Raw genomic sequence first — 56,415 nt, 5'->3', positions numbered from 1 at the left:
TGGCCTCGATGCCATAGACGTCCAACGGAAACGTACAGTGTAGGCTTCAATCGCCAGGTCGTTTTATGAACACTGAAAGCGGGCACGGTCCATCTGAATCTAGGCGTGTGGACGACAGCAGAAATTAGCCGGGGCCCCTGGCGATATCGAAGGGACACGGGGTCGGAAACCCGCGGGATCTTGGTAGCGACAGAGATTGCACCTTACTGAAATTTCAACGTTGAAATTGAAAGGATCCTGACGAAAAAAGGGGATCGTTACCGCAACGGTAAAGGTGAGCCATTGTGTTGTTGATAGCGAACGGTTGAACCCGGTCAACCTTGGGGATGGTGTCAACCACGTCAACCTGTCAACCGACGTAGAAAACTCGGTCGCTAACAAGATGCTGCGGGTTCTTTGGTCCGTACCCATTCTAAATGCCCAGGGTCCCCGGCGAGCTACCAAGCGATAGGGCAAATGCACAGGTGAACCACCAGTTCACCAGGTTCACCTGTTCACTAAGCTGTGCACTTTTTCGCTAACACGATCACGCGGGTTTCCGACCCCGTGTCTCCTCAATATCGTCAGGGACCCCAGCAATTTCTGTCCCTTTCAGATGCAATGATCAATCACCTACCCAAGGAATCATAAAGACGTTCGCTCGCTGACGGTATTCCGCTGCTAGGGGGGCGGGGAACCGATAAAGTGGTGTTACATAGGTTACAGGTGTAACGAATATCCATAACTACCTGATTTTAAGCGGTTTTTTATCCGTTACATCACGCTGGTAGTGAATCTATTTCGAGTGTTACGCAAGTTTTATGTGTTACGCCCTGATAGACATGTTTCGATTGCTAGCTATCGGCCGAAAGCGAACAGCGGGGGGAGGAACGATCACCGACGAAAAAATTTGATCAAACCTCGGTTGATCAGTCACAGTCTTGAATCTCAGAGGACTTTTCCTCCAGCACTTTTTCAATAGAGTTGCTAATTGCCCACAGGACGTGCACATGCAGTGGATTAATGAAAAAGATCTTTTAAAGTGGTCACAGCGAAAAGATGCCCGCGTGTTACTCATCGACATGGTTGCGGATCTGATTCGAGCAACGATTCCAGCAGTTGATCGCTATCGATTTCGATTTCCTGGAGGTGATTCAGGCGAGCTTCGCGGTTGGGATGGTGACTTGGAAACAACTGAAGATGTGGGTTATATACCCGGCCGTAAATCAAAATGGGAGTTTGGAGCTGGAGCTGGAGCAAAGAAGGCTTCAGGAGATTATAACAAACGCACCAAACAAACCTCCGCGGAGGACATGAAAGAGAATGCGCTAGTACTTGTGAATCTTGAGGAGTGGGACACTCCAAGGGAGATGTTGACGAAGTGGGAAAATGATCGAAAGAAAGAAAATAAATGGAGAGACGTGCGCTATATCGACGCGGTCACGCTAGTTCACTGGCTCGATGAACATCCTGCTGTTGCTGCAAAATATGCTCGGGAGGTACTTGATAATGCCCCTCAAGAGGGCGCGTTAAGCACCGATGAATATTGGGATGAGTTTAGTAGCCAGTTCGAACCTCGATTAACGGAAAAAGTAGTAATCGGTGATCGTCACAAGGCAGCAGACGAACTTATCAGCAAATTGCTAGGCCCAGCAGGCAGCATCATTAAAGGTGCAGAAACAGCAGAAGATGTAATCGCTTTTGCTGTGGCGGCAATTCGAAAATCAGAACCTGAAAAACGACGTTTGCTTGAATCTCGAACCCTCATCGTACGTACTGAGTCGGCTGCCCGAGAGTTGAGTAGAAAGTCGGGAATGATCTTCATTGCTACGAAAGGTGCAGAGTCGCTAGCGGGTGTCTTGAGTACCAACTGTCCAACTCTTTCGGCTGCTATAGGCGCATCAGCGCGAAGATACGATCCTCTTCAAAGACCCTCCGCGAGTAGTATGGCTGAAGGATTCTTAGAAATGGGATTAGATAGGGACGATGGTTACGAGCTGGCACAACGTTGTGGTCGCAGCTTGACGATATTAAAACGGCTAATCCCAGGTACGCCTCCAAGTCAGCCAGAATGGGCCCCTCAGTCGGGCGCACTTAAATCTGCGTTTTTGGCAGGAGGGTGGTCTTCAAATTTGTCTATGGACCGAGACTTGCTTAGAGATCTGGGAGGGTTTAATACCTACTCGGATTTAGACAGCGTACTTATGCCAATGCTGTCGCTTTCTGACCGTCCTATCGATAGAGTAGCCGAGATTTGGCAAACCCGCGCGCCGGTTGATGCATTTTATTTCTATGGTCACCAAATCACAGATGCAGATCTTCATCGCTTCCGAGAAGCTGTTGTGAAAGTCTTTGGGCATGCACCAACACCTCCAGCGCGCAGTGAGAAATTTAGTCTCAATTACGTAGCCCCCTCCGACTATAGTAGTTGGCTGAGAGATGGTTTGGCGCTAACTTTAGTTATCATTGCGGCTATGCACCGGGTCGTAGGGCTGCATGTAAATGGTAAGACACCCCAGCAATATGTGGACGAGATCGTATGTGCTCTGCCGGATTGGGGGCGAAACCATGAGTCACTAATCCGCTTAGGAGATCAAGCTGCCCTGTTTGCGGAGGCGGCCCCCAACCCTTTTTTGAGGGCCCTCGAGTCTATGCTCGAGGGTAGCTCCCAGGAAGTAAGCAGTATCTTTGAGAATAATAGCCACGAATTGATGGGAGCCTCAAGCCCACACTTCAAAATACTTTGGGCTCTAGAATCGATCGCATGGGATCCGCGATATTTAGAACGTGCTGCCTTAGTGCTAGCAAAATTGGCTGAGCTAGATCCAGACCCGGAATCCAACTATGTAAATCGCCCAATCAACAGTCTTCGAGCCATTTTGTTAAGTTGGTCTCCAAGTACCTATGCAACTCAGGCGCAGAGACTCGCTTGCTTAGACGCAATATTAAGGACAGTTCCTCAAATAGGTTGGCAATTGCTTGTCAAATTGCTGCCGAGAACGCATGACTCTTCCTCTTCGACTCATCATCCGAAAATTCGAGATTTGGCACCTAAAATTGCAGAAGAAATTACGTTCGGTTTGGTATGGGATTTTGAAGCTGCTGTCGTTGAACGCGCTCTGTCTGTTGCCAGCACTAATGAAGACCGAATTGCGCTTTTGATAAAATCAATGTCGTCATTCCAGCCCGAGAGCCGCTCATTGGTGCTATCTACAGTCGATAGCTATTTGAAAAATCATCAGTCGCCTGACGGAGGATTAGTTTGGCATACACTTAACGATGAAGCTTCGCGCCATGATTATTTTGCTGATGCCGAATGGGCATTGGCGCCTGAAGAACGGGCGGCTATTGCTACGATTGTTGAAAATAATCGTCCCTCCGATCCATTGGTGAAGGATCGCCAGGCATTCGATGATTGGCTGCCGCATATTGGGAGGTACCAAGCCAATGGTGACGGACTTGATCCCGAGGAAATACGTAAGGAAGTGCTTGAACGAGTATTTTTGAGAGAGGGCGTGGTCGGAATTTTGCGATTGGCTAGTATGGTTAAACTCCCAAACCTGATTGGCCCTGCACTCAGATATACATCGATGTCTATGGAGCAAATGTTTGAACTGCTCGAGGGGGCAATCAGTGCGACTGACACACCACCTGAGCTTAAATTTTACATCTCAGCAGTAGGTGCAGCTAAATTTGGAATTCCATGGAAGCAAATGTTTGCACATAGGGTACTAGCAGGAATATCAGATGACTCAGTTAAGGTTAAATTAATTCTGGGCTGGGGGCAGGATGAGGAAACTTGGTCAGTTGTCGATAGCTTAGGAGTAGATGTTCGCGAAAAATATTGGCTGCAAATCAACTCTTTGCCAATTCATGGAACTCCCGAACAGCTAGCGTTCGCAATTGAACAGTTTCGTCGCTATAACCGAGACATCGACGTACTGGGCCTAGTGTACACGCGCATCACGCATCTTCCCCAAGAGTTGATTCAAGAACTTCTGATTAAAGGTATATCTCAAATTGGTCAAGCACAATATGGTACGGGCGCTATGCTCTCGTACTCCGTTGCTCAAGCGCTTTCAGAATTAAGGGGGAGAGAAGATGTTTTGGAGATCGATATAGCGAAGATCGAATATGCTTATCTTCCTATTTTGAATGATCAGCCTTTAACTATCATAAAATTAATGGCGCGAACACCTTCTATATTTGTCGACATTCTATCTGATGTTTTCCGAGAGAAGAGTTCACCCGCATCTGAAGAAGTATCGAACGAGGTGGCAGCGCGAGCACGTGCCTCCCACCGACTTCTGAAAGCGTTCAAACAGGTACCAGGCCTCGTAGGTGAAATAGTTGATTACGAGGCTCTTGATTCTTGGGTTTCAGAGGCTCGCTGCCTAGCTGCTCAAAAGGATCGAGCGGAGGTATGCGACAGCTACATTGGACAAATTCTCGCACACTCTCCATTTGATCCTGACGATTCCCTTTGGCCGACTACAGCCGTCATAAAAGTAATTGAGGGCACTGCTTCCCCCGAATTGGCTCGAGGTTTTATTACCGAGTGTTTCAACAAGCGTGGGGTTTATAGCAAGGCGATAAATGAGGGGGGAGATCAAGAGCGGGCGCTTGCGGAACAGTATCAGCGCTGGGCTGATAGAGCCCACTCTTACCCTAGGATGTCATCAGTGCTGAGTACAATAGCCGATAGATGGATCGCCCAGTCCATTGATGAAGACACTCGCGCAGAACAAGGCAAGATGAAGTGGTAAGTGGGGTGCTTCACGTGCCATTGTCAACAGAAAAGGGTGTATACGGAATTATCATTTAAGCCAAATTAGACTTGGATAATCGTCTGCTTTTGGCCGTTTTCTGCCCATCCCAAGAGGCAGAAAACGTCCCAAAGCGGATGTTGGCGAAAGGCTGCTATCGTTTTTTTCGGGGGAAAGTCCCGTGTCGCCGTAGCGTATCTACACTCTAGGTCTTACGTCCCAAAATCCTGATTAATCGCTCGCTTCCAAAGAGACAGGAGAAATGTCATGCTTTCAATAACCCACCCAGTTGTAATGTCGTATATCCATGAGCTTCCGGTAGGCCTGTTGCCAATAATTTTTAAGGGCGACTCATTGCCAAGACTAGTGGTGAAGGCTAACAAGGAAATTATCCTTTCGGCAAAGGTGCGAAGAAGTTTTTCGATACATTTGATTCCGTACGATGTTAATGGGGTTAATTCAGTGGGTTTTATGGCGGCGTTCTTCGATGATCAACAACACCCATTGGTAATTTCTGGAGCGCTTGCCAAAGAGTTGTTAGGGTATGAATTCCGTAAAGTCTTTTTGTCAGAAGAAGTAAATGTGCACTTTTTCGACGAGCTTGGGCGTGAATCTCTCGGCTATAAGGCTCGTTTCAAGTCATCCGATATTCATCGGAGTCTATTAGGACAGTCTGAGATTCCTAGTGCGGACGGACTTAACCAAAGTGCGATACTGAATGATCTTCGACGATGGTTTCAGTTGTCTGGGGAGCGGGAAGACGAGCAGGCAATAAAAGTTGAATTAATTGAGCCGCTATTTCCCGAGAATTTTGTATTTGCCGATATGCGCGATGAGAGTCACTTGTATCATGGTAGTCCACCCGTGAGCCATTTCACCCTAGAGCGGAATGAACCGGGAAACTATCAGGAGCAAGAGATAATCGCATTGTTGCAGCGGACGTTCGCACCTGAGGAAATTTATTTTTCACCAAAGCGGTATTACGACAGAGAAGAGGTTTCTGATATTTTGGTGATTACTAATGAGAACGTTTTTATTGTACAGGCTAAAGACAGCCCTAATTTGGAGAAAACGATCAATCTTCCGATAAAAAGAAAAAAGGCCACCGCACTCAAGGCACTGAAAAAAGCAGCTGCCCAAGTCAAGGGGGCTACGACCTATCTTAGGCGTAGGAAGCCTGCCGTTTTTTTTATCGATGATAAAGAAATGGTGGTTGATCTCGAAGGCAAAAGTTTATATGGCTTGGTAATCATGAAGGAATTGTTTGATGACAGTTATGATGAGTACACGCCAATTTTGATAGGTTTGTATGAGCAAACTGAAGTTCCCACAATTCCGCTTTCGTATAGCGAACTTCATCAGTACACTCGCTTTTTGGCCGGCGATGAAGCATTTCTTGAAGCTTTCATGAAGGTTTTCAACTGGGGGCATAAGACCGGTATGTTTCCTCGACTTCGGGTCATGGCGCCAGAATCGGTAGTCAATGAAGATCCACCACTGCCTTCTTAAATAGCTCTTTGAGGTCATAATCAGCTTTGGATAAGTCGGAGCTAAACCAAAGCTAGGATAATTGGCTGTATAGGTGGATCGTGGATAGTTGCCTGAGTTGAGCAACTTGGTGCTTGGCGATGGCTGTACACCAAAGGTAACGGGCAAGTGTTCGGATAACTGCAAGCATCGCCTGTAGCACATCAATGTCCGCTTCTTACCCATGCTGCTGACCGAGGCCGAGATGCAGAAGGAATTTTTGTCCTCCAAGGTTTTGTTCCCGAAGGTCAGAATTTTAGGCGAAAATAAAGAGCCCGCGTAATGCGGGCTCTCTTATGTATGAAGCTCAGCTTCTCCCTATGCTATGCATTTGGGAGTCGTAGTACCGAGTTTGCTTTCTCAGCATTCGATTTCAACATATTTAACCATTCTATTCGTTCATGAGTCACACCAAGCTCGGCAAGTGCCTCATCATGCTCTGAAAACTCGAATTGTTTATTATTCAATATGCAGTAGCAGAGCTTGTGGGCTTCAAGTAGACAGGCCTCCAAGTTAATTGCTAGTACGGAAATCCTTAATAGTGAGGTCTCTGCTTCATGTTCCGTCAGCAGTTCGAGATACTTGCTTATGTCGGTTACATGCCTAAAAACGAGCTTGATCCAATACCGCTGATCGACGCTGAATGCGTGGGCGATTTCAGGATAATATTTGTCCAATAGCGGCAAGCTCACTGTTGATGGCAGATTGTGTCCAGTAGGACGTGTTTTTGTAGCTATTGTTTCGCACATTTCAAGGAGATTTTCCAAAGCATGCTTACATATGTGCATAAGCTCATGAATATCCTCTTCGCAACACTCCTTCTTCGCAACCTTCGTCTTTGCCTCTTTTCGTGTCGTTGAGAAGTAATTTAGGCTAAAGGCCAGGCCCGCACCGATAATCGTACCCACCAGCGGTAAAAACTTATCCGTCGAAGTTTTTACTGTCGTAGCTTGAATGTAGGTGAGGCACTGCGCGAAACCATCAATATCCATGTTCTAACCGAGTCTGTGAGGGTCAGTGCAGTATGCCATGACAGAATGGACTGAGCGCCATTCACCATCTGGGGAGCGATTTCGGTAAGTCGACCTAATATCGCAGACTCAATAACCGCTCTCGGCCTCAGGCTGCCTTTTCAAATCAATGTGAGGGTGGGACTGAACAGACAAACCTGTCGGCTCAACCAACTACCTATAGAGCGGGCAGCGGAAGCCGACTAGGTCCTCCACCGCACCCTAACTTCGGTGCTTCAATTGCTGATCGATGAGAATCAGCTCTGCTTTGATCGCGTTTGCGGTGAGGTTCTGTATCGCTGTGCTTTTCCCCCAGCGAGAGCGCATGAGCTTGAGCAGGCCGCTCAGATGGGTTTTCCTTGCCTTCAGTGTTTCGGTACGACTGGGGCTGTTCTGCGTGGCAGTGTTCATAGTGCTGATCCTTGGGCAGTGTTTAAACAACCCACACAAGTGGGCTGTTTCAGGTGGGGCGGGTCGTTACAAAGCCAGCACGTCTTGCACCTTGTACCGCACTGAGCGCTCCGACAGGTCACTCCAGTCCCAACTGCTGAAATTTTCCCCTTGCTCTGGAACGTTGAGCTTGAGCAGCGCAACAGGATCCCGGTCGATCATCCGACGCGCCGCGCAAAGTTGTCCGCCCACATCAAGCAAAGCCTGAGCCGCCTCATTCCACTTCTCTTCAAGCACCGCGTTGGCGAGGTGCAGCGCCTTGTTCTCGATTTTTTGGTGTTCTTGCTGCGCTTCAGCGATGTGCTGATCGATGGTGGCCAGCTCTTGTTCCAGAGCGCTGATGATCAACTGCTGACGACGGTTGTGCTCGGCTACTGCGAAATTGCACTCCACTTGACCACCCGCTTGCATTCGACCTGACCAGTCATTTGCATTCGTTCTGACCAACGATTTGCATCGGTTTTGACCAGCAGGCTTTGTCACCATGAGCGGCAGTAAACGGCCAGTAGAGGACGCTGGACAGTCTACCGCGGGATGAGTAGCGTGCACTCGAAACATCGTCTAATTAGAGTTGGCTCATGGTTTCTATCGTTGTTCAAGAAGAGGTTCGAGACCGGCTACGTCGTGCTGAGAACGAGCATGACGTGAAAGTTCTTTTAGCTATTGAGTCTGGCAGTCGTGCCTGGGGATTTGCCTCTCCCAACAGCGACTACGACGCACGCTTCATCTACGTAAATAAACCCGAGTGGTATCTCTCTGTCGGCCTCGAGGAGCAACGCGACGTCATCGAGTATCCGATCATTGACGACATGGATATCAATGGCTGGGATCTACGTAAGGCACTCAGGCTATTTTGGAAGTCCAATCCAGGCTTTGTGGAGTGGATACAGTCGACCATCATTTACGAGCATGCTGGCTGTTTCCACGAGCGGGCAAAGGAGTTATTGCCGCAGGTGTATTCGGTGGAGAGTGGCATCTACCACTATCGCAGCATGGCCAAAACCAACTATAGGGGATATTTGCAGGCCCCTCAGGTACCGCTGAAAAAATACTTCTACGTTCTGCGCCCGCTGTTATCGGTGCGGTGGCTTGAGCAGTTTGGTACACCTGCCCCCATAGAGTTTGAGAAGCTGCGCGGTGTCATCGAGCGAGAGTCCGGGCTCCAGCAGGCCATTGATGAATTGCTTGCGATCAAGCGCGCGTCTCCGGAGATGGGGTTATCACCTCAGATCACTCCCATTCAACAATTCATTGAGCGTGAACTGAATCGACTTGAGTCCATTAAGCCGATACGCACCGAGCGCAAAGACGTTGAGCCATTACTTTCGGAACTGTTTCGAACTGTACTCAAAGAAACTTGGGGATGAGGTGCCCAATGGAATAAAGCGTTTGAAAGGCCGATGACGGATCGTCAAAGCAATGCGCACGCGTTCACTTTGACCGTCCGCTTTGGGTCGTTTTCTGCCGGTCACCACAGGCAGAAAACGGCCAGAAGCGGACGTTCATGGCCGTCTGCTCTTCACGTTAAGCAGACGGATAAGTGAACGGTTCCAGGAAGATTTGTGGTTCGACCCACAGACTTAAACCGAATGGGATCATTGAATACCCTTCGTATCGCTCAGTAGAAATATTTGACGCCGCAAGCTCCAGGAATTTACCGCGTTTATCATCAACAACGCGGATACCGGGGCATCCAAGCATTGTGTATTTGATGATGGGTTTTGGTAGCTATGCCTGACATACCTGATTTCTATTTCAAAGTCATAGACCGCAGCGCAAATCGATGCCCCATCCACAGATCGAAGCGTAGATTGCTCCAGACGCTTCCTGCTCGACCAAATGGCTGACAAGTGGTCAGTGCTGATTCTCGCAGCGCTGTGTAAGAAGCCGTTGAGATTCAATGAACTAAAACGGTGTCTGGACGGCATTACCCAGAAAGCCTTGACTCAAGCCCTTCGTCGTCTTGAGCGCAGCGGCATTTTGGCCCGGCGGGTTATTCCTTCCTCGCAGATCGCGGTCGAATACAGCATCACCCCGTTAGGCGGGGCGCTTGCACAACCCTTCAACGCCCTGTACCACTGGACGCTAAATCACTTGGCTGCGGTCATTCAAGCCCAAACGACCTTCGCTACACGAGAGATCGAGGCGGCAGAGGTTTAGCCGTCAGATTAAGTTCGGCCATCCCCCCTTCATGGAGCGCAGATTTGGATCAACTTCTCGCCATACGGGTCTTCATCCGCATTGCGGACGCTCGCTCTTTTGCGAAAGCGGCTGACTCGTTGAATATTCCTCGCTCCTCCGTCAGCAAGCTGCTTCAGGATCTGGAACAACACCTGGGTACCAAGCTGGTCGAGCGTAGTACGCGCTCATTCACCATCACGCAGGCGGGTGAGGTCTACAGGGAACAAGCGTTGAATCTGCTGGCGGGGTTGGAGGATATGGATATCGCCGCTCGACAGGCACGGGCAAGTCCCCACGGCCGTCTTCGTGTGGACATAGGTTCATCGCTGGCCAATCTGGTGATCATCCCAGCGCTACCGCAATTTCATGCGCGCTATCCTGATCTGGAATTATTGCTTGGGGTCAGTGATCGGCCTGCCGATCTCATCGGCGACGGCGTCGACTGCGTGATTCGCGGCGGCGCATTACCTGACAGCTCGCTGATCGGACGCCACCTTTGCAATGCGGACTTCGTCACCTGCGCGACGCCTGACTATCTTTCTTCTTTTGGTACCCCGATACATCCACAGGATCTTGAGCAAAACCACCGCACGATCCGCTATTTTTTTCCACACTCGGGTAAAACGCTGCCTCTTCACTTCAGCAAAGGCAGCGAAAGATACGAGGTGAATGGCCAGCCTACCCTCAACGTGAGCGAAAGCACTGCCCTGACCGAGGCGGTACTGACCGGGATTGGTGTCGGGCAAATCTTTCGTTTCAGCGCGCGTGCGCATATCGCTGCGGGAAACTTGGTGCCGATCCTGGAGGATTGGACTCCACCCTCCCATCCGCTCCAGTTGGTCTACCCAGCAACGCGCCATCCCAGCGCAAAGCTGCGCGCTTTTATCGATTGGGCAGTTGAGCTGTTCGTATGCGTCCGGTGATCCCCTCTTGCTTGCCAGCAACGCCAAAAGCATTGAGCGTGCTCAAAGCTGCGTGAGCACGACCTCCTAATGCTCCGTACTGATCCCGTTCATTTTCTAAGCGGCTCCCCGAAACCTACCTAGTTGCCGCTAAATCGGCCTAATCAAGGAGGGGGCTCTAAGCATAACGACGTACGTCAAGACTGCTGCCATAGCTGACAACAGCGCGGCCACACCGAATGCCATTGGTAATCCAGATACGAAGTCTCCGGGTAGTGAAGTAAAGGCGAAAACTGAGGTGACCACAGCGATTCCTAATGCACCGCCGATTTGCTGATCCATCTGTAATAGGCCTGACGCAATACCCGATTGCTCGGCAGCCACGCCCTCCATCGTCAGCACCGTTCCAGGTGTAAATACCAGTGCAATACCCAAACTGTGCACCAACATTGGGCCTAGCACTGAACCCGCATAGCTGCCGTCAATGTCTATAAAGGCAAACCCTGCAAAGCTGCACGCCACGAGTATGCATCCGCTCAATTGAAGTCTGCTGGCACCGAAGCGTTCGATCAAGCCTGGCATGAAATGGGTTACGGCAAAAACGGTGCAAGTGACTGGCAGATAGGCCAGACCGGCGGCCAGAGGCCCAAACCCAAGCACTTTCTGAAAATATTGGACGACCAGAAATAGCATCGAAAAATGCATGCCGACGATAATCGCCATTACAGCCAGAGCGACAATGCGGGTTCGGTTCCGTAGGAGATTCAGGTTCAATAGTGGCTGCTTCGCTCGGCCTTCTATGATCCAAAATGCCGTCAGTAGCGCAACAGCAGTTACAAAGGAAGGCAGGGTTCCGAAGTGTGCCCAACCGTGCTCTGCGGCGTTAATGAAACCAAATACCAGCGCAATCGAACCGGCTGTAGCGGTCAATGCTCCACCTATGTCGAATTGAGCACGCTGGCCTACTGTTTCCTTAACAACGCTGCCAATCATGACCAGAATGAAAATCCCAACGGGCACATTGATGAGCAGCGACCAGCGCCAGGAGAAATACTCTGTGAGCGCACCTCCTAGAATCAGTCCGGCAGAGGCACCTACTGAGGACACAGTGATGAAAAGGGCAAGCCCCCGATTACGTTCCGCCTCGTTGCGCGCGATGTTCATCACCAATGCCAACACGCTGGGTGCAGCTATAGCAGCCCCAATCCCTTGGAGGATTCTTGCAGTAATTAGCATCAGCGGGCTGTTCGCTAATCCCCCCAGTAGCGAGGCCAGTACAAAAACGGCAAGGCCTGCTTTGAACGCCCTGACACGCCCATACACATCCCCCAATCGGCCTCCCAGTAAAAGCAAACCGCCAAGTGCCAGAGCGAATGCATTGGGTACCCAAGACAAGGCTGCGGGGGAAAATCCCAGATCAGCCTGTATTTGAGGTAAAGCGACCATCACGATCAAAAAGTCCATTTGCAGCATGAGTTGGGCGCTGAGGATGACGGCCAACGCAAGAATTCGGTTCGTGTCCTGTTTGGATATAGATGGCGCTTGCGCCGACGGCGAATGAGGCATGGTCGTTCCCAGAGGTGGCGAAGAACGGCCTGAACGAAGTCCGGCCGTTTGATTGGCAGGCGCTGTTCAGACCTGAGAGGCCCCACCGTCGGCAAACAGCTCAATACCATTGATGTAGCTCGAAGCATCGCTTGCCAGGAACGCAACCGCCTTACCTATTTCCTGCGCTTCGCCAATGCGTCCCAGAGTGCTTTTTTCACTGAGGGACTGGATTAGCTGCTCCGCATGATCGCCTGCCATGTTCCGCAAGGATTGGGTATCCACCGGGCCGGGACTGAGAAGATTGATTCGAACGCCGGAACCTTTTATGTCCAAAATCCAGCTTCTGACCAATGCTCGAAGTGCAGCCTTGGTTGCGCCATAAAGGCTCAGCCCTGGCCCAGGAGTGATCGAAGCTGTAGAGCCGATGATGACAATGCTGGCTCCTTTGCTCATAAGAGGCAGCGCGCCTTGGACAGTGAAAGTGACGCCTTTGACATTCGTTTCAAATACTCGGTCAAAGCCTGCTTCAGTTATCGTACCTAACGGGGCGATCTCGCCCATTCCGGCATTCGCTACCAAGACATCGATACGGCCATGAATCGCCTCTACATGACTGAAAAGGAGGGCCAGATCGGTTGGGCGTGAGACATCAGCAGCAAATGCAGCCACGTTATTACCCAAGATAGTCAAAGCCTGATCCAGCTGCTCTTGCCGACGTCCCGTGATGACTACTCGCGCGCCTTGCGTGGCGAACTCCTGTGCAATAGCAAATCCCAAACCTGATGATCCGCCGGTAACCAAGACAACTTTGTTTTTGAATTCCATGACTACGTACCTAGGTGAAAAGAGCTGGAAGGAATTTTAAGCGGCTTCTAGACCAGCTCAGCTAAGTCGGCTGGAGTGAAAGGCTTCAAGCCATCAGTGCTCCCTGATCGAATCTTCGTGACCCATTGCGGATCGCTGAGGAGCGCGCGACCAACCGCAATAAGATCGAACTCATCCCGCTCTAAGCGCTGCACTAAGTTTTCAAGGCTCGCTGGTTTCGAGCTTTCGCCGCGAGTGGCACCGATGAAATCTCCGGACAACCCTACGGAGCCCACACTGATAGTGGCGGCTCCAGTCAGCTTCTTCGCCCAGCCGGCGAAATTCAGTCCCTGCTCGCCATCCAACTCGGGGAACTCAGCCTCCCAGAAGCGTCGTTGAGAACAGTGCAAAATATCAGCGCCCGCCTCCACCAACGGAACGAGCCAATCGGACATCGCCTTCGGCGCCGTAACCAAGCGCGCGCTATAGTCTTGCGGCTTCCATTGGCTCAAACGCAGTATCACCGGGAAGTCAGGGCCGACTGCCTTACGAATGGCTTTTACGATTTCAACCACAAACCGCGAACGCTCAGTGGTGGATGTACCGTTGAAATGGTCAATGCGTTGGTTGGTACCTTCCCAAAAGAACTGGTCTAACAAGTAGCCGTGCGCCGCGTGGATTTCGACCGTATCGAACCCCAGACGCTTCGAGTCAGCTGCTGCTCTGGCAAAGGCGGAAATCGTGTCTGCGATAGCCTCATCAGTCATCGCCTCACCTCTAAGAGCGCGGGGTGCGGCCAGTCCTGAAGGACTTTCAATCCCGCGTTCAGGTTTCCAGTCGGTCTGGGGGCTGACCGATGATCCAACGTGCCAGAGCTGAGGCCCCATTTTGCCGCCAGCTTCATGAACACCGTCGATTACCTGTTTCCACCCGGCAAGCGCTTCCTCGCCATGGAAGAGCGGAACATTGGGATCGTTACGAGACCCCGGCCGATCAACGCCGGTACCTTCGGAAAGAATCAAACCTACTTCGCTCTCCGCACGCCTGCGGTAATAGGCCGTATTTCTATCGTTGGGCACGCCTGCTGGAGCAAAGGAACGCGTCATGGGAGCCATAACGATACGGTTTTTCAAAGCCAGAGATTTGAGCGCGAAAGGCCGGAATAGGGGGTCAAGATACGTAGAACTCATCAGATGAGGCACCGTGTGAATGAGCCTTCATGGTATAAGATGTATACCTAATATCAATACGGCACTTGAAGGCCATCAGGTATACACGAGGAAACCATATGCTAACGACGGATGATCAGATCCTCAGAGACGAACTTGATCTGGGGGCTTACATGGCTGATCCTTCGAGCCGGTTGATGCTGGATCAAATCGCAGACAAGTGGTCGATTTTGATTCTCGCCGCGCTATGTAAAAAACCATTGCGCTTCAACGAACTCAAGCGTTGTCTGGACGGGATAACTCAAAAGGCGCTGACGCAAACCCTTCGACGGCTTGAGCGGAACGGGATTCTTGCCCGGCGAGTTATTCCGTCGTCTCAGGTGGCAGTAGAGTACAGCGTCACGGCATTGGGTCGGACGCTGGAAGAGCCCTTCAAAGCCTTGTTTTTCTGGACGATTCATCATTCAGCCGCAGTCATCGATGCGCGTGTAGCGTTTGACGGACGAGATGTGGAAGGCGTGTTGACCGGACACATATAGCTGTTCAGCAGCGAAAACTGTAGATCCTGAGGAGTTGAGCGGCACTCACATGCATCCTGGATTGCGAGAATCCGATCATCCACCCTGATGGATTATGTCTCTATCCTGGCGGGCTTCTGTCATGGATAAACCCACCCTAGACTCGCCCCAAGTTGCTGACCTGAACCCTTCAGGTCAGGCTCTTCAGGCACTAGGAACAATGACCATGTCCGACAGACTCGACGGCAAAATCGCACTTATCACCGGCGCTACCAGCGGCATCGGCCTGGCCACCGCCAAACTTTTTGCAGCGCAAGGTGCGTATGTCTACATCACCGGACGCAACGCGGAATCACTGAAGACAGCGCAGGACGAAATCGGCGCTAACGTGACTTGCATACAGGCAGATTCGACCCATATTGCTGATCTGGATCACGTGGTCGAACAGATCAAGGCCGAGGCAGGCCGCATTGATGTGTTGTATGCAAACGCTGGTGGCGGCACGCTGCTGACCTTGGGGCAGATCACCGAGCAGCAGGTCGACGATACCTTCGGGCTAAATGTCAAAGCGCTGATCTTCACCGTCCAAAAAGCCCTGCCACTACTAGTCTCCGGCTCATCGGTCATCCTTGCAGGGTCAAGCGCCAGCATCGCCGGAACTGCTGCCTTCAGCGTCTACTCTGCGTCCAAGGCAGCGGTGCGCAATCTGGCGCGCAGCTGGATTCTTGACCTCAAAGGCACCGGCATTCGGGTCAATGTGTTGAGCCCGGGCCCCGTCCGCACGCCGGCACTTTTGGAATATGCAGGTGACGATCCTGCGCAGCAGCAAGGCATGCTCGATTACTTGGGCACCATTGTCCCGATGGGGCGAGTCGGTGAAGCGGATGAGATCGCCAAAGCAGCCCTGTTTCTGGCCAGTGACGACTCAAGTTTCATCAATGGTGCCGAAATTTTTGCAGACGGTGGCATGGTGCAGGTCTGACCCGCTCATTTGCAAGCTTGCACCCGTTGCTAGTTAGCAGCGGGTGAGCACCCACTGCCAGGGGGAACAGGTACGCCAAAAATGCTGACTTGATGCGTGCTATTCCACCCGCGTGAGCGGAAATCGCATCCAGATCCATGCCCCGCCAACCAACACGCCAGCAGCGCCCAGCCAGAGCGCACTTGCAACACCGTACTGATCGATAGCGATGCCGCCGAGCAAAGCACCCGCGCCCATAGCCAATTGCCCTATGGAAACGAATAGAGCGGCAGCCGTCTCCAGACGTTCAGGCGCTGCACTGAAGATCCAGCTCTGAATGGCGATAGGCAACATCCCAAACCCTAGTCCCCAGGTCACCACCGCTATTATGACGACTAGCGGATGTTCACCCGTACAGACCAGTAATAGCATCGAGCAGCCCAGTAGCAGTGCGGTGCTCAATACTGCCAGGCGCACATCACGTTCGACGCACCAGCCGCACAGTACATTGCCAAAGATTCCTGCCACACCGTACCCCAGCAAGAGAAGACTTAGCTGCGCGGATTCGATCCCACTGATCTGGTTCAGATAGGGTGTGATGTACGTGTACGCTGCGAACTGTCCGGTAAATATCAAGACCACGGCCACCAACCCTACCTGTACCTTCGGTATGCGCAGTACGGCTGGCAGTTGTGAAGCTCCGGACAATTGCTCCGGGCGGATCCTTGGAAGCAGCAACATCAACGCGATTACCACCAAGCAGCCCAAGACGGCAGACACAGCAAAAGCCGCCCGCCAACCGAACGCGCCGCCTAGCAGCGTCCCTGCTGGAACCCCGAGAACTGTCCCCAAGGTCACGCCCGAGAAAACGATGGAGGTTGCCCTACCGACCGCGTCGGGTCGAAGCCTGGGCCCTAGAGCAACGCCTATGGTCCAGAATCCACCCACCGCAATACCGAGCAAAACTCGGCCCAGCAACAGCACGTACAGTTCGGTGGCGGTCGCAACGAGGACATTGGAAATGATCAGAAGGCTGAGCAGCACCCACAGCACGTATCGTCGATCAAAGGTTCGGGCCAGGCTGATAGTCAGAAACGCTGAACAGGCGGCGACGATACCCGGGATGGTAATCACAAGACCCGCGCGTCCTTCACTGATCGCCAGGTCATTGGCTATTTGGGGCAAGAGGCCAACTGGCAAAAACTCTGCCGTGACCAAAGCGAAAGCTCCTACCCCGATGGCGGCAACTGCGCTCCAGGGAGCAGGAGTTTCATGCAGCGCCACAGGCGTGGATGAATCTGCTTCAACTACATGCTGCGTCATAATCTGAATTCCAAAAAACCTTCAGGCACACGCTTCCGTGCGCCTTCGGTTTAACCAGTCGCGTTAGTAACCAACGCCGCGAACACCGCCTGACGCCCTGATGGATTCGCCTGTCACCCAGTGCGACTCTTCAGATGCCAAAAACACTGCCAAAGGTGCGATGTCTTCAGGCTCTCCGAAGCGACCCAACGGAGTACCCGCAAGAAGCTTTTCGCCCAATTCACCGGCAAAATTCCCGTCAGTAGCCGGGGTGTTCGTATGCCCTGGCAAGATCGAGTTGACCCTGATGCCACGCGGTCCCAGCTCCCTGGCCAGTGCAAAGGTCAAGGTATCGACCGCGCCCTTGGTCGCCGAGTACACGCTCGAAGCCAGGTAGGGATCGGTGCTGAGGATCGAGCTGATATTGATGATGCTGCTTTTCGGCCCTAGCAATTTGACGGCCTCACGTACCGCAAGAAGGTAGCCCAGCACATTCAGATTGAATTGCTTGTGGAATGCTTCTTCGGTCAGGTCATCGATCATCTGGAACACCGCGACGCCGGCGTTGTTGACCAGAACATCAAGGGTGCCGTACTTCGTCCGGACCGTGTCAAACAGGCGCACAACATCGGCTGCCTGGCTCATGTCTGCCTGTACGGCGAAGGCTGAGCCGCCGTGCTCTGTGATATGAGCCACCACGGCATCGGCGTCAGGCTTACTGGAGGCGTAGTTGACGATGACCGTTGCGCCCTGCGCACCCAATGCTTTGGCGATTCCGGCGCCTATGCCTTTCGACGCACCGGTGACAACTGCTATTTTTCCTTCGAGTTTCATAACGTGACCTTTTTGAAGTTGATTGATATGAGGGCTTTGTTGCTGTCGGATCGTGAATGACTGAAATGCAACGAACTGCGTGCCATCAGTATTCCGGTAACGGACACACCAACGTTTGCCGGTTATTCGCACATCCTTGCCTATTCTTCTCAGTTGGCTTGCTATGCCCAGGGATATAGCTCACGGTGAGAGGCATGGAAAAACCAATGGCAGAACTGCGCAGCATCGTGATGCGCGCACAAGACAAGTGGACCGAAACCGGATTGCCCCGTGTGGCCATGGTCCGGGCCGAGGCCTGTGCGGATCAGGTCTATCAGCCGATGCTGCATCTGGTGCTTCAGGGCACCAAGACTCTGTCGATAGGGGAAGAAGTTTCCAGGTATCCGGCAGGCAGCTATTTTTTGGTGCCTGTCGATGTACCCGCTACGGGCCAGATTCAGCCCGGCGCAGCGGATCAACCCTATCTCGCGGTCAGCCTGACCCTGGAGCCCGATGTGATCGCTATGCTGCTGATGGATGAGGGCAAGACGCCAAGGGCGCCGCAAAATTCGTGTTTCGAGGGTGTGCTCGCGCCGGCTGAAATGATTGATGCCTGGTTACGTATGATGCGGCTCATGGATCGCCCGCATGAGGCTGTGGTACTGGCGCCGATGATCGAGCGCGAGATTTTGTTCCGTGCATTGCAGGGGCCACTGGGCGGTATTCTTCGTGACGTTGCGCGACCGGATGGCCGGATGACACAAATCCGCCGTGTCACCCAGTGGATTCGTGAGCACTACACCGAGCCTTTTCGCGTCGAGCCGCTCGCGCTCATGTCTGACATGAGCGTGGCCGCCTTCTACCGGCACTTCAAATCGGTGACGGCCATGACACCGATCCAATATCAGAAGCGCCTGCGCTTGCTTAGGGCTCGCTGGTTGCTGCTGTTCGATACGCTGGATGCGACGTCCATTGCCTACACCGTAGGCTATGAAAGCGCGTCGCAATTCAATCGAGAGTACGCTCGGTTATTTGGCCTGCCACCTGCGCGGGATGCGGCAAGATTCAGGTCGCCCGCCCCCGCCAGTGAGCTGACAGCCGCCTCTTGAGCGACCGCCTCCATTCTTACAGGTCGCTGATCACCGTCCCCGCAATGCTCTCGGCAAATCCACCACCGAAGACCTGTGCTGGGGTTGCAAATCCAGGCCGTCGCTCACCTTCCAATACGCGACGGGCTGCTTCGACGGCCGCCAGCGGCGTATAGGAATAACCATTCACGGTTTCGATCACAGACCGTGCGATTGCACCATCGGCGCCAGTGACCTCAACCACCGCACGCGCCCGATGAGCATCCCTCTCCTCTGACGTTGGACCATCAGGCAGTTGGGATAGATCACCTTCTGGAAACGCATCGCCCGCGATATGCACGAACATCGCAATATTAGGAATGCCGGTCGAATGCCAGCCGGTTACCAGATCACCGAAAGACAGCGGCACGCAGAGAACCGGACCGTCACCAAAATCAAAGTGACGTGGCGTGGCATCGGGCGTTGCAACGAGTTCGCCATCGACCCTTGCGAGCACGCCTGCACTGATGATTTCGCTGACGCTCATGGCTGATCCACGGGACATCGACCCGGGGACTTGAAGCGCGATGCTCAGAGCGAGAGGACCTTCTACACGCTTGGCGACATGCACTGCCAGCGAGTCGGTAGGGACAACATCCCATCCGACGCCAGGCAACAGCATGACGTGATTAGCGGCCGCTTCAGCATCCAGCCTCTCGGCTAGCCGGTAAACGTTGATCTCGGCGGTAATGTCCAGATAGTCGACCCCGGCCTTGATGCAGGCGCGCATCAAAGGCTCGGCCGTGTGCGCAAATGGCCCCGCGAAGTTGAGCAATACCGAGACATCTGACAAAGCGTTCTCGGCATCCGCGCCGGTATCGAACACGCGAAAAGGCACGTCCAGATGCGCAGCGAGTGCCGCAAGGCGCTGGTGATTGCGCCCGGCGATTTCGAATGTCAGGCCGAGCGCTTTCGCCCGCCCTGCTGCCATACGACCGGTATAGCCTGTGGCTCCGTAGATCAGAAGTGTGCTCATTGGACGTGCTGCCATTTTTTGTAGACGAATTCGAGGCTGTACCCATCCGGGTCCAGCACATTTGCAGCGTAGTAATCGGGGTCGTAGTGCAAGCGTGCGCCAGGCGAGCCGTTGTCGACCGCACCCTGATTCATGGCAGCGGCATAGGCGGCGTCAACTTCAGCCTTGCTGTTTGCGACAAAGCCAACATGTACCGCGCGCCCTTCGACAACTCCCTCACGCAACCAGAAGAACATCCGGCCGTTGGCGCCGAAGCCTTTTAGGTCAGGATGACCCGGCGGGCCGTCCTTGCCGTCGTAGTCCAGGCGCGCGGTGATACCCAACGGGGTCAGGGCAGTTTCGTAGAAACGGATGGACCGGGCGATATCGCTCACGGACAAAAAAATATGATCCAGCATGGCAAAATCCTCACGTATTCAGATGTTGTAGCCGCCGGAAACTTCGAGGGTCTGGGCATTGATCCAAGCGCCCTCCTCGGACAGCAACATGGCGATGACGCGCGCGACGTCTTCCGGCTCGCCGACCCGGCCGAGTGCCGTTTGCGCCGCCAGAATCGCCTCGAACTCATCGTTCAGTCCGCCACCCAATTCGGTACGGATGGCGCCGGGTGATACGGCGTTGGCCCGTATGCGCCGCTCGCCGAACTCTTTGGCCATGTAACGGGTGAGCACTTCGAGCCCGCCCTTAAACGCAGCATAGGGCGCCACACCAGCGGTGGCGACGCGGGTGGTGGCACTGGTCAGATTGACGATACTGGCGTTTTCCGCGAACAGCGGCAGTAGTGTCTGGGTGAGGAAAAACGGACCTTTGAGGTGCACGTTGAACAGGCCATCGAACTGCGCTTCGGTGACAGTTGCCAAGGGATTGAACAGGCCGTAGCCGGCGTTGTTGACCAGGCCACTCAGCGTGGTGGCATCCCAGGTGTCCCGTAAGGTCAGTACCACTGACTGCCGAAACGCCTCGAAGCTGCCAACATCAGACACGTCGAGCTTGAGAGCGACAGCCTTGCCACCGACTCGCTCGATGCGTTCCACGACCGTAGCGGCAGCCTGGGGATTAGTGTTGTAGGTCAGGATGACCCCCATACCACGCTGAGCAATGTGCTCGGCGGCACTGGCACCGATTCCACGGCTGCCACCGGTAATGACGATGACGCTCATCTGATGTTCCTCTGTGGTTCATATGTGCCCCCACAGTACTTACCATGGTCGCCAGGGTCGTACCTGTTTCTACTTGAAACCTGCCTGTTTCTGCTTTTCGCTTGCACGGCGGCGGGTTCTGCCGGCAGCATGCCCAGCATGAACAATCAACTGAATGAACTCAGGTCGCTCGCGGCCAAGGCTGAAAATCGCCGTACCGAAACGGGCATTCCCCGTGTGGCCATGGTTCAGGGAAAAATCCCCGAGCACATGCTGGCGGCGGTCTACGACCCAATGATCAATGTGATCCTGCAAGGCAGTAAGAGCATGACCGTGGGGGATCGGACGCTTCGGTATGACCCTGCGACCTATTTCGTCATGTCCATTGATTTGCCAGCGGTGGGATCTGTGCATCCGAGCGTCTCGGGAGAACCTTACTTGGCAGTCAGTCTGACGCTAGATCCGACAGTGTTGTCGACGCTATTTGCCGACCTGCCCAAACCTGTCGGCCGCGTCGAGCACAATCTTGGGTTTTCAGTCGCACCAGTCACAACCGACCTGATGGATGCCTGGGTGCGAATGCTGCGATTGATGGGCGACCCGGACGCCATCGCAGCCCTGGCCCCGGTGTACGAGCGAGAAATTATCTTCCGTGTACTCCAGGGCCCCCATGGCTGGATGTTGCGGGAGATCGCAGCGCCGGATACTGCGATGGCCCGAGTCAACATGGCAATCCAGTGGATCCGCCGTGACTTCGCGGAGCCAATTGGGGTGGAACGCTTGGCGGAACGAGCATCAATGAGCGTCTCGGCGTTTCACCGCCACTTCAAGGCAGTCACCAATCTGAGCCCTTTGCAGTATCAGAAACGGGTTCGCCTGCTCCAGGCCAGAACGCTGATGGTGGCCAATGCCAAGAGCGTCATGGCTGCTGCCTTCGAGGTCGGCTATGAAAGCGCGACGCAATTCAGTAGGGATTATGCACGGGTGTTTGGGCTTCCTCCTGCACAAGATGCCGGGAGGATCCTCGGGGATACGCGAGCCATCAGACCCTAATCAGTAGGCGGATTAGGTAAGCGGCTGGAATAGGTCTATGACCGGCACCTATCGGTCCAGAGTGTAAAAACGCGCTGATGCACTGTCGGCTCGCAGCGCCGACGGTTGTTAGCTGAGTAATTCTGTTATGAGGTCGATTACTAGAATTGGTTACTCGGGACGCTTGGAAAAATTCGTTTCCCCGCTCTAGACCTGAACTCACCCGGCGTGCTTCCACTCCAGCGTGAAAACGCTCGAACAAATGCTGGCGGTTCGCTGAAGAACAGTTTGAAGCTAATGGTTTTGATTGAGTCTTCAGAGTGATGCAGCAGGTAGATCGCCCGCTCGAACCGTATCTTGTCCACCAGTTCGGAATACTGGACGCCTTCGTCACTGAGGTGCCGCCGCAGACTTCGCTCCGAGCAGTTGAGCTTCTTAGCCATGTCGGCAGCGTTTGGATAGAAGTCGATGCACGCCAGGATGCTGTTCACTCGGCTTTGCCAGGACAAAGACGTACGCTGAGCCTGGGCTTCGCGGCATAGCCGCAGATAAACGTGATACGAGTGCGGATTTCGCCGCGCATTGCGCTGCTCAGCCAGCTCATTGTCGTAGGTCACATAGGTGTAGTCATGACCGAAAGTCACGGGGCACTCGAACTCGACCGGATAACGCTCGGCATCCACCGGCTCGGGATAGCCGAATGCCACTGCGCGCACATAACCATCCGCACCCACGCCGAAAATGTCACGTAGCAGTTGGCGCGTGCCAAGGATGTCGCGGTCGATAAGAAACCGGTACAACGCGGGCAATCCGCCGACCTGACGGTATCGGATTATCGTCTGACCCGCAGAGAGCGTTCCGATCAGTTCGGGCGCAATCCAGGGATTGGACAGCGGAGAGAAACGCCGCGACAAGTAACCGGCATGGCCAAGATTGATCGTGTTTGCCAGCAGTCCACCCAGCACCCCCACGCTATTCACATTGATCAGTCGACCGAGGTCTAGCCCGGCGGCTGTCCCTCGATAAAGACGCAGAATGTTCTCGTAAATCGTCTGTTCCTGGCGGCTGTTAGGGACTGATTCAGGTAGCGCGAAACTGTCGACACTCAGGCCGCTACCAGCCAACACCTCATGCAACGAATACCCCCAGGCCTCCATTTGCTCAATGCAGAAGCACATCGGTGCCTGGCTGGCGCAAGGAAACATGGAAAGGCTCATAGCGATTTACGCCTCGCAAAAAGGCTATTTAACCTATTTTTGGCCGTAATTATCAATCACCTGACACGTTCGAACATCGCATCGAAGGGAGCGGCTTGGCTTAATACGTTTGGAGAAAAACAATAATGAGGTAGCTGTCATGAGCAAATCGGTCTTCATCACTGGCGCATCCTCTGGCTTGGGGCGTCAGGTGGCGAGCGAGTTCGCCAGTCGTGGCTATGACCTGGCGTTAGCTGCCCGTCAAATCGACGTCTTGCACACCATCAAGTCCGAGCTGGAGGAACGCCACGGCGTGCTGGTTCTGGTCTATCCACTGGATGTCAGTGATGCCGAACAGGTGCGCGACACGCTGAATACCGCCAGCGCCGAACTGGGCAAGCTCGATATCGTTGTGGCCAACGCAGGGTTGGGTAGCGACGGACGCATAGGGCGCATCAATTTCGCCAATTCCCGTCAAATGTTCGAAGTCAATGTAATCGGCGCCTGCGCGACCATCGACGCTGCAATCACCTTGTTCAAGAGCCAGGGGCATGGGCAGATCGTGGCGATGAGTTCGATCGCCAGCTGGCGCGGCCTGCCCGGCAGCGGCGCCTACAGCGCAAGCAAGGCCGCAGTCAGCGTGTACATGGAGGCGCTGCGTGCCGAATCGCAGGGTAAGAACCTGACCGTTACGGTCATCTATCCGGGCTACATCGATACGCCGATGAACAATAAGCTCAAGAGCCGTCCCTTCCTGCTGCCGCTGGAGGAAGGTGGCAAACGGATTGCCGATGCCATTTTACAACGCCGCAAGCGCGCAGTAATTCCCGGCTACCCCTGGCTGTTGCTGCGACCCGTGCTGCAACTGCTACCGACCGCGCTGATCAGCAAACTCTTCTGAGCAAACGACCATGACCACCAATATCTGCCAGATCGCGCTGAGCGTGCGTGACACCACCGCGTCCCTGCGTTTCTACCAGAAACTGTTCGGCCTTAAGCATGTCTTCGGCACTCTGTCTTTTCGCGGCAAGCAGGCCGAGCGGATCCAGGGCCTTGCCGGAGTGGCGTCGCGAGTCAGTTGGTTGATCGACGACCGGGAGTTCTTTCAGTTGGAACTGTTCGAATTCGAGTCGCCGGTCTCGGCCCCCCTCTCCCCCGAGGACGACGAGCGCGTCGGTTATCGGCGCATTCTTGCGAGGGTTGATTCGCTTGAACGTTTCGAAGCTCTCGCCCAGTCTCTTGGCCTATCTATGGAAACCCGCCGGTCTGCCAATCGCCGTTTCATCCGGGATCCGGACGGAATTCTCATCGAGCTGATCGAAGACAGCTCACTGCAAGGATCGCCCTATCCATGCAAGCTGACAGGCTTGGGTCTTGTTGTCGCAGATTGCGCGACCAGCGTGGCGACCTTTGTCGACGGGTTGGCTTTTGAGCGTAGCTACCGCACCGTTGAGCAGAGCAACTATACCGTCACCAACGCCTGCCTGATTAAAGGCGACATGTGGCTGGACATTCATCAGCCGGCGAACCCCAAACCCTGGCCACCCCGCTACCGATTGAACGACATCGGCATTATGAACCTGGCTATCGGCTTCGACAGCCAGGACGGGTTCGCCGCACAGTTCGATCGGGCGCGCAAGGCTGGATTCGTGCCCAACTGCAACCCGGTGGGTCAGGTAGGGCTGGTGCAGTGCGTCTACGTCAATGACCCGAACGGTTTTTCGGTGGAGATGCTGTACTGCTCGCCGCGACTGTACGCATTAGTGGGCTTCAGCAAACCGAACTGGAAGGCCAAGCTGTTCAACCGGCAGCGCGAGAAGCAGGCCTATAAGGCACTGGGCACGCGACGCGACAGTCTCTTCTCGCGGCAGATCAAGACCGAAATCGAGATTGATGCGCCGCCCAGTGCGGTGTGGAACTGCCTCGTCGACTTCGAGCGCTACGCGCAGTGGAACCCCATGCTGGAGATCCAGCGGATCGACCACCGCCCGGGTGGGCAGGTGCACTTCGCGGTCAAGCTGGGCATGGAACGCAAGGCGTCCTTCCAGGCACGCATCAGCAGCGACGAAGCGCCAAACCGCTTCGCCTGGCGTGGTGGCAACCCTTTCACGGTGGCCGGCGAACATTTCTTTCAGCTTGTGGAAAACGCCGATGGGTCCACCCGTTTCATCCATGGAGAGCGTTTTTCCGGCCTCTTGCTGCCGGCACTATGGCAGCGCCTGAGCCAATCGAAACGACTCTATCAACGTATGAACGAGGCGCTGAAACAGCGTGTCGATACAGCCCATCAGGAGGCAACAGATGAAAGACTTGAACGGTAAGGTCAGCGTGATCACCGGAGCTGGCGGAGGCCTGGGCCGCGAGCTGGCGATGGCTTGCGCGCGACGTGGAATGAGGCTGGTACTGGCCGATGTCGAAGCCGGAAACCTGGAGGCCACCTGCTCGCAGATCCAGCAGGAACTCCCTGACACCGAGATCACCACCCTACTGGTAGACGTGTCTAAATTCGAGCAAGTCGCCGCGCTGGCGCAACTGGCGATACAACGTTTTGAAGGCGTCCATCTACTGTTCAATAACGCCGGCGTGGGCGTCACTGCGCCCGTCTGGGAAAACACGGTTTCCGATTGGCATTGGGTAACCAACGTCAATCTTTATGGCGTCGCCTGGGGCGTGAAAGCCTTCACACCGATCATGCTCGAGCAGGACGAGGGACACATCGTCAATATCGCCTCGGCGGCTGGCTGGATGTACTCGGCTGGCAGTGGCATTTACAACGCCACTAAAGCGGCGGTGGTGGCGCTCTCGGAGAGCTTGGTCAATGACCTTAAAATGGTCAACAGCGCGGTCGGTGTCAGCGTGCTCTCACCCGCCTTTTTCCCGACTGGCATCATCGAAGCTGAGCGCAATCGCCCGGCCGAATTCGCCGACGCTGCCGCCGACAGCGAGATGAAGCGGCAGTACGAGGAGCGTGTGAGACGAGCCGTGGAAACCGGCAAGATTTCTGCACGCGAAATCGCCGAAATCACCCTTAAGGGCGTGGAGGAAAATCGCTTCTACATCTTTCCCCATGCTTGGGTGCAGGGCGCGATAGCCCAACGCAGCAAGCAGGCGCAGGAAGGCATGACAGCTTATAACCCCCAGTCTTAACCCGATGAGCGCTAGCCCTGCCAATGATTGTTGATTTTTTCAGGAGAACCAGATTCCGCGGTTCTCTATCAGTCAATCAAACAGGCGCTCGAGAAAGTTGCGCTACAGGTATTTTGGTCGATCAACCAACCTGGAAGCCGGGCTTTAGGTTCGCGCCTCATCAAGCGTAGTGGAATGACAGGTTGCAGTCCAAATGCGATCGCTCGTGATCGGCTGCTGACGGCCACGAGTTATCGCTCGACGAATGACCGTATATGGACTTCTCCTCATTGCAAGCCCCTTTGCTTTGGCGCTCGTGCCGACTGCCGCAAGCTCTATCTTGCTGGTACTCGCGGCAGTGATGGCCTTTTTCACATCGCGAAACCAGGTTTAATAGAATGCGGATTTGAGTAAGACAGGCAACTGTCCACAATTTGTCAGATCGGATTTGATCCACAGCCGCTATCTGCCTTTCGCGAAAGACAGCTATGGGTCGTTCTCTGCCGGTCATGTCCACGAATTGTGCTGGTCATATCCGATGCAAATGACTGGTCAGGTCGAATGCAAATGGGTGGGCAAGTCCGTGCAATTACCCAGCTACCGTCGCGAGGTTTTTCGCGGCTTTTTGGGCGTCAGCATTAGCCGTCTTCTCGCCATCGGTGTCGCCCCACGCGACAGCCTGAGCGTAGGCAGTCGCCGCTTCGGTCTCGGCCTGACGTGCCTTCGCCATATCCTCTGAGGCTTGCTGACGGATTTCATTCAGGCGGGTGCTGACACTCTGCCGCTTTTCGTTGAGCTCGTGCTCGTCGGCTTTCCACGTCGCCATGGCGTCGCGGTAGCCCGCCATCAGGGTTTCGTGATTGGCGATGTTTTCGCGTCGAACAATTTTTTGACTCAGCCGATCAATTTCAAAGTCCAGTGAATCACATTTTCTTTTCCGGTCGGCGTACTGATCCTGCACGTCCCGCTCCCGGCCTCGCGGGATAGACTCGGGGGTGGCTAGAGCGGTCTCATAGTGCAAGAGTTCGACTCGCAGGCGTTCCACTTCGGAGGTCAGTTGTTCACGGCGGTCTTTCAGTTTTTGGATGTCGTTCATTGTTTCGTCTCTGTGTAATTCGATTGGGTTGGGTTGAGCGGCTGGCGAGGCCGGGAATGAGCCGGCGCTACCTCGATCAGTAGGGAGGCCGTCAGGCAGCCCGAGCCTCGCTCTCATCCGTTCCCGGAATCGTCTTCACGATGTAGCAGCGTTGCGGGCCTAAACCGGGCAACCGGACCAAACTCGATGCCTTGCCATCGCTACCAGGTTCCAGCACACCCCGGTGCAGCAGCTCCTTGTTCACGGCGTTGATGTTCATGCCCCGAAATATCTCGGATCGCCATGCCTCGGGTAGCACGTAGTAGGTGTGGGTGGTGTGCATGGTGTCGCCCATGCCGTGCTCCAGCGTTTTGCGAAAGCCAAGGCGGTCGATGGTGCGGGGCCCGTGCTCATCGATCTTCGCGGCGGCGGTCTCCCAGCGCGTAAAGCGGCTTTCGCCAAAGCGCTCGATGATCTGGCGCAGGCGGGCCAAGATCGCATCACCTTCAAGGTTTCCGGCGCCGCCACGCTCATTCAGCCACGCGCTCAGGCACACACGTGCCGCTGTGGTCGCGGTGCCGTCGGGCCAGCCGGTAATGCCGAGCGCGGTCGCCAGCTCTCCGGCTGCGGCGGCCAGCCCAAAGCGTGCGGCGGCTCGGTGTGCCTGCCCACTGGCCGAAGCGGGGAGCGCTTTGGCAACGAAGCCTTCCAGAGTCCGGCGGAGGATGGTTGACCATCCGTGCATCTTGCCGGGCTCGCAAAGAGCCGCCAGGAACGCGGTGAGTGGTGTGCCGTAGTATTTGGCTACCCGAGCCTTGAGCGCGTCTGAGAGGGCCGCTGCGTCATCGAAACCACTCAACACATCGAACATGCCGAGGCCTTTGCTAGCGTCCGCGGGCACGGCCAGCATGCGCACTTCCATACCGGCTTTCAGCTCCTTGTTGGCCTCGGCCATGTGCTGCGCCAACGTCTTCTCGCCCGTCGAGAGAAACAGCAAGCGCCACTCCTGTACTTGTCGGCCTGCTTGTCCTCGATCATTGGCGCGAGCCTTACCGGTGCCATTGCCAAGCATGTACACCGTTTCGCCGATGATGCGCGGGTCGCACATGCCGATTTCATCCAGCACCAGGAGCCCGTCCGAATGCGCGGCAGCGATGGATTCCAGGGCGTTGTCTGTCGAGCGCCAGGAACGCACTACACGTGGCCCGCCATAGATCGAGGCGGCCACTTGCAGGTGCGTGGTCTTGCCACCGGAGCTGTCGCCGTAGAGGTGAAACCCGCCCGATTCGTGACCGAGCATATTCAACAGCGGCCCCGCAAAGGCCACGCTGACGACGAACGCCAAACGATGGTTGCCGACGCACAATGCGCCGATTTGGTCTTGCCATTGCTCCAGCGTGCCGGACTCACTGATCGGTGGGAGTTGTGCCCCAGCCTCATAGAAATGCAGGTGTTCGTCATGCGAACCGATCTGCCGTTCGGGCAATAGGAAGGCATTCCCGTGCCAGCCGAGACGGGTGACCAGACGAGCCCGCTGCGCGCTGTCAAAGCCCTGTAAATAGCTTTGTAGGTCGTTGCGTGCGTTACGTCCTGAACGGCTGCCTGCCAGCCGCAGCCCCATATCCACGAGAGGGCCGAGTACATCCTTGCCAAAGTCGCCGGTCATGGTGCGGGCCGGAATATTCCAGCGTTTTTTCTGGCCGTCCGGGTCGTCGAACTCGACCAGCAAGCCCCAGTTATGCCCCTTGTCGTCACGGGTGCGAGCGAGGATCTCCAGAGGCGAGCACACAGGCCGCGCTTCGCCATCGTCGCCGGAATAAAACACGCCTTCAGGCGTCAGGCGAAAACCACCGGGCAGCAGGTCATTTTTTGATTTGGCGGGGCGCTTGGTTTTTGGTGGTGCCTTTGTTTCGATTTCTCCGGCCGGAGCGGGGGCGGGTGCCGAGCCAAACAGCTCGCCAGTGCGCTCCAGCTCGGCGAGGTGGGCCGATGTCCAGCCCTTGGCGAGTGCGTCGGCTGCATCGTCGCCATCGTCCCATTGACCACCTTTGGCAAAGGTCGATTTGCCATTCTTCAGTGTGGGCTTGCGTTTGAAGACGTCCAGGGCGATTGCTTGCACTGAGGCGGCGCCGATTTCACGCAGCTTTTCCGCGACGGCCTCCATGCAGCTCTGACCGCTGGAGTCATTGTCCGGCCACAACAAGATCGACCGCCCTTTGAGCGGTGTCAGGTCGGCCTTGTGCCAAGAGCTGGAGCCGTTCGGCCAGCAAGTCGCCACGTAGCTCGACATCAGCTCGGCAGCGGCATCGGCGGCTTTCTCGCCTTCGCACAGTACGACCGGCGCATCGAGCCGTTGCGACAGTTCGTCCAGGTGCAGAAGAGGGCGCGGATCGGGCAAACCTTGCCAGCGCCATTGAGTGGTTTGGCCGTCGGCGCGTTGGCACCAGGTCAACGGTGCAAAGACTTTCCTTGGCTTACCGTCTTCGTCCGGCCCCAGGTCGAACCGATAAAGCGCCATGAGGGGGTGCCCTTGGGCATCGCGATAGATCCACACCTTGGAGGGCGCGCCGTGTTGCCGGTGCTTGGCGGGGCACTTGTTCATGGCCTCGACCGGGATCGGCTGGATGGCGATCCATTCCGGCGCTTTGCTTTTGCTCGGTGTTGGCTTGGACTGTGCAGCGCCTGCCGATACGTGCAGCAGATCCGCCAGCTTGTTGCAGGCTTCGACGTCTGTGCCGCCGTCGAGGTAGCGCACCAGATCGATTAGGTCGCCGCCTTTGTCACCGGTAGCAAAATCCGCCCAAGTGCCCTTGCTCAGATTGACCTTGAGCGATCCGGCACGTTTGTCCGTGCGGGTCGGATTGGGGGCGGTGTATTCCTTGCCGCCATCGACCCGTTTGCCGTTGGGTAGCCAGTGTGCAAGTACGCGATCAATGTCCTTGAGTGCGGCGCTTTTCACGTCGGCAAAGCTGGGGCGTTTTGTGGGTTTGTTCGTGCGCTGGGTCATGTATCGGCCCCCGGCATAAACATGGCATCGTTCACGTCATCGATCAGGGCTTTTGCCATTTCGCCGAGGTAGAGCGCGCACCAGCTGTAGCGTTCGCCCTTATCGCTCATGGCGGCATCAAGGGAGAGTTGATTGGCGTAATGCTGGAGGAGCGAAACCGTTTCGAGCGCGTCCTCAATAGGAATGCCCGCATTCACCCGAAACACGCCCCGGCCGGAGGTTTTATTGAAAAACGACGCTCGGCCTAGTGTGGTGTGAGCGCTCATACGGCACCGCCTTTCTGATCCATCGGAACAGACGTGGTGTCACCGTGCAGGGTGAGAGTTTTGATCAATCCCAGGGTGCCCCGGACATCCCAAATAACTGCGGCGAGGACGTGATTGGCTAGGCGTGGTCTGTCGCTTTCGCTTTCGAAATGGTCCTCAAGCAACATCAGTACGGACTCTGCGCGGTTGATAGCGCAGGTGATTGCATCAACCGGGACACCCTTTTCGATGTCTTTGCTGACGCAGAGCAGGTCTTCGGGCAAGGCGAAGCTGAGGGAGGAATTCATTGGGCACCGCCTGCGGCTTCGAGAGCGCGAGCTTTGACCATATGGGCGTTGTAACGGGCAAGGCGAGTAGCGAGGCTGGAGTTGGCGTGTAGAGCGGCGAGAGCCATTGCACGGTGTGCAGCGGCGCGAAATTTGGACGGATTGAGGGCGTGTTTCATCTAGCGGAACTCCTGTATGTGAGGAGCTGCCACGGATCGTCGCCAAACGATTTAGGGTGGCAGCTGTGCGCGGGTTGGCGAACCGGGCATACAGGACCCCGGCAGACCCGAAGGTCTCCCACGCACAGCCACCATAAAAGATGAATGCGGGCACAAAAAAAGCGCCTGCAATCGGTATGGGGGCGCCTGTGCGCCTGTATGTAGTCGGGTCGCCAAACCCGATCGCTGATTTTGCAGCGACGGCCAGAGAGTAACGTTCGTTTTTCGAAAGTGCAACTACGGGGGTGTCTTGCGGATTTTTTGGGTGTGGCATAAATTGTTCGGGCATGTAGATTTACCTCAACGCCTCCGGATCGCCCCCGGAGGCGTTTTCGTTTCAGGCATGAAAGTCGAAGCGTAGGGAAAGCAGGGGCAGGAAGCCGCCTTGGAGCATTGAGCGAGCATCTTCATAGGCTTCCGCTTGCTGGCCCTCGTCGACGATCACCGCCCCAGTCTTTTCGCAGTGGAGGGAGAGCGCGCACCAGGTGCCGTCTGCCCAACTGAGCACGCTGACCACACGGCCCTGTTTGTCCTGCTGGCTGCGGTAGCGCTCCAGGCGCTGCATGAGGCGGGGCGAAAAGCCGATCTGGCGAAGAATGGAAAACGGGTGCATCAGGGCTTTGTTGGCGATCTTGCGGCTCATGCGGCCACCTGATCACGGGCAGCGATGCGTGCTCGTGTCCATGCTTGAACTTCTGCCAAAACCCATGCAACCGGAGCGCTTCGGGCGTTGCTGTTGCTGAGTTTCACCGGCATTGGGAATCCACTGTCCGGTTGGCGCATGAGCTTGTAGATGGTTGGGCGTGCGAGCCCTACGATTGAAATGACCTCGGGCATTCGGATGAGAGTCGATGCCGGGTCATGAGAAACGATGGTTTTTAATGCGGTATTCATAGCGAGCCTAACCTGAGTGAAATGAGACAACAGGCCATACGCTACGTAGGGGAGGGGGAACGGACTGTGTCCGCTCCCCTTTTTTTATTTGAGTGGTCTAAGACCCAGGATGGTCAGGTGGTCCCTGATGGTTTTTTTGGTTCCATGAACATTCTGGTCGAAAAGCAGATTGGTTAGCTCTGCATCGCTCAGACTGCGCTTTTCAATCAAGCGGCCACTAATGATTTTTTCGGCTGCTGCCTTGATATTTGCGCGCCTATACATCGTGTCCGATTGTATTTTTGATTCAGGGTCTCGATTTCCCTTACCGGCCTCATGGCCCCGCTTTGATGCCTTTGCCGAGAAAGCCTCATCGAGCATTTGGTGCATCAGGCTGGATGCGTTGAAGCCAGTCTTGAATACGTCGATGTTCTCCGCTTGCCTGTACAGTACTGCCATCGATAGGGTCTGTTTGGCTTCACCCAACAATTCAGCGAACCGCTCTCGCGCTTTGATTTCGGTTCCACTGCGGCGGAATCGTTCTTTTTCGACCAAGGCTAGATACTGGCGGGGCGAGTCATTTCTCAACTGCTCTAGCAGTTCTGCATCGATGTCGTAGGTCGCAAGTTCAAGTTCGAACAACCAGTTTCCGAGTACCTCTACAGCTTCGGTGCCAAGCACGAGAGCAAAGGTCGCTGCCAGTTGCGAGTCTGTAGCTTGATGATTGAAGCCAGGGAGATGTCGAATGACATTTGGCAGTGAGGCTGCTCCCGCGATGCTGGCATGGTCATCGATGACGTCACGTAGCTCAAAGACCGTTGTCGTGACTGGCTCAGCACACAGCGCGTAGGAGCCATCCTCAAGCCAGAATGATGTGGCGTCGTTGATAAGATCGAATGCTTGTCGGAAGTGCTCGTTGAATTCGCGATAGAGGGCCAATTCACGAATGGCTCGTTCGACGTCGTCCATGTCCTGAATCAAACACTTTACGTCGATCCCTGCAATTTCCAGCTCCTCTATGCCAGTGCTCGGTTCAATGGGCATATTGGGCACCCCGTCGCCCCGGAGCTGGGGGGCAGTCGCAGCGATGCACATATGAAGACGCCACCGCCCGCAGTGCTGAAGGAGGCGGATTTTCGTTACACGACTTGGCGTCGTTACACTCGGTGTATCGTTGGCGTAGTCGCGGTGTAACTCGAAAAAAACATAATAAATTCAATTGGTTGATGTCGTTCGTTACACGTGTCACACGCGTTACACCGGTTTTAGAGGTGGGCTGGATATGCGTACTCATACAGCCTTTCCGAATTGGCCTTGCACGATATTGCCTGCCTCCAAAGCATCAAGGTGATCTGCATACCACTGCATCATCTTTACGCGCTGCTCAAGGTATTGGGCCTTGTTATACACCCCTGAGATACCTTCCTCTTTGTGAGCAAGCTGCGCTTCGACGTGCTCTTTCGGCCATCCATGTTCACGCAGTAATGTGCTCGCGGTGTGGCGAGTACCGTGCCCCACTAAGCGGCCTTTGTAGCCGATGGTGGCGAAGACTTTGTTGATTGTGTTCTCACTGATAGTCGGATTCTTGGCGCCGACGCCCGGAAAGAGCCAGCGACTACGACCTGTCAGGCATTGCAGCTCTTTCAGCGCGGCAACAGCCTGACTGGGAAGAGGGCATACAAAGTCCCTGCGCATTTTCATCTTGGCGGCAGGAGTGGTCCAAATGGCCTTCTCAAGGTCGAACTCCTTCCATTCTGCCAAGCGGACCATCCCCGGTCGTGATGCTGTCCATACGCATAGCCATGCCGCAGTGCGGGCTGTCAGCCTACTTGGGGTGTTCTTGAGAGCCTGTAAAAACTCACCCAATTCAGGCTCCAGCAGATGTGGATGTTGTTGGGTTTTAGGGGCTTTGGCTGCGATATCGCGAAGGCGGCTTCCTGGATCGTTTTCAGTCAGGCCTAAGCCGATGGCGCGCCCGAAGATCTGATTGATCCAGGTACGGCACTTTTCCGCGACGTTGTGTGCATCCCTCGCTTCGATTGATGCTTGGAGCTCTGCACAATCAGTACGTGTAATTTCGTCTAGGGGCTTGTCCCCCAGGGCAGGAAGTATGTCTTTTTCGAGATAGGTACGAATTTTGTTGAGGGTGGAGGGTGCGAGACCTTTTTCCTCCTTTGCCTTTAGCCAGTCATAAGCAGCCGCTCGAAAGGTTCGAGCTCTGGCCGCATCAATAGCAGCTTTCGCAAATCGTTTTTGCTCGAGGGGGTCAACACCGCTGCTCACTACTTTGCGTAGATCGGCAGCTTTCTCTCGTGCTGATGCACCACTAACTTCTGGATAACCCCCCAGCCCCATCCAAGCCCAATTGCCCGCCGGACGTTTGTAGCGGAGCTGCCAGGATTTACCGCCATCAGGCTTAACCCTGAAATAGAGGCCGTTTCCATCCAGTTCTCGATATTCCTTTGATTCCGGCTCCAGCCCCGCAAGCGTCGTGTCTGCAAGAGGGCGGCGCTTGATATCTGCGCGCTTCATCCTTGTATCCCAAAGTTAGGTATTTTTCTCAGGATACAAGCAGGGATACAGGGATACAACGGATAAGGGGATACAGAGGTAGATAGCCAGACACAAAAAAACCGGCTCAAGTGGCCGGTTTCTTTGGGTCTGAGAGACTGGTAGAGATTCTCAGATACTGCTATATGGTGCCCCGAGGGAGACTCGAACTCCCACTCCTTTCGAAAACGGATTTTGAATCCGCCGCGTCTACCAATTCCGCCATCAGGGCTCAATGGCGGCGAAGTATAGAGAGGTGCCTACCGTTGGTCAATCACGTTTCATGGTGAATTTTTGATAATTCCGCTAGACTTTCCGGCCCTGCTAGACGAACCCCATCATGCGTGTTGCTGACTTTACCTTCGAACTCCCTGATTCGCTGATCGCTCGCCACCCTCTGGCCGAGCGTCGCGCCAGTCGACTGTTGACCCTGGACGGGGTCAGCGGTGCCATGGCTCACCGTCAATTCACTGATTTGCTTGAGCATTTGCGCCCGGGCGATTTGATGGTGTTCAACAATACCCGGGTGATTCCGGCGCGGTTGTTTGGCCAGAAGGCCTCCGGCGGCAAGCTGGAGATTCTGGTGGAGCGGGTGCTGGACAGTCATCGGGTGCTGGCCCATGTGCGGTCGAGCAAGTCGCCCAAGCCCGGTTCGTCGATTTTGATCGACGGCGGCGGTGAGGCGGTGATGGTGGCGCGGCATGATGCGTTGTTCGAGCTGGAATTTGCCGAAGAGGTGTTGCCGCTGCTCGACCGTGTCGGGCACATGCCGTTGCCTCCTTATATAGACCGCCCGGACGAAGGTTCGGACCGCGAGCGTTATCAGACCGTGTACGCCGAGCGCTTGGGGGCGGTGGCGGCGCCGACGGCGGGGCTGCATTTTGATCAGCCGCTGCTGGAGGCGATTGCCGCCAAGGGCGTGGAGACGGCGTTCGTGACGTTGCACGTCGGCGCCGGCACGTTCCAGCCGGTGCGGGTGGAGCGTATCGAAGATCACCACATGCATAACGAATGGCTCGAAGTGAGCCAGGAAGTGGTCGATGCCGTAGCGGCCTGTCGCGCGCGCGGTGGGCGGGTGGTGGCGGTGGGGACCACCAGCGTGCGGTCTCTGGAAAGCGCTGCGCGCGATGGCGTGCTCAAGCCGTTCAGTGGCGACACTGACATCTTTATCTACCCGGGCCGGCCGTTTCATGTGGTTGATGCCCTGGTCACCAATTTTCATTTGCCCGAATCCACGCTGTTGATGCTGGTTTCGGCGTTCGCCGGTTATCCCGAGGCCATGGCCGCCTACAAGGCCGCTGTCGAGCATGGATACCGCTTTTTCAGCTACGGTGATGCGATGTTCATCACCCGTAACCCCGCGCCACGCGGACCCGAGGAAACAGTATGAGTCGCACCTGTCGCATGTCCTTCGAGTTGCTTGCTACCGATGGCAAGGCTCGTCGCGGTCGTCTGACCTTCCCCCGCGGTACGGTGGAAACCCCCGCGTTCATGCCGGTGGGCACGTACGGCACGGTCAAGGGCATGTTGCCTCGGGATATTGTGGCCACGGGCGCGGAGATCATCCTCGGCAACACTTTCCACCTGTGGCTGCGCCCGGGCATGGAGGTGATCAAGGCTCACGGTGACTTGCACGATTTCATGCAATGGAAAGGTCCGATTCTGACCGACTCCGGCGGTTTCCAGGTGTTCAGCCTGGGGGCGATGCGCAAGATCAAGGAGGAGGGTGTGACCTTCGCTTCTCCGGTGGATGGCGCCAAGGTGTTCATGGGGCCGGAAGAGTCGATGCAGGTCCAGCGCGACCTGGGCTCGGACATCGTGATGATCTTTGACGAATGCACGCCGTACCCGGCCGATGAAGACGTGGCGCGGGTGTCCATGGAGCTGTCGTTGCGCTGGGCCCAGCGCTCCAAGAACGCCCATGGCGAGAACACGGCGGCGCTGTTCGGCATCGTCCAGGGCGGCATGCACCAGGATTTGCGCATGCGCTCGCTCGAAGGCCTCGACAAGATCGGCTTCGACGGCCTGGCCATCGGCGGTCTGTCGGTGGGCGAACCCAAGCATGAAATGATCAAGGTGCTCGATTACCTGCCGGGCCAGATGCCGGCTGACAAACCTCGTTACCTTATGGGCGTTGGCAAACCGGAAGATCTGGTTGAGGGTGTGCGCCGCGGTGTGGACATGTTCGATTGCGTGATGCCAACCCGTAATGCCCGCAATGGGCATCTGTTCATTGATACAGGCGTGCTGAAGATCCGTAACGCGTTCCATCGCCATGATGAATCGCCGCTGGATCCGACCTGCGATTGCTACACCTGCCAGAACTTCTCCCGTGCTTATCTGCACCATTTGGACAAGTGCGGCGAAATGCTGGGTAGCATGTTGAATACCATCCACAATTTGCGCCATTACCAGGTGCTTATGGCTGGTTTGCGCGAGGCTATTCAACAGGGTACATTGGCCGCCTTTGTCGATGCCTTCTATGCCAAGCGCGGGTTGCCTGTTCCGCCCTTGGACTGAGTTTTCCGATCCTAAGATTCAATACTTGCAACTGGAGTGCTAAATGAGCTTTTTTATCTCTAATGCCATGGCTGATGCCGCTGCCCCTGCAGCAGCGCCAATGGGTGGCGGTTTCGAGTGGATTTTCCTGGTTGGCTTTCTGGTCATCTTCTACCTGATGATCTGGCGTCCACAGGCCAAGCGTGCCAAAGAGCAGAAGAACCTGCTCAGCAGCCTGCAAAAGGGCGACGAAGTGGTCACCACCGGCGGCATCGCTGGCAAGATCACCAAAGTGGCCGATGACTTCGTGGTACTGGAAGTGTCCGACACCGTTGAAATGAAATTCCAGAAGGGCGCCATCGCGGCCACGCTGCCAAAAGGCACGCTGAAAGCGATCTAAGTAACAACTTCTATTCAATCGACGGGGCGCGCAAGGCGCCCCGCGTCATAAGCGGGCGGCGTGATGCTGAACAAATACCCTCTGTGGAAATATTTACTGATCCTGGCGGTGCTGGCGGTCGGTCTGATTTATTCCGCTCCCAATCTTTATCCTGATGACCCGGCCATTCAGGTCAGTGGCGCAAGCACTGCCTTGCAGGTCACTCAGGCTGATCTGGACCGTGCGAGCGCTGCGCTCAAGGCCTCCGGTATCGACGTGAAGGCCGCGACCGTTGCCGAAGGTGGCAAGGGCGGTTTGTTGCGTCTGCTCAAGGCTGAAGACCAACTGCCGGCCAAGGACGTGGTGCGCAAGGCCCTCGGTGACGACTATGTCGTGGCCCTGAACCTGGCCCAGACCACCCCGCAATGGCTGCGCAACCTCGGCGCGCATCCGATGAAGCTGGGTCTGGACTTGTCCGGTGGTGTGCACTTCCTGCTGGAAGTGGACATGGACAAGGCGCTGGATGCACGCTTGAAAGTCTACGAAGGCGACGTCAAGAGCCTGTTGCGTAAAGAGCGTCTGCGCTATCGCAGCCTGCCGCAGCTCGACGGTGCCATTCAGCTGGGTTTCACTGACGAAGATGTACGCGAGAAGGCCCGTGCGCTGATCCGCAAGAACTTCAACGATTTCGACATTGTGCCAGCCGACCTCAATGGTCAGCCGGTGCTGCGTCTGGCGATGACCCCGGCCAAGCTGGCGGAAATCCGCGAATACTCCATCAAGCAGAACTTGACCACGGTGCGTAACCGGGTCAACGAGCTGGGTGTGGCCGAGCCGATCGTGCAGCGCCAGGGCGCCAACCGCATCGTGGTTGAGCTGCCGGGCGTGCAGGACACTGCCGAAGCCAAGCGTATCCTCGGCAAGACCGCCAACCTGGAATTCCGTCTCGCGGCCGAACCGGGTGCTTCCCGAGCCACTACCGAGAGCTTCGAGTTCCGTGAAGGCGGTCGTCCGGCGGCGCAGATCGAGCGCGGCCTGATCATCACCGGTGACCAGGTGACCGACGCCCAGGCGGGCTTCGACGAGCAGGGTCGCCCACAGGTAAACATTCGCCTCGACGGCCACGGCGGCGAACTGATGAGCCGCGCCACGCGCAGTAACGTCGGTCGCAGCATGGCGGTGATCTTCATCGAGCAGAAGCCGACCACCACTTACACCAAGCAAGTGGTCAACGGTGTCGAGAAAGACGTACCGATCCAGACGTTCAAGGAAGAGAAAAAGATCATCAGCCTGGCGACCATCCAGTCGCCGCTGGGCAGCCAGTTCCGCATCACCGGCCTCAATGGCCAGGGTGAATCCTCGGAACTGGCCCTGCTGCTGCGTGCCGGTGGTCTGGCTGCGCCGATGTACTTCGCTGAAGAGCGCACCATTGGCCCGAGCCTGGGTGCCGACAACATTGCCAAGGGTGTCGATGCATCGCTGTGGGGCATGCTGTTTGTCTCGCTGTTCATCATCGCCATCTACCGCTTCTTCGGCCTGATCGCCACGGTTGCGCTGGCGGTGAACATGGTGCTGCTGCTGGCGCTGATGTCGCTGCTGGGGGCTACGCTGACCCTGCCGGGTATTGCCGGTATCGTGTTGACCATGGGTATGGCGGTGGACGCCAACGTGCTGATCTTCTCGCGGATTCGTGAAGAGATTGCTGCGGGTATGTCGGTCCAGCGGGCAATCAACGAAGGCTTCGGCCGGGCATTTACTGCGATTATCGACGCCAACCTGACCACCTTGCTGGTGGGCGGGATTCTCTTCGCCATGGGCACCGGTCCGGTGAAGGGCTTCGCAGTGACCATGTCCCTCGGGATCTTTACCTCGATGTTCACAGCCATTCTGGTGACCCGTGCAATGGTCAACCTGATTTATGGTGGCCGTGACTTCAAGAAGTTGTGGATTTAAGGGGCTGCCATGTTACGTACAATCAACTTCATGGGCGTTCGCAACGTTGCGTTCGGCGTCACTGTATTGCTGACCTTGCTGGCGTTGTTCAGCTGGTTCAGCAAGGGCCTGAACTACGGCCTGGATTTCACCGGCGGTACGCTGATCGAGCTGACCTACGAGCGTCCGGCCGATGTCACCAAGGTGCGCGAGCAACTGATGACCTCGGGTTACACCGACGCTGTGGTGCAGAGCTTTGGCGCGACCACAGACCTGCTGGTGCGGATGCCGGGTGAAGACCCGCAACTGGGTCAGCAAGTGGCCGAGGCCTTGCAGAAGGCTGGTGGCGACAACCCGGCGCAGGTCAAGCGTGTCGAGTATGTCGGCCCGCAGGTGGGTGAAGAGCTGCGCGACCAGGGCGGCCTCGGCATGCTGATGGCGCTGGGCGGGATCCTGCTGTACCTGGCTTTCCGCTTTCAGTGGAAGTTCGCGGTCGGCGCGATTGTCTCGCTGATCCACGACGTGATCGTGACTGTGGGCATCCTGTCGTTCTTCCAGATCACCTTCGATTTGACGGTGTTGGCGGCGGTGCTGGCGATCATCGGTTACTCGCTCAACGACACCATTGTGGTGTTCGACCGGGTGCGTGAAAACTTCCGTGTGCTGCGCAAGGCGACGCTGATCGAGAACATCAACATCTCGACCACCCAGACCCTGCTGCGGACCATGGCGACGTCGATCTCCACGTTGCTGGCGATCGGCGCGCTGCTGATTTTCGGTGGCGACAACCTGTTCGGCTTCTCCATTGCGCTGTTCATTGGTGTATTGGCGGGTACTTACTCGTCGATCTACATCGCCAACGTGGTGCTGATCTGGCTGAACCTGAGCACCGAGGATCTGATTCCTCCGGTGGCCACAGATACGGAAGTGGACGACCGACCGTAAGGTTTGGTCTCCGTCCGTCACGGCCTGAAAGGCGCGAGTTGAACTCGCGCCTTTTTTTGTGCTCCAAGGCTGGGAGAAGCGCGGATAAATCCGCATGTGATGGTCAGGAGGTTCAAGTGAACAAATCGATGCTGGTTGGTGCGGTATTGGGTGCTGTCGGTGTGACTGCCGGTGGTGCGGTAGCCACCTACAGCTTGGTCAAAAGCGGCCCTGAGTATGCGCAAGTATTGGCCGTGGACCCGGTTAAAACACAAATCAAGACCCCCCGTGAAGTGTGCAAGGACGTCACCGTGACCCGGCAGAAGCCGGTCCAGGATCAACACCAGATCGCCGGTACCGTATTGGGCGCCGTGGCCGGTGGCCTGTTGGGTAACCAGATCGGCGGCGGCACCGGCAAGAAAATCGCCACCGTGGCGGGTGCGGCCGGCGGCGGTTATGCCGGTAACAAGATTCAGGAAGGCATGCAGGAGCGCGACACCTACACCACCACCCAAACTCGCTGCAACACGGTCAACGACATCAGCGACAAGGTTGTAGGTTATGACGTTCGCTACATGCTTGATGGCAAGGAAGGCAAAGTCCGCATGGACCGCGACCCGGGCAACCAGATCCCGGTGAACAAGGAAGGCCAACTGATCCTGGGTCAGAACGAACCGGCTCAGTGATCCAGCGGTTATGAAGAAGCACCCTTCGGGGTGCTTTTTTTACGCCCGCATTTTATGGCCCACCACCCATCCCCTGTGGGAGCGAGCCTGCTCGCGATAGCGGTGGTTCAGCTTGCATCCATTGATCGTTCCCACGCTCTGCGTGGGAATACCGCCAGGGACGCTCCGCGTTCCGCTTCTAGAGGTGACGCAGAGCGTCACGGGATGCATTCCCACGCAGAGCGTGGGAACGATCAGTGAGTGGTGTGAGACAGGCATAAAAAAAGCACCCCGAAAGGTGCTTTTTCTGTAGCCGAGCTGCTTAGCGCTTCAGCGAAGCCGGCAGGTGCGGCTGGATAGCGGTGAGTACGGCCTTGAAGCATTTGGTGTTGCCGGCAACGATGTGGCCTTTTTCAAGGAAGTCGTGGCCGCCGGTGAAGTCGCTCACCAAACCACCGGCTTCCTGGATCAGCAGGGCGCCTGCTGCCATGTCCCATTCGGACAGGCCCGACTCCCAGAATGCATCGAAACGGCCGGCGGCGACATATGCCAGGTCCAGGCTCGCGGCGCCAGCGCGGCGGATGCCGGCGGTCTGGCCGACCAGGGCGCGGAACATGCCCAGGTAGTTGTCCAGGTTGTCCATCTGGTCATCGCGGAACGGGAAGCCAGTGCCCAGCAGGGCGCCGTCCAGGCTGGTGCGGCCGCTGACGCGCAGGCGACGACCGTTCAGCTGGGCGCCACGGCCACGGCTGGCGGTGAATTCTTCCTGGCGAACCGGGTCCAGCACGACGGCGTGTTCCAGGCGACCACGGTATTTGCAGGCGATGCTGACAGCGAAATGAGGGATGCCGCGCAGGAAGTTGGTGGTGCCGTCCAGCGGATCGATGATCCACAGGTACTCTTCACCTTCGATGCCGGTGCCGGCGTGCATGCCGGTCTCTTCACCCAGGATCGAGTGGTTCGGGTAAGCCTTGCGCAGTGCGTCGACGATTTTCTGTTCGGCGGCGCGATCAACCTCGGACACGTAGTCCTTCGCGTCTTTTTCATCGACCTTGATGGTATCCAGGCGCTCGATGGAGCGGAAGATCAGTTCACTGGCGCTGCGGGCGGCGCGCAGCGCGATATTCAGCATGGGCTGCATGGATGTGTCACCTAAGGTTGTTAAAGAAAGCCGCGCATTCTATCAGAAAGTTTTCCCAGGAGAAGGTTGGTGTTCGCTTTCATAGCTTAACGGTAGGTGCTTAGGTAAGATTTGCTCCCTTTATCGTGTTCGAGAGCGCCTCCCTTGTTGCAGAACATTCGTGTCGTCCTGGTCAATACCAGCCATCCGGGAAATATCGGCGGGGCTGCGCGGGCCATGAAGAACATGGGCCTGTCGCGGCTGGTGCTGGTCGAGCCACGCTCGTTTCCCCATCACGAAGCCGACGCCCGGGCTTCCGGCGCCGGTGACATCCTGGCAGCCGCCCAAGTGGTCGCCACCCTGGAAGACGCCCTGGTGGGCTGCAACCTGGTGCTCGGCACCAGCGCCCGCGACCGCCGTATCCCCTGGCCGCTGCTCGACCCCCGCGAATGCGGAACGAAAGTGGTCGAGGAAGCCGGGCAGGGTGCTGAGATCGCCCTCGTGTTTGGCCGTGAAGATTCCGGCCTGACCAACGAAGAGCTGCAGCGATGTCACTTTCACGTGCATATCCCTTCCGACCCGCAGTTCAGTTCCCTGAACCTCGGGGCGGCGGTGCAGGTGTTGAGTTATGAAGTGCGCATGGCCTGGCTGGCAGCCGAAGGCAAGCCCAGCAAGGTGGAAAAATTCGAGGCCACGTCGCCGCGCAGTGAGACACTGGCGACCATGGACGAGCTGGAGCGGCTCTATGAACACCTGGAGCAGACCCTGGTGGACATCGAGTTTCTCGACCCGGACAAGCCCCGGCACTTGATGGCGCGCCTGCGTCGGTTGTACGGACGAAGCTCGGTCAGCCGGGCGGAGATGAATATATTGCGCGGCATCCTCACGGAAACCCAGAAAGCGGCCCGTGGCGAGCTGATTAAGCGGAAGGAATAAAGATGTTCGATCGTTTGCGTGAAGATATCCAAAGCGTTTTCCATCGTGACCCGGCGGCGCGCAATGCCTTTGAAGTGCTGACCTGCTACCCGGGCATGCACGCCATCTGGATCCATCGCCTGTCGAGTGCCTTGTGGGGCATGGGCTGGAAGTGGTTGGCTCGAGTTGTCTCCAACTTCGGACGCTGGTTGACCGGGATCGAGATCCACCCGGGCGCCAAGGTCGGTCGCCGGTTCTTCATCGACCACGGCATGGGCATTGTCATTGGTGAAACCGCCGAGATCGGCGATGACGTGACGCTCTACCAGGGCGTGACCCTCGGCGGCACCAGCTGGAACAAAGGCAAGCGCCACCCGACGCTGGAAGACGGCGTGGTGGTTGGCGCCGGTGCCAAGGTGCTCGGGCCGTTCACGGTGGGGGCGGGGGCGAAAGTCGGCTCCAATGCGGTGGTGACCAAGGCTGTGCCGGCCGGTGCAACCGTGGTGGGCATTCCGGGGCGGATCATCGTCAAGACCGATGACGAGCAGGACGCCCGCCGCAAGGCCATGGCCGAGAAGATCGGCTTCGATGCCTACGGTGTCGGCGAAGACATGCCCGACCCGGTCGCCCGTGCGATCAACCAGTTGCTCGATCACCTGCAGGCCGTCGATGGGCGCCTGGAGGGCATGTGCGGCGCCCTGAAGGACCTGGGCAGTAATTACTGCGCCAAGGACCTGCCTGAACTGCGCGAGGAGGATTTTGCGTGTGTGAAGGATAAGGATCAGAGTCAGGCGGGCTGAAATCCTGTAGGCCCCTTCGCGAGCAGGCTCGCTCCCACATTGGATCTGTGGTGTACACAAATCGTGCAGCCACCCAAGACCCCCTGTGGGAGCGAGCCTACTCGCGATGAGCGATAACGCGGTATCGCTGGTCGCCACTGGCCAGCCTTTGCTATGATGCGCGCGCTCTTTTGCGGGTAAACCTGAGTAAAGCACTAGGTCTTATACTTGACTTAAATACTCGGGAATTGCATACTCGCCCCATTCCGAACTCCGTGGTAATTGTCCATGCGACTGACTACAAAAGGCCGATACGCCGTGACCGCGATGCTGGATTTGGCATTGCATGCGCAGCACGGGCCGGTGTCCCTGGCCGATATCTCCGAGCGCCAGGGCATTTCCCTGTCTTACCTTGAACAGCTGTTCGCCAAGCTGCGCCGCAGTAACCTGGTTTCCAGTGTGCGCGGCCCCGGCGGCGGTTATCAGCTGTCACGCGACATGCAGGGCATCCAGGTTGCCCAGGTGATCGACGCGGTGAACGAATCGGTCGATGCGACCAAATGCCAGGGCCTTGGCGACTGCCATGGCGGCGATACTTGCCTGACCCACCACTTGTGGTGTGACTTGAGCCTGCAGATCCACGAATTTCTTAGCGGTATCAGCTTGGCTGACCTTGTAACTCGTCGCGAGGTGCAGGAAGTAGCCCAGCGTCAGGACCAGCGTCGTTGCAATGGCAAGACGCCGCACCTGGACAAGATTGAAGCGTCCGCCGTCGAATGACCGCCGCAGAGCAAGCGGAACGCCAGCCAGCCTGATTTAGGAGAAAGTCCATGAAATTGCCGATTTACCTTGATTACTCTGCGACCACCCCGGTTGATCCGCGTGTCGCGCAAAAGATGAGTGAATGCCTGCTGGTCGACGGAAACTTCGGTAACCCGGCGTCCCGCTCCCACGTGTTCGGCTGGAAAGCCGAAGAGTCGGTCGAAAACGCCCGCCGCCAGGTCGCTGACCTGGTCAATGCCGACCCGCGTGAAATCGTCTGGACCTCTGGTGCTACTGAGTCCGACAACCTGGCAATCAAGGGTGTCGCGCACTTCTATCACACCAAGGGCAAGCACCTGATCACCTCCAAGATCGAGCACAAGGCTGTCCTGGACACCATGCGCCAACTGGAGCGTGAAGGCTTCGAAGTCACCTACATCGAGCCAGGTGAAGACGGCATCATCACCCCGGCCATGGTGGAAGCCGCACTGCGCGACGACACCATCCTGGTTTCGATCATGCATGTGAACAACGAAATCGGCACCGTCAACGACATCGAGGCCATCGGCGAGCTGACCCGCTCCAAGGGCGTCCTGTTCCACGTCGACGGCGCGCAGTCCACCGGCAAGGTCGACATTGACCTGTCGAAGCTCAAAGTCGACCTGATGTCGTTCTCTGCCCACAAGACCTACGGCCCTAAAGGCATCGGCGCGCTGTACGTGAGCCGCAAGCCGCGTGTTCGCCTTGAAGCGACCATGCACGGCGGCGGTCACGAGCGTGGCATGCGTTCCGGCACCCTGGCGACCCACCAGATCGTCGGCATGGGCGAAGCCTTCCGTGTGGCCAAGGAAGACATGGCCGCCGAGAACGTACGCATCAAGGCCCTGAGCGACCGCTTCTTCAAGCAGGTCGAGCACCTCGAGGAGCTTTACGTCAACGGCAGCATGATTGCCCGTGTACCGCACAACCTGAACCTGAGCTTCAACTACGTTGAAGGCGAGTCGCTGATCATGGCGCTCAAGGATCTGGCCGTGTCGTCCGGTTCGGCATGCACCTCGGCGTCCCTTGAGCCTTCGTACGTACTGCGCGCCCTGGGCCGCAACGACGAACTGGCTCACAGCTCGATCCGCTTCACCTTCGGCCGCTTCACCACCGAAGAAGAAATCGATTACGCCGCGCAGAAAGTCTGCGAGGCCGTTACCAAGCTGCGCGCTCTGTCGCCGCTGTGGGACATGTATAAAGACGGCATCGACATCTCGAAAATCGAGTGGGCGGCGCACTGAAGAAGTCGCCACCAGAGCGGCTCACTGATGAGGATTGAAGCAAATGGCATATAGCGAAAAGGTCATCGACCACTACGAAAACCCGCGCAACGTCGGCAAGATGGACGCGCAGGATCCTGATGTTGGCACCGGCATGGTCGGCGCCCCAGCGTGCGGCGACGTCATGCGTCTGCAGATCAAGGTCAACGAGCAAGGCATCATCGAAGACGCCAAGTTCAAGACCTACGGCTGCGGTTCGGCCATTGCGTCCAGCTCCCTGGCCACCGAGTGGATGAAGGGCAAGACCCTTGATGAGGCTGAAACCATCAAGAACACTCAGCTGGCCGAAGAACTGGCCCTGCCGCCAGTGAAGATCCACTGCTCGGTACTCGCCGAGGACGCCATCAAGGCTGCCGTTCGCGATTACAAGCAGAAGAAAGGCTTGATCTGATCCGCGCACAGGTAAGGAGTTTTCATGGCTATCCAGATGACAGAAGCGGCAGCTAAGCATGTGCAGCGCTCTCTTGAGGGGCGCGGCAAGGGCGAGGGTATCCGCCTGGGTGTTCGCACCACGGGCTGCTCTGGTCTTGCCTACGTGCTCGAATTCGTCGACGAAGTGGGCGAAGACGATCAGGTGTTCGAGAGTCATGGTCAGAAAGTGATCATCGACCCGAAAAGCCTGACGTACCTGGACGGCACTGAGCTGGATTTCGTCAAGGAAGGGTTGAACGAAGGCTTCAAGTTCAACAACCCCAACGTGCGCGGTGAATGTGGCTGCGGCGAAAGCTTCAACATCTGAGGCGGCTTGTGGGTACTCCTTGTCATTTTGCTTTGTTCCAGTTGCAGCCGGGCTTTTCCCTGGATCTCGAGCAGTTGTCCGCTCGTTATCTGGAGCTGGCCCGCGGTGTCCATCCCGACCGCTTCGCTGATGCCTCGGAGGCAGAGCAGCGGCGCGCGCTGGAACAGTCGGCGAACCTCAACGACGCTTATCAGACGCTCAAGAACCCGGCCAAGCGCGCGCGTTATCTGCTGGCCATCAGCGGTCATGAGTTGCCTCTGGAAGTCACCGTGCATGATCCCGAGTTTCTGTTGCAGCAGATGCAGTGGCGCGAAGAACTCGAAGATCTGCAGGACAGCGCCGATCTGGCCGGTGTCGCGGTGTTCAAGCGCCGCTTGAAGGACGCCCAGCACACCTTGAATGAAAGCTTCGCAGCCTGTTGGGACGATGCCGCGCAACGCGAACAGGCCGAACGCCTGATGCGGCGCATGCAGTTCCTCGACAAGCTCACCTACGAAGTGCGCCAGCTCGAAGAGCGCCTCGACGATTAACCCAGTGCCGCTCCGGTCGCACGCCTGATTACAGATAAGTCCTGATTACGATGGCCCTACTGCAGATCGCCGAACCCGGCCAAAGTCCACAACCGCACCAGCGTCGCCTGGCTGTGGGAATTGACTTGGGTACTACCAATTCCCTGGTCGCTGCGTTGCGCAGCGGTCTTTCCGAACCGCTGGCCGATGAGCAGGGGCAGGTGATCCTGCCGTCCGCCGTGCGCTATCACGCCGATCATGTGGAAGTGGGCGAGTCAGCCAAGCTGGCCGCCGCGACCGATCCGTTCAATACCATTGTGTCGGTCAAGCGCCTGATGGGGCGTGGTCTGTCCGACGTCAAGCAATTGGGTGATCAGCTGCCGTACCGTTTCGTCGACGGCGAATCCCACATGCCGTTCATTGAAACGGTGCAGGGCCCGAAAAGCCCGGTGGAAGTTTCCGCTGACATTCTCAAGGTGCTGCGCCAGCGCGCCGAAGCGGCATTGGGCGGCGAATTGGTCGGTGCGGTCATCACTGTCCCGGCCTATTTCGACGACGCCCAGCGTCAAGCCACCAAGGATGCGGCCAAGCTGGCCGGTCTGAACGTGCTGCGCCTGCTCAACGAGCCGACCGCCGCTGCGGTGGCCTACGGTCTGGACCAGCACGCCGAAGGCCTCGTCGCGATCTATGACTTGGGCGGCGGCACCTTTGATATCTCCATCCTGCGCCTGACCGGCGGTGTATTCGAAGTCCTGGCCACCGGCGGCGACAGCGCCCTGGGCGGCGATGACTTCGATCACGCCATCGCCGGCTGGATCATCGAGCAAGCGGGCCTGTCCGCCGACCTTGATCCGGGCGCGCAACGTCATCTGCTGCAAACGGCCTGCGCCGCCAAGGAAGCCCTGACCGACGCTGCAAGTGTCGAAGTGGCGTACGGCGACTGGAAGGCTGCACTGAGCCGTGAGGCCTTTGATGCGCTGATCGAGCCCATGGTCGCCCGCAGCCTCAAGGCTTGCCGCCGCGCCGTGCGTGATTCCGGCGTGGAGCTCGAAGACGTCAAGGCTGTGGTCATGGTCGGTGGTTCGACCCGTGTGCCTCGGGTTCGCGAAGCTGTTGCCGAGGCCTTTGGCCGCCAGCCGCTGACAGAAATCGACCCGGACCAGGTGGTTGCCATCGGCGCCGCGATCCAGGCCGATACACTGGCCGGCAACAAGCGCGACGGCGGCGAGCTGCTGTTGCTCGACGTGATTCCATTGTCCCTGGGGCTGGAAACCATGGGCGGCCTGATGGAGAAGGTGATTCCACGCAACACCACCATCCCCGTTGCCCGTGCCCAGGACTTCACCACTTATAAAGATGGCCAGTCGGCCATGATGATTCATGTGCTGCAAGGCGAGCGTGAACTGATCAGCGACTGCCGTTCCCTGGCTCGCTTCGAATTGCGCGGCATCCCGGCGATGGTGGCCGGTGCGGCGAAGATTCGCGTGACCTTCCAGGTCGACGCCGACGGTTTGCTCAATGTTTCCGCCCGCGAGCTGGGTTCGGGCGTCGAGGCGAGCATCCAGGTCAAGCCGTCCTACGGTCTGACCGACGGCGAAATCGCCAAAATGCTCAAGGATTCGTTCCAGCATGCCAGCGACGACAAGGTCGCCCGGGTATTGCGCGAGCAGCAGGTCGACGGCCAGCGTCTGGTCGAAGCCGTGCAGGCCGCTCTTGAGGCCGATGGTGACCGTCTGCTGGACGCCGAGGAACGCATGGTGATCGAGCTGCAAATGCAGGAGTTGTCTGAATTGATCAAAGGCACCGATGGTTATGCCATCGAGCAGCAGACCAAGCGTCTGTCGCAAGTCACCGATGCCTTTGCTGCCCGCCGCCTGGACTCGACGGTCAAAGCCGCCCTGGCGGGGCGCAACCTGAATGAAATTGAGGAATAACTGATGCCGCAGGTGATTTTTCTGCCCCACGAGAAGTTCTGTCCCGAGGGCATGGTCGTGGAGTGTGAGCCCGGAATTTCCATTCTCGAGCTGGCCCATGAGCACCATATCGAGATGGAAAGTGCCTGTGGCGGCGTCTGTGCGTGCACGACTTGCCATTGCATTATTCGCGAGGGCTTCGATTCGCTCGAAGAGGCAGACGAGCTGGAAGAGGACTTCCTCGATCGGGCCTGGGGCCTGGAAGCGCAATCGCGCCTGGGCTGTCAGGCGATTGTCGGTACGGAAGACCTGACTGTCGAAATCCCAAGATACTCGCTTAACCACGCTGCCGAAGCGCCGCACTGATTCAAGGAGCTGTCATGGGCCTTAAATGGGTTGATGTACAAGAGATCGCTATCCTGTTGGCTGATGGTTATCCGGATACGGATCCCTATTCGGTAAACTTTGTGGCATTGCGTGACATGGTCATGGCTTTGCCGGGGTTTGACGACGATCGGGATCGCGGCGGTGAAAAGGTCCTTGAAGCGATCCAGACTGCCTGGAAAGAAGAGCAGGACTGAAGCTTCCCTTACGCAGTTAGGCAATACCCAAGAACCCGCGTATAATTCGCGGGTTTAATTTTTCGCAAATTACCGTTTCTGGAGTTACACCATGGCTGTTCAACGTACTTTCTCCATCATCAAGCCTGACGCCGTTGCTAAAAACGTGATCGGCAAGATCGTTACCCGCTTCGAAGACGCTGGCCTGCGCGTTGTAGCTTCGAAAATGAAGCAACTGTCCAAGGCCGAAGCCGAAGGCTTCTACGCTGAGCACAGCGAGCGCGGCTTCTTCGGTGAGCTGGTTGCCTTCATGACTTCCGGTCCGGTTGTCGTTCAGGTGCTGGAAGGCGAAAACGCCATTGCTCGCAACCGTGAGCTGATGGGCGCCACCAACCCTAAAGAAGCTGCTGCCGGCACCATCCGTGCTGACTTCGCTGAGTCGATCGACGCCAACGCCGTTCACGGTTCGGACTCCGAAGCCGCTGCTGCTCGCGAAATCGCTTACTTTTTCTCCGCTACTGAAGTAACCACTCGCTAAGCCCAGGCTTTTGAGTGAAGGTGAATCCATGACTACATCGAACGGCAAAACCAACCTGTTGGGCCTGACCCAGCCGGAAATGGAGAAATTCTTCGACTCGATCGGGGAGAAGCGTTTCCGTGCCGGCCAGGTGATGAAATGGATTCACCACTTTGGCGTCGACGACTTCGACGCCATGACGAATGTCAGCAAGGCCCTGCGCGAAAAGCTCAAGGCCGTTGCTGAAATTCGCGGTCCGGAAGTGGTCAGCGAGGACATCTCCAGCGACGGCACCCGTAAGTGGGTGGTGCGCGTGGCGTCCGGCAGCTGCGTCGAGACCGTCTACATTCCCCAGGGCAAACGCGGCACCTTGTGCGTTTCGTCCCAGGCAGGCTGTGCCCTGGATTGCAGTTTCTGCTCCACCGGCAAGCAAGGCTTCAATAGCAACCTCACCGCCGCCGAAGTGATCGGCCAGGTGTGGATTGCCAACAAATCCTTTGGCAGCGTCCCGGCGACCGTCGACCGTGCCATCACCAACGTGGTGATGATGGGCATGGGTGAGCCGCTGCTGAACTTCGACAACGTCATCGCTGCCATGCACCTGATGATGGATGACCTGGGTTATGGCATCTCCAAGCGCCGGGTGACCCTGTCCACCTCCGGCGTGGTGCCGATGATCGATGAGCTGGCCAAGCACATCGACGTCTCCCTGGCGTTGTCGCTGCACGCACCCAATGACGCATTGCGTAACCAATTGGTGCCGATCAACAAGAAATATCCGCTTAAGATGCTGCTGGAATCGTGTCAGCGCTACATGTCGTCCCTGGGCGAAAAACGCGTGCTGACCATTGAGTACACGCTGCTCAAGGACGTGAACGACAAGGTTGAACACGCGGTCGAGATGATCGAGCTGCTCAAGAACATCCCTTGCAAGATCAACCTGATCCCGTTCAACCCGTTCCCGCATTCCGGTTACGAGCGTCCGAGCAACAACGCGATTCGTCGCTTCCAGGACCAGCTTCATCACGCGGGCTTCAACGTCACCGTGCGTACCACCCGCGGCGAAGACATCGATGCCGCGTGTGGCCAATTGGTAGGACAGGTGCTGGATCGCACCCGTCGCAGTGAACGCTACATTGCCGTGCGTGAGTTGAACGCCGCCGACGATGTCGCGCAAAACGCTGCGAACAGTCACTAAGAGAGGAACTCTATGTCCCTGCGCTTCGCGCTGCTGTTGCTGTTGGCCGGTCTTTGCACCGGTTGTGTTCTGTCGGGTGACTACAACCCCATGAAAACCAGCAAGGGGCGCGACGAGGCGCGTGAAGCCTATGTGCAATTGGGCATAGGCTATCTGCAACAGGGCATGACCGAGCGGGCCAAGGTGCCGCTCAAGAAAGCCCTGGAGCTGGACGATTCAGATGCTGATGCCAACGCGGCCCTGGCGTTGGTATTCCAGGTCGAGATGGAACCTGAACTGGCCGACGCGCATTTTCGCAAGGCGCTCTCCGCTGTGCCGCAGGATGCGCGGATCCTGAACAACTACGGCAGCTTCCTTTTCGAGCAGAAGCGTTACAAAGAGGCCTACGAGCGCTTCGAGCAGGCGACCGCCGATACCCTTTACCCCGAGCGTTCGCGGGTGTTTGAAAACCTGGGCATGACGGCCTCGAAACTCGGCCAGCGTGATCTGGCTCGCCAGCAGCTTGAAAAAGCGCTGCGGCTCAACCGCCAGCAGCCACGGGCATTGCTGGAAATGGCTGAGTTGTCTTACGAAGACAGGCATTATGTGCCCGCGCGCGATTATTACGAACGTTTTAGCCTGCTGAGCGAGCAAAATGCACGTAGTCTATTGCTCGGTGTTCGGCTGGCCCACGTGTTCGAAGATCGTGACAAGGCCGCCAGTTTTGGCCTGCAACTAAAAAGACTCTATCCCGGTACGCCGGAATATCAGCAATACCTGTCGGAGCAATGATGAAAGCGGCGCATCCTGAAGTTGTAGCAGCGACTCGCGTAAATCCCGGTGAGACCCTGCGCCAAGCTCGCGAAAGCAATGGTTGGTCGCTGGCAGAGGTGGCTCTCAAGCTCAATCTCACCGTGGCTTCCCTGGGCAACCTGGAAGCCGGCGCGTTCGATAAATTGCCTGGGCATACTTTCGCTCGGGGCTACATCCGTGCCTACGCCAAATTGCTCGGCATGGACCAGACCGAACTGGTCCAGCAATTCGATCAATACACCGGTTCCGACGCCCAGGGCAGCAGTGTGCACAGCCTGGGCCGCATCGAAGAGCCGGTTCGCGTTTCCCACACCATTTTGCGAATCGTCAGTTTGTTGCTGTTGATCGCGGTGATTGGTGGCGGTTTCCTCTGGTGGCAGGACCAGGCCGCCTTGCGCGCCAAGGATCCCATCGCCATGAACCCTGAGCATGTCGAGGTCGAAGGCGCCGACGGCACCACCCGCATACATCCGCTGGACGAGCCGGAAGATCAGGCTGTGGTGGAAGGCCAGAGCGCAGGGGAGACCAACCTGGTGTTGCCTCAGGGGCAGGATGGCGCAGATCCGGCCGTCGGTGCTGAACCGAGTGTGCCGGCCGCTCCGGCAGACGCGCCTGCTGCACCCGCCACGCCAGCCCCGACCGCCAATGCGCCGGCTACTCAAGCGCCGGCTGTACCGAGCACACCCGCCCCTGTCGTCGAGACTCCGGCTGCGCCCGCCGCAGCGCCAGCAACTCCGACAGCCTCCACCACTGCGGTAGCGCCCGTCGCTCCCGCAGCCGGTCAAGGCCAGGTACAGATTCAATTTACCGCCGACTGCTGGACGCAGATCACCGATGGCACCGGCAAGGTGCTGTTCAGTGGCCTCAAGCGCAAGGGCGACAGCACTTCCGTCAACGGCACGCCGCCGTTTGCCGTGCGCCTGGGTTATGCCCGTGGCGCGCAGGTCAGCTACAACGGCCAACCGGTCGACGTGGCTCCGTTCACCAGTGGCGAGACCGCTCGCCTGAAGTTGGGTCAATAAGTCATGCACGGCGAATCTCCAATCAAACGTCGCGAATCGCGAAAGATCTGGGTCGGCAACGTTCCTGTTGGCGGCGATGCGCCCATCGCTGTGCAAAGCATGACCAACAGCGACACCAACGACGTGGCCGCCACCGTTGCGCAGATCAACCGACTGGAAGCCGCCGGTGTCGACATCGTGCGGGTTTCCGTGCCGGACATGGACGCCGCCGAGGCGTTCGGCAAAATCAAGCAGTTGGTCAAAGTGCCGCTGGTGGCCGACATTCACTTCGACTACCGCATCGCCCTGCGCGTGGCCGAGCTGGGTGTGGACTGCCTGCGCATCAACCCGGGCAACATCGGTCGCGAAGACCGCGTGCGTGCGGTGGTGGATGCTGCCCGCGACCGTGGTATTCCGATCCGCATCGGCGTCAACGCCGGTTCCCTGGAAAAAGACCTGCAAAAGAAATACGGCGAACCGACCCCGGCTGCGCTGGTGGAGTCGGCCCTGCGCCATGTCGAGCACCTGGAACGCCTGAACTTCCAGGACTTCAAGGTCAGCGTGAAGGCTTCCGACGTGTTCATGGCCGTCGAAGCCTATCGCTTGCTGGCCAAGGAAATCGTCCAGCCGCTGCACCTGGGCATCACCGAGGCCGGTGGGTTGCGTTCGGGCACGGTGAAATCCGCCGTCGGCCTCGGTATGCTGCTCGCCGAAGGAATTGGCGATACCATCCGCATCTCGTTGGCGGCCGATCCGGTGGAGGAAGTGAAAGTCGGCTACGACATTCTCAAGTCCCTGCACCTGCGTTCCCGTGGCATCAACTTCATCGCCTGCCCAAGCTGCTCGCGGCAGAACTTTGATGTGGTCAAGACCATGAACGAGCTGGAAGGGCGCCTGGAAGACCTGCTGGTGCCGCTGGATGTCGCGGTGATTGGTTGCGTGGTCAACGGGCCGGGTGAAGCCAAGGAGGCCCATATCGGCCTCACCGGCGGTACACCGAACCTGATTTACATCGACGGCAAGCCGTCGCAGAAACTGACGAATGACAATCTGGTGGATGAACTGGAACGGCTGATCCGCCAGAAAGCGGCCGAAAAGGTCGAGGCCGACGCTGCTGTAATCGCGCGTGGTTGAGTCGAACGAATTTAAGGATTACCTGTGAGCAAGTCCCTGCAAGCCATTCGTGGCATGAACGACATCCTGCCCGAGCAGACGCCCCTGTGGCGCTATTTCGAGGGCACCGTGGCGCGTTTGCTGGATAACTACGGTTACCGGCAGATCCGCATGCCGATCGTCGAGTTTACCGAACTGTTCAAGCGTTCCATCGGCGAAGTGACTGACATCGTCGAAAAAGAGATGTACACCTTCGAAGACCGCAACGGCGATTCGCTGACCTTGCGCCCCGAAGGCACGGCGGCGTGCGTGCGTGCAGTGCTCGAGCACGGCATTACCGGTGGTGGCCAGGTGCAGAAACTCTGGTACATCGGCCCGATGTTTCGCCACGAGCGTCCACAGAAAGGTCGTTATCGCCAGTTCCACCAGATAGGCCTGGAGGTATTCAACCTCGACGGTCCGGACATCGACGCCGAGCTGATCGTATTGACCTGGCGCCTGTGGGGCGAGCTGGGCATTCGTGATGCGGTCAAGCTCGAACTCAACAGCCTGGGCACCAGCGAGTCCCGTGGGCGCTACCGCGAAGCGCTGGTGGAGTTCCTGTCCGCTCACCTGGACAAGCTGGACGAAGACAGTCAGCGCCGCCTCAAGACCAATCCGCTGCGGGTGTTGGATACCAAGAACGCCGACACGCAGGCGATCCTGGTCGATGCGCCGAAAATGGCTGATTACCTCGACGATGAATCCCGTGCGCACTTCGAGGGGCTGAAGGCGCGTCTGGATGCCGTCGGTATTCCCTATGTCATCAACCCGAAGCTGGTCCGCGGGCTGGATTACTACAGCAAGACCGTCTTTGAATGGGTCACCGACAAGTTGGGCGCCCAGGGAACTGTGTGTGCCGGCGGCCGTTACGACGGGCTGGTGGAACAGATGGGCGGAAAGCCGACCTCGGGCGTGGGTTTTGCCATGGGCATCGAACGTCTGGTGTTGATGCTTGAGACGCTGGACAAGATCCCGCAGGAAATCGCCCGTCAGGTCGACGTTTACCTGTGCGCCTTCGGCGAAGCAGCCGAACTGGCGGCCCTGGCGCTGAGCGAGCGGGTCCGCGACCAGCTGCCCAACCTGCGCCTGCAGATCAACGCCGGCGGCGGCAGCTTCAAGAGCCAGTTCAAGAAGGCCGACAAGAGTGGTGCGCTGTATGCACTGATTCTCGGTGACGACGAATTGGCCCAGCAAGTGGTAGGTTTCAAACCCCTGCGTGGCCAGGGCGAACAACAAAGCATTGCCTGGGATGCGCTTGCCGCACACCTGGCCACCTGCGTCGTGCAGGGTTGAAGCTGTCAAACAGCCGATTTAGCGATTAAGGAGTATTGGGGTGTCGAGTACCGAAGATGAACAGCTGGCGGATTTGAAGGACTGGTGGACGCGCAACGGCAAGCCGCTGGTCACTGGCGGCCTGTTGGCGCTGGTCATCGTGTTCGGCTGGCAGGCCTGGCAGAAATACCAGAGCAACCAGGCGCAAGGCGCTTCGATGCTCTATCAGCAGTTGCTGGAAACCACCCTGACCCCGGACGGCAAGCCTGACGCTGCCCGCGTGGCGGAGTTGGCCGGCAAGCTCGACAACGAATTCGGCGGCACCGCCTACGCGCAATATGGCCGTCTGTTCGTGGCCAAGGTCGCGGTAGACACCGGCAAGCTGGACGACGCCGCCACCGAGCTGAAGGCCATTGTCGACAAGCCGGTCAACCCGACCCTGGGCGAAGTGGCGCGTCAGCGCCTGGCGCAGGTGCTGGCGGCGCAGAACAAGGCCGAAGATGCGTTGAAGCTGCTCGACGGTGATGCCGACAAGGCGTTCCTGGCGACCCGCGAAGAACTCAAGGGCGACCTGCTGGTACAGCTTGGTCGTGCTGATGAGGCCCATGCGGCCTACCAAAAAGCCAAGGCTGCGCTGTCGGATGAAGCCGCGGTCGGTGGCCTGCAAATCAAGCTGGACGA

Annotated in this window: 55 protein-coding genes, 1 tRNA gene and 1 pseudogene (1 of these 57 running past the window's edge); 35 read left to right on the top strand and 22 right to left on the bottom strand. The window is 56.9% G+C overall.

Going from position 1 to position 56,415, the window contains the following annotated elements; translation table 11 throughout:
• The first annotated feature begins 989 nt into the window (after nt 1-989).
• Nucleotides 990-4,745: a hypothetical protein gene (locus tag MKS85_RS10440; protein ID WP_310662826.1), complete on the top strand. Its 3,756-nt coding sequence runs from the start codon at nt 990-992 to the stop codon at nt 4,743-4,745.
• 267 nt (nt 4,746-5,012) lie between these two features.
• Nucleotides 5,013-6,254, top strand: a complete 1,242-nt coding sequence (locus tag MKS85_RS10435) for a hypothetical protein (protein WP_310662825.1) — start codon at nt 5,013-5,015, stop codon at nt 6,252-6,254.
• Between the two features lie 341 nt (nt 6,255-6,595).
• Here the strand turns inward: MKS85_RS10435 and MKS85_RS10430 are convergent, their stop codons facing one another.
• From MKS85_RS10430 to MKS85_RS10420, 3 genes are all read right to left on the bottom strand, one after another.
• Nucleotides 6,596-7,264 carry a hypothetical protein gene (locus MKS85_RS10430; protein WP_310662824.1) on the bottom strand — a complete coding sequence of 223 codons (669 nt, stop codon included), beginning with the start codon at nt 7,262-7,264 and terminating at the stop codon, nt 6,596-6,598.
• Nucleotides 7,265-7,504: 240 nt separating this feature from the next.
• Complete coding sequence (locus MKS85_RS10425; protein ID WP_310662823.1) at nt 7,505-7,693, bottom strand: hypothetical protein; 189 nt, start codon at nt 7,691-7,693, stop codon at nt 7,505-7,507.
• Between the two features lie 66 nt (nt 7,694-7,759).
• Nucleotides 7,760-8,218, bottom strand: a complete 459-nt coding sequence (locus tag MKS85_RS10420) for a hypothetical protein (RefSeq protein WP_310662822.1) — start codon at nt 8,216-8,218, stop codon at nt 7,760-7,762.
• 92 nt (nt 8,219-8,310) lie between these two features.
• Between MKS85_RS10420 and MKS85_RS10415 the strand changes: the two genes are divergently transcribed.
• The 3 genes from MKS85_RS10415 to MKS85_RS10405 all read left to right on the top strand — a co-directional run bounded on the left by MKS85_RS10415 (nt 8,311) and on the right by MKS85_RS10405 (nt 10,836).
• Entirely contained in the window at nt 8,311-9,099 is a 789-nt protein-coding gene (locus tag MKS85_RS10415) for a nucleotidyltransferase domain-containing protein (protein ID WP_010457953.1), read from the top strand.
• Nucleotides 9,100-9,511: 412 nt separating this feature from the next.
• A complete protein-coding gene (locus MKS85_RS10410; RefSeq protein WP_042932595.1) occupies nt 9,512-9,892 on the top strand; it encodes a helix-turn-helix domain-containing protein in 381 nt (126 codons plus the stop codon).
• 44 nt (nt 9,893-9,936) lie between these two features.
• Nucleotides 9,937-10,836, top strand: coding sequence for a LysR family transcriptional regulator (locus MKS85_RS10405; protein WP_010457948.1), 900 nt, complete (start codon nt 9,937-9,939; stop codon nt 10,834-10,836).
• A gap of 129 nt (nt 10,837-10,965) precedes the next feature.
• Here the strand turns inward: MKS85_RS10405 and MKS85_RS10400 are convergent, their stop codons facing one another.
• The 3 genes from MKS85_RS10400 to MKS85_RS10390 all read right to left on the bottom strand — a co-directional run bounded on the left by MKS85_RS10400 (nt 10,966) and on the right by MKS85_RS10390 (nt 14,357).
• Nucleotides 10,966-12,381, bottom strand: coding sequence for an MFS transporter (locus tag MKS85_RS10400; protein WP_010457946.1), 1,416 nt, complete (start codon nt 12,379-12,381; stop codon nt 10,966-10,968).
• Nucleotides 12,382-12,447: 66 nt separating this feature from the next.
• Nucleotides 12,448-13,188, bottom strand: a complete 741-nt coding sequence (locus tag MKS85_RS10395) for an SDR family NAD(P)-dependent oxidoreductase (protein WP_010457944.1) — start codon at nt 13,186-13,188, stop codon at nt 12,448-12,450.
• 47 nt (nt 13,189-13,235) lie between these two features.
• Nucleotides 13,236-14,357, bottom strand: a complete 1,122-nt coding sequence (locus MKS85_RS10390; protein ID WP_010457942.1) for an NADH:flavin oxidoreductase — start codon at nt 14,355-14,357, stop codon at nt 13,236-13,238.
• Between the two features lie 98 nt (nt 14,358-14,455).
• On the opposite strand from MKS85_RS10390, the gene MKS85_RS10385 reads away from it, so the two are divergent.
• Together MKS85_RS10385 and MKS85_RS10380 are read left to right on the top strand one after the other, a co-directional pair.
• On the top strand, nt 14,456-14,875 hold the full coding sequence (locus MKS85_RS10385; protein ID WP_010457939.1) for a helix-turn-helix domain-containing protein: 420 nt from the start codon (nt 14,456-14,458) through the stop codon (nt 14,873-14,875).
• Nucleotides 14,876-15,080: 205 nt separating this feature from the next.
• Entirely contained in the window at nt 15,081-15,836 is a 756-nt protein-coding gene (locus MKS85_RS10380; protein WP_010457937.1) for an SDR family oxidoreductase, read from the top strand.
• A 99-nt stretch (nt 15,837-15,935) separates the two neighbouring features.
• On the opposite strand, the gene MKS85_RS10375 is transcribed toward MKS85_RS10380, so the two are convergent.
• The gene (locus tag MKS85_RS10375) at nt 15,936-17,138 is read right to left on the bottom strand and encodes an MFS transporter (protein ID WP_010457935.1); all 1,203 of its coding nucleotides are present in this window, start codon (nt 17,136-17,138) and stop codon (nt 15,936-15,938) included.
• 63 nt (nt 17,139-17,201) lie between these two features.
• Nucleotides 17,202-17,951: a glucose 1-dehydrogenase gene (locus tag MKS85_RS10370; RefSeq protein ID WP_010457932.1), complete on the bottom strand. Its 750-nt coding sequence runs from the start codon at nt 17,949-17,951 to the stop codon at nt 17,202-17,204.
• 206 nt (nt 17,952-18,157) lie between these two features.
• Here MKS85_RS10370 and MKS85_RS10365 point away from each other — a divergent pair, with 206 nt between their 5' ends.
• Nucleotides 18,158-19,039 (top strand): AraC family transcriptional regulator, encoded by an 882-nt coding sequence (locus MKS85_RS10365; protein ID WP_010457930.1) that lies wholly within the window; start codon nt 18,158-18,160, stop codon nt 19,037-19,039.
• A 16-nt stretch (nt 19,040-19,055) separates the two neighbouring features.
• Here MKS85_RS10365 and MKS85_RS10360 read toward each other — a convergent pair whose 3' ends face one another.
• Genes MKS85_RS10360 through MKS85_RS10350 form a run of 3 tightly spaced genes read right to left on the bottom strand, consistent with a single transcriptional unit; the run spans nt 19,056 to nt 21,193 of the window.
• The gene (locus MKS85_RS10360) at nt 19,056-20,033 is read right to left on the bottom strand and encodes a trans-acting enoyl reductase family protein (RefSeq protein ID WP_042932598.1); all 978 of its coding nucleotides are present in this window, start codon (nt 20,031-20,033) and stop codon (nt 19,056-19,058) included.
• Complete coding sequence (locus MKS85_RS10355; protein WP_010457926.1) at nt 20,030-20,431, bottom strand: VOC family protein; 402 nt, start codon at nt 20,429-20,431, stop codon at nt 20,030-20,032. Before MKS85_RS10355 ends, MKS85_RS10360 begins: the two co-directional genes overlap by 4 nt.
• 18 nt (nt 20,432-20,449) lie before the next feature.
• Complete coding sequence (locus MKS85_RS10350) at nt 20,450-21,193, bottom strand: SDR family NAD(P)-dependent oxidoreductase (protein ID WP_010457925.1); 744 nt, start codon at nt 21,191-21,193, stop codon at nt 20,450-20,452.
• Nucleotides 21,194-21,331: 138 nt separating this feature from the next.
• Between MKS85_RS10350 and MKS85_RS10345 the strand changes: the two genes are divergently transcribed.
• The gene (locus MKS85_RS10345) at nt 21,332-22,225 is read left to right on the top strand and encodes an AraC family transcriptional regulator (protein WP_010457923.1); all 894 of its coding nucleotides are present in this window, start codon (nt 21,332-21,334) and stop codon (nt 22,223-22,225) included.
• A 140-nt stretch (nt 22,226-22,365) separates the two neighbouring features.
• Here MKS85_RS10345 and MKS85_RS10340 read toward each other — a convergent pair whose 3' ends face one another.
• Nucleotides 22,366-23,421 carry an AraC family transcriptional regulator ligand-binding domain-containing protein gene (locus MKS85_RS10340; RefSeq protein WP_310662821.1) on the bottom strand — a complete coding sequence of 352 codons (1,056 nt, stop codon included), beginning with the start codon at nt 23,419-23,421 and terminating at the stop codon, nt 22,366-22,368.
• A gap of 139 nt (nt 23,422-23,560) precedes the next feature.
• On the opposite strand from MKS85_RS10340, the gene MKS85_RS10335 reads away from it, so the two are divergent.
• From MKS85_RS10335 to MKS85_RS10325, 3 genes are read left to right on the top strand one after another with little or no spacing between them, the layout of a single operon-like run.
• Nucleotides 23,561-24,301, top strand: coding sequence for an SDR family NAD(P)-dependent oxidoreductase (locus MKS85_RS10335; RefSeq protein WP_010457919.1), 741 nt, complete (start codon nt 23,561-23,563; stop codon nt 24,299-24,301).
• 10 nt (nt 24,302-24,311) lie between these two features.
• Nucleotides 24,312-25,721 carry an SRPBCC family protein gene (locus tag MKS85_RS10330; RefSeq protein WP_010457917.1) on the top strand — a complete coding sequence of 470 codons (1,410 nt, stop codon included), beginning with the start codon at nt 24,312-24,314 and terminating at the stop codon, nt 25,719-25,721.
• A complete protein-coding gene (locus tag MKS85_RS10325) occupies nt 25,702-26,547 on the top strand; it encodes an SDR family NAD(P)-dependent oxidoreductase (RefSeq protein ID WP_010457916.1) in 846 nt (281 codons plus the stop codon). Before MKS85_RS10330 ends, MKS85_RS10325 begins: the two co-directional genes overlap by 20 nt.
• Nucleotides 26,548-27,121: 574 nt before the next feature.
• On the opposite strand, the pseudogene MKS85_RS10320 reads toward MKS85_RS10325, so the two are convergent.
• The 9 genes and pseudogenes from MKS85_RS10320 to MKS85_RS10280 all read right to left on the bottom strand — a co-directional run.
• Nucleotides 27,122-27,622 (bottom strand): annotated as a pseudogene (locus MKS85_RS10320) (chromosome segregation protein SMC); the annotation flags it as partial.
• 91 nt (nt 27,623-27,713) lie between these two features.
• On the bottom strand, nt 27,714-30,608 hold the full coding sequence (locus tag MKS85_RS10315) for a DUF927 domain-containing protein (protein ID WP_010457914.1): 2,895 nt from the start codon (nt 30,606-30,608) through the stop codon (nt 27,714-27,716).
• Complete coding sequence (locus MKS85_RS10310; RefSeq protein WP_010457913.1) at nt 30,605-30,874, bottom strand: DUF3077 domain-containing protein; 270 nt, start codon at nt 30,872-30,874, stop codon at nt 30,605-30,607. The genes MKS85_RS10315 and MKS85_RS10310 overlap by 4 nt, the downstream gene beginning before the upstream one ends.
• Nucleotides 30,871-31,161, bottom strand: coding sequence for a hypothetical protein (locus tag MKS85_RS10305; protein ID WP_010457912.1), 291 nt, complete (start codon nt 31,159-31,161; stop codon nt 30,871-30,873). The genes MKS85_RS10310 and MKS85_RS10305 overlap by 4 nt, the downstream gene beginning before the upstream one ends.
• 534 nt (nt 31,162-31,695) lie before the next feature.
• On the bottom strand, nt 31,696-32,001 hold the full coding sequence (locus MKS85_RS10300; protein ID WP_010457909.1) for a hypothetical protein: 306 nt from the start codon (nt 31,999-32,001) through the stop codon (nt 31,696-31,698).
• Nucleotides 31,998-32,252 (bottom strand): AlpA family transcriptional regulator, encoded by a 255-nt coding sequence (locus MKS85_RS10295; protein ID WP_010457907.1) that lies wholly within the window; start codon nt 32,250-32,252, stop codon nt 31,998-32,000. The genes MKS85_RS10300 and MKS85_RS10295 overlap by 4 nt, the downstream gene beginning before the upstream one ends.
• Before the next feature lie 84 nt (nt 32,253-32,336).
• Entirely contained in the window at nt 32,337-33,275 is a 939-nt protein-coding gene (locus MKS85_RS10290; protein WP_042933021.1) for a hypothetical protein, read from the bottom strand.
• A 246-nt stretch (nt 33,276-33,521) separates the two neighbouring features.
• The gene (locus MKS85_RS10285) at nt 33,522-34,763 is read right to left on the bottom strand and encodes a tyrosine-type recombinase/integrase (protein WP_010457903.1); all 1,242 of its coding nucleotides are present in this window, start codon (nt 34,761-34,763) and stop codon (nt 33,522-33,524) included.
• Nucleotides 34,764-34,928: 165 nt separating this feature from the next.
• Nucleotides 34,929-35,013: transfer RNA gene (locus MKS85_RS10280), tRNA-Leu, on the bottom strand.
• Nucleotides 35,014-35,121: 108 nt separating this feature from the next.
• Here MKS85_RS10280 and queA point away from each other — a divergent pair.
• From queA to MKS85_RS10250, 6 genes are all read left to right on the top strand, one after another.
• Nucleotides 35,122-36,171, top strand: coding sequence for a tRNA preQ1(34) S-adenosylmethionine ribosyltransferase-isomerase QueA (gene queA / locus MKS85_RS10275; protein WP_025211994.1), 1,050 nt, complete (start codon nt 35,122-35,124; stop codon nt 36,169-36,171).
• Between the two features lie 14 nt (nt 36,172-36,185).
• The gene (gene tgt, locus MKS85_RS10270; protein ID WP_160891620.1) at nt 36,186-37,301 is read left to right on the top strand and encodes a tRNA guanosine(34) transglycosylase Tgt; all 1,116 of its coding nucleotides are present in this window, start codon (nt 36,186-36,188) and stop codon (nt 37,299-37,301) included.
• Between the two features lie 43 nt (nt 37,302-37,344).
• Nucleotides 37,345-37,680, top strand: coding sequence for a preprotein translocase subunit YajC (gene yajC, locus MKS85_RS10265; protein WP_007956696.1), 336 nt, complete (start codon nt 37,345-37,347; stop codon nt 37,678-37,680).
• A gap of 63 nt (nt 37,681-37,743) precedes the next feature.
• Complete coding sequence (gene secD, locus MKS85_RS10260; protein ID WP_188251295.1) at nt 37,744-39,612, top strand: protein translocase subunit SecD; 1,869 nt, start codon at nt 37,744-37,746, stop codon at nt 39,610-39,612.
• Nucleotides 39,613-39,621: 9 nt separating this feature from the next.
• The gene (secF, locus tag MKS85_RS10255; protein WP_188251294.1) at nt 39,622-40,536 is read left to right on the top strand and encodes a protein translocase subunit SecF; all 915 of its coding nucleotides are present in this window, start codon (nt 39,622-39,624) and stop codon (nt 40,534-40,536) included.
• A gap of 116 nt (nt 40,537-40,652) precedes the next feature.
• The gene (locus MKS85_RS10250; protein ID WP_047227466.1) at nt 40,653-41,201 is read left to right on the top strand and encodes a glycine zipper 2TM domain-containing protein; all 549 of its coding nucleotides are present in this window, start codon (nt 40,653-40,655) and stop codon (nt 41,199-41,201) included.
• A 301-nt stretch (nt 41,202-41,502) separates the two neighbouring features.
• Here the strand turns inward: MKS85_RS10250 and suhB are convergent, their stop codons facing one another.
• A complete protein-coding gene (suhB, locus tag MKS85_RS10245; protein WP_003185165.1) occupies nt 41,503-42,321 on the bottom strand; it encodes an inositol-phosphate phosphatase in 819 nt (272 codons plus the stop codon).
• Between the two features lie 144 nt (nt 42,322-42,465).
• On the opposite strand from suhB, the gene trmJ reads away from it, so the two are divergent.
• The 17 genes from trmJ to MKS85_RS10160 form a co-directional block, all read left to right on the top strand.
• Entirely contained in the window at nt 42,466-43,236 is a 771-nt protein-coding gene (trmJ, locus tag MKS85_RS10240; RefSeq protein WP_047227467.1) for a tRNA (cytosine(32)/uridine(32)-2'-O)-methyltransferase TrmJ, read from the top strand.
• Between the two features lie 2 nt (nt 43,237-43,238).
• Nucleotides 43,239-44,015, top strand: coding sequence for a serine O-acetyltransferase (cysE, locus tag MKS85_RS10235; protein ID WP_047227468.1), 777 nt, complete (start codon nt 43,239-43,241; stop codon nt 44,013-44,015).
• 267 nt (nt 44,016-44,282) lie between these two features.
• Nucleotides 44,283-44,774 carry a Fe-S cluster assembly transcriptional regulator IscR gene (gene iscR / locus MKS85_RS10230; protein WP_047227469.1) on the top strand — a complete coding sequence of 164 codons (492 nt, stop codon included), beginning with the start codon at nt 44,283-44,285 and terminating at the stop codon, nt 44,772-44,774.
• 50 nt (nt 44,775-44,824) lie between these two features.
• Nucleotides 44,825-46,039, top strand: coding sequence for an IscS subfamily cysteine desulfurase (locus MKS85_RS10225; RefSeq protein ID WP_188251292.1), 1,215 nt, complete (start codon nt 44,825-44,827; stop codon nt 46,037-46,039).
• Between the two features lie 43 nt (nt 46,040-46,082).
• Nucleotides 46,083-46,469, top strand: coding sequence for a Fe-S cluster assembly scaffold IscU (gene iscU / locus MKS85_RS10220; protein ID WP_003185157.1), 387 nt, complete (start codon nt 46,083-46,085; stop codon nt 46,467-46,469).
• Nucleotides 46,470-46,493: 24 nt separating this feature from the next.
• On the top strand, nt 46,494-46,817 hold the full coding sequence (iscA, locus tag MKS85_RS10215) for an iron-sulfur cluster assembly protein IscA (protein ID WP_047227471.1): 324 nt from the start codon (nt 46,494-46,496) through the stop codon (nt 46,815-46,817).
• Nucleotides 46,818-46,825: 8 nt separating this feature from the next.
• Nucleotides 46,826-47,347: a co-chaperone HscB gene (gene hscB, locus MKS85_RS10210; RefSeq protein WP_047227472.1), complete on the top strand. Its 522-nt coding sequence runs from the start codon at nt 46,826-46,828 to the stop codon at nt 47,345-47,347.
• A 50-nt stretch (nt 47,348-47,397) separates the two neighbouring features.
• On the top strand, nt 47,398-49,260 hold the full coding sequence (gene hscA / locus MKS85_RS10205) for a Fe-S protein assembly chaperone HscA (RefSeq protein ID WP_047227473.1): 1,863 nt from the start codon (nt 47,398-47,400) through the stop codon (nt 49,258-49,260).
• Nucleotides 49,261-49,263: 3 nt separating this feature from the next.
• The gene (gene fdx / locus MKS85_RS10200) at nt 49,264-49,605 is read left to right on the top strand and encodes an ISC system 2Fe-2S type ferredoxin (protein WP_076386240.1); all 342 of its coding nucleotides are present in this window, start codon (nt 49,264-49,266) and stop codon (nt 49,603-49,605) included.
• Between the two features lie 14 nt (nt 49,606-49,619).
• Nucleotides 49,620-49,820 carry a Fe-S cluster assembly protein IscX gene (iscX, locus tag MKS85_RS10195; protein ID WP_139051095.1) on the top strand — a complete coding sequence of 67 codons (201 nt, stop codon included), beginning with the start codon at nt 49,620-49,622 and terminating at the stop codon, nt 49,818-49,820.
• Nucleotides 49,821-49,911: 91 nt separating this feature from the next.
• Entirely contained in the window at nt 49,912-50,337 is a 426-nt protein-coding gene (gene ndk, locus MKS85_RS10190; protein WP_042727994.1) for a nucleoside-diphosphate kinase, read from the top strand.
• A 28-nt stretch (nt 50,338-50,365) separates the two neighbouring features.
• A complete protein-coding gene (rlmN, locus tag MKS85_RS10185; protein ID WP_047227475.1) occupies nt 50,366-51,514 on the top strand; it encodes a 23S rRNA (adenine(2503)-C(2))-methyltransferase RlmN in 1,149 nt (382 codons plus the stop codon).
• A gap of 12 nt (nt 51,515-51,526) precedes the next feature.
• Entirely contained in the window at nt 51,527-52,285 is a 759-nt protein-coding gene (pilW, locus tag MKS85_RS10180) for a type IV pilus biogenesis/stability protein PilW (RefSeq protein ID WP_188251291.1), read from the top strand.
• Nucleotides 52,285-53,328: a RodZ family helix-turn-helix domain-containing protein gene (locus tag MKS85_RS10175; RefSeq protein WP_047227477.1), complete on the top strand. Its 1,044-nt coding sequence runs from the start codon at nt 52,285-52,287 to the stop codon at nt 53,326-53,328. The genes pilW and MKS85_RS10175 overlap by 1 nt, the downstream gene beginning before the upstream one ends.
• 3 nt (nt 53,329-53,331) lie before the next feature.
• Nucleotides 53,332-54,441, top strand: coding sequence for a flavodoxin-dependent (E)-4-hydroxy-3-methylbut-2-enyl-diphosphate synthase (ispG, locus tag MKS85_RS10170; protein ID WP_003185136.1), 1,110 nt, complete (start codon nt 53,332-53,334; stop codon nt 54,439-54,441).
• Nucleotides 54,442-54,465: 24 nt separating this feature from the next.
• Nucleotides 54,466-55,755, top strand: a complete 1,290-nt coding sequence (gene hisS, locus MKS85_RS10165; protein ID WP_047227478.1) for a histidine--tRNA ligase — start codon at nt 54,466-54,468, stop codon at nt 55,753-55,755.
• A 40-nt stretch (nt 55,756-55,795) separates the two neighbouring features.
• On the top strand, nt 55,796-56,415 hold the 5' portion of the coding sequence (locus tag MKS85_RS10160; RefSeq protein ID WP_047227479.1) for a tetratricopeptide repeat protein. Its footprint extends 22 nt past the window's final position; only the first 620 of its 642 coding nucleotides appear in the window; its start codon is at nt 55,796-55,798; its stop codon lies off the right edge, out of view.

Source organism: Pseudomonas sp. JL2, assembly GCF_031570495.1.
Taxonomy (GTDB): Bacteria; Pseudomonadota; Gammaproteobacteria; order Pseudomonadales; family Pseudomonadaceae; genus Aquipseudomonas; species Aquipseudomonas rhizophila.
The sequence above is the reverse complement of the archived record's forward strand: the minus strand, read 5'-3'. Positions and strand labels throughout refer to the sequence as shown.

Excerpts from the sequence above, each read along its gene's own strand:
- MKS85_RS10440 (WP_310662826.1), top strand. The coding sequence starts at position 990 with ATGCAGTGGATTAATGAAAAAGATCTTTTAAAGTGGTCACAGCGAAAA.
- MKS85_RS10435 (WP_310662825.1), top strand. The coding sequence starts at position 5,013 with ATGCTTTCAATAACCCACCCAGTTGTAATGTCGTATATCCATGAGCTT.
- MKS85_RS10430 (WP_310662824.1), bottom strand. The coding sequence starts at position 7,264 with ATGGATATTGATGGTTTCGCGCAGTGCCTCACCTACATTCAAGCTACG.
- MKS85_RS10425 (WP_310662823.1), bottom strand. The coding sequence starts at position 7,693 with ATGAACACTGCCACGCAGAACAGCCCCAGTCGTACCGAAACACTGAAG.
- MKS85_RS10420 (WP_310662822.1), bottom strand. The coding sequence starts at position 8,218 with ATGGTGACAAAGCCTGCTGGTCAAAACCGATGCAAATCGTTGGTCAGA.
- MKS85_RS10415 (WP_010457953.1), top strand. The coding sequence starts at position 8,311 with ATGGTTTCTATCGTTGTTCAAGAAGAGGTTCGAGACCGGCTACGTCGT.
- MKS85_RS10400 (WP_010457946.1), bottom strand. The coding sequence starts at position 12,381 with ATGCCTCATTCGCCGTCGGCGCAAGCGCCATCTATATCCAAACAGGAC.
- MKS85_RS10395 (WP_010457944.1), bottom strand. The coding sequence starts at position 13,188 with ATGGAATTCAAAAACAAAGTTGTCTTGGTTACCGGCGGATCATCAGGT.
- MKS85_RS10390 (WP_010457942.1), bottom strand. The coding sequence starts at position 14,357 with ATGAGTTCTACGTATCTTGACCCCCTATTCCGGCCTTTCGCGCTCAAA.
- MKS85_RS10385 (WP_010457939.1), top strand. The coding sequence starts at position 14,456 with ATGCTAACGACGGATGATCAGATCCTCAGAGACGAACTTGATCTGGGG.
- MKS85_RS10380 (WP_010457937.1), top strand. The coding sequence starts at position 15,081 with ATGTCCGACAGACTCGACGGCAAAATCGCACTTATCACCGGCGCTACC.
- MKS85_RS10375 (WP_010457935.1), bottom strand. The coding sequence starts at position 17,138 with ATGACGCAGCATGTAGTTGAAGCAGATTCATCCACGCCTGTGGCGCTG.
- MKS85_RS10370 (WP_010457932.1), bottom strand. The coding sequence starts at position 17,951 with ATGAAACTCGAAGGAAAAATAGCAGTTGTCACCGGTGCGTCGAAAGGC.
- MKS85_RS10365 (WP_010457930.1), top strand. The coding sequence starts at position 18,158 with ATGGCAGAACTGCGCAGCATCGTGATGCGCGCACAAGACAAGTGGACC.
- MKS85_RS10360 (WP_042932598.1), bottom strand. The coding sequence starts at position 20,033 with ATGAGCACACTTCTGATCTACGGAGCCACAGGCTATACCGGTCGTATG.
- MKS85_RS10355 (WP_010457926.1), bottom strand. The coding sequence starts at position 20,431 with ATGCTGGATCATATTTTTTTGTCCGTGAGCGATATCGCCCGGTCCATC.
- MKS85_RS10350 (WP_010457925.1), bottom strand. The coding sequence starts at position 21,193 with ATGAGCGTCATCGTCATTACCGGTGGCAGCCGTGGAATCGGTGCCAGT.
- MKS85_RS10345 (WP_010457923.1), top strand. The coding sequence starts at position 21,332 with ATGAACAATCAACTGAATGAACTCAGGTCGCTCGCGGCCAAGGCTGAA.
- MKS85_RS10340 (WP_310662821.1), bottom strand. The coding sequence starts at position 23,421 with ATGAGCCTTTCCATGTTTCCTTGCGCCAGCCAGGCACCGATGTGCTTC.
- MKS85_RS10335 (WP_010457919.1), top strand. The coding sequence starts at position 23,561 with ATGAGCAAATCGGTCTTCATCACTGGCGCATCCTCTGGCTTGGGGCGT.
- MKS85_RS10330 (WP_010457917.1), top strand. The coding sequence starts at position 24,312 with ATGACCACCAATATCTGCCAGATCGCGCTGAGCGTGCGTGACACCACC.
- MKS85_RS10325 (WP_010457916.1), top strand. The coding sequence starts at position 25,702 with ATGAAAGACTTGAACGGTAAGGTCAGCGTGATCACCGGAGCTGGCGGA.
- MKS85_RS10315 (WP_010457914.1), bottom strand. The coding sequence starts at position 30,608 with ATGACCCAGCGCACGAACAAACCCACAAAACGCCCCAGCTTTGCCGAC.
- MKS85_RS10310 (WP_010457913.1), bottom strand. The coding sequence starts at position 30,874 with ATGAGCGCTCACACCACACTAGGCCGAGCGTCGTTTTTCAATAAAACC.
- MKS85_RS10305 (WP_010457912.1), bottom strand. The coding sequence starts at position 31,161 with ATGAATTCCTCCCTCAGCTTCGCCTTGCCCGAAGACCTGCTCTGCGTC.
- MKS85_RS10300 (WP_010457909.1), bottom strand. The coding sequence starts at position 32,001 with ATGAGCCGCAAGATCGCCAACAAAGCCCTGATGCACCCGTTTTCCATT.
- MKS85_RS10295 (WP_010457907.1), bottom strand. The coding sequence starts at position 32,252 with ATGAATACCGCATTAAAAACCATCGTTTCTCATGACCCGGCATCGACT.
- MKS85_RS10290 (WP_042933021.1), bottom strand. The coding sequence starts at position 33,275 with ATGCCCATTGAACCGAGCACTGGCATAGAGGAGCTGGAAATTGCAGGG.
- MKS85_RS10285 (WP_010457903.1), bottom strand. The coding sequence starts at position 34,763 with ATGAAGCGCGCAGATATCAAGCGCCGCCCTCTTGCAGACACGACGCTT.
- queA (WP_025211994.1), top strand. The coding sequence starts at position 35,122 with ATGCGTGTTGCTGACTTTACCTTCGAACTCCCTGATTCGCTGATCGCT.
- tgt (WP_160891620.1), top strand. The coding sequence starts at position 36,186 with ATGTCCTTCGAGTTGCTTGCTACCGATGGCAAGGCTCGTCGCGGTCGT.
- yajC (WP_007956696.1), top strand. The coding sequence starts at position 37,345 with ATGAGCTTTTTTATCTCTAATGCCATGGCTGATGCCGCTGCCCCTGCA.
- secD (WP_188251295.1), top strand. The coding sequence starts at position 37,744 with ATGCTGAACAAATACCCTCTGTGGAAATATTTACTGATCCTGGCGGTG.
- secF (WP_188251294.1), top strand. The coding sequence starts at position 39,622 with ATGTTACGTACAATCAACTTCATGGGCGTTCGCAACGTTGCGTTCGGC.
- suhB (WP_003185165.1), bottom strand. The coding sequence starts at position 42,321 with ATGCAGCCCATGCTGAATATCGCGCTGCGCGCCGCCCGCAGCGCCAGT.
- cysE (WP_047227468.1), top strand. The coding sequence starts at position 43,239 with ATGTTCGATCGTTTGCGTGAAGATATCCAAAGCGTTTTCCATCGTGAC.
- iscR (WP_047227469.1), top strand. The coding sequence starts at position 44,283 with ATGCGACTGACTACAAAAGGCCGATACGCCGTGACCGCGATGCTGGAT.
- MKS85_RS10225 (WP_188251292.1), top strand. The coding sequence starts at position 44,825 with ATGAAATTGCCGATTTACCTTGATTACTCTGCGACCACCCCGGTTGAT.
- iscU (WP_003185157.1), top strand. The coding sequence starts at position 46,083 with ATGGCATATAGCGAAAAGGTCATCGACCACTACGAAAACCCGCGCAAC.
- iscA (WP_047227471.1), top strand. The coding sequence starts at position 46,494 with ATGGCTATCCAGATGACAGAAGCGGCAGCTAAGCATGTGCAGCGCTCT.
- hscA (WP_047227473.1), top strand. The coding sequence starts at position 47,398 with ATGGCCCTACTGCAGATCGCCGAACCCGGCCAAAGTCCACAACCGCAC.
- fdx (WP_076386240.1), top strand. The coding sequence starts at position 49,264 with ATGCCGCAGGTGATTTTTCTGCCCCACGAGAAGTTCTGTCCCGAGGGC.
- iscX (WP_139051095.1), top strand. The coding sequence starts at position 49,620 with ATGGGCCTTAAATGGGTTGATGTACAAGAGATCGCTATCCTGTTGGCT.
- ndk (WP_042727994.1), top strand. The coding sequence starts at position 49,912 with ATGGCTGTTCAACGTACTTTCTCCATCATCAAGCCTGACGCCGTTGCT.
- rlmN (WP_047227475.1), top strand. The coding sequence starts at position 50,366 with ATGACTACATCGAACGGCAAAACCAACCTGTTGGGCCTGACCCAGCCG.
- pilW (WP_188251291.1), top strand. The coding sequence starts at position 51,527 with ATGTCCCTGCGCTTCGCGCTGCTGTTGCTGTTGGCCGGTCTTTGCACC.
- MKS85_RS10175 (WP_047227477.1), top strand. The coding sequence starts at position 52,285 with ATGAAAGCGGCGCATCCTGAAGTTGTAGCAGCGACTCGCGTAAATCCC.
- ispG (WP_003185136.1), top strand. The coding sequence starts at position 53,332 with ATGCACGGCGAATCTCCAATCAAACGTCGCGAATCGCGAAAGATCTGG.